General features: G+C 71.2%; 54 protein-coding genes and 1 pseudogene (2 of these 55 running past the window's edge). 32 read left to right on the top strand and 23 right to left on the bottom strand.

Going from position 1 to position 55338, the window contains the following annotated elements; translation table 11 throughout:
* From ACSHXN_RS37390 to rhaI, 5 genes are all read right to left on the bottom strand, one after another.
* Positions 1-490 carry the 5' end (the start) of a rhamnulokinase gene (locus ACSHXN_RS37390; RefSeq protein ID WP_383358226.1) on the bottom strand. It extends 959 nt beyond the left edge of the window, so the window shows 490 of its 1449 coding nt (coding positions 1-490); the start codon lies at positions 488-490; its stop codon lies off the left edge, out of view.
* Positions 487-2526 carry a bifunctional aldolase/short-chain dehydrogenase gene (locus ACSHXN_RS37395; protein ID WP_356294431.1) on the bottom strand — a complete coding sequence of 680 codons (2040 nt, stop codon included), beginning with the start codon at positions 2524-2526 and terminating at the stop codon, positions 487-489. Before ACSHXN_RS37395 ends, ACSHXN_RS37390 begins: the two co-directional genes overlap by 4 nt.
* Positions 2527-2824: 298 nt before the next feature.
* The gene (locus ACSHXN_RS37400; RefSeq protein WP_356114145.1) at positions 2825-3820 is read right to left on the bottom strand and encodes an MASE1 domain-containing protein; all 996 of its coding nucleotides are present in this window, start codon (positions 3818-3820) and stop codon (positions 2825-2827) included.
* Positions 3821-3932: 112 nt separating this feature from the next.
* Positions 3933-5267 (bottom strand): PP2C family protein-serine/threonine phosphatase, encoded by a 1335-nt coding sequence (locus ACSHXN_RS37405; RefSeq protein WP_355137419.1) that lies wholly within the window; start codon positions 5265-5267, stop codon positions 3933-3935.
* A gap of 644 nt (positions 5268-5911) precedes the next feature.
* Positions 5912-7072 carry an L-rhamnose isomerase gene (gene rhaI, locus ACSHXN_RS37410; protein ID WP_355137421.1) on the bottom strand — a complete coding sequence of 387 codons (1161 nt, stop codon included), beginning with the start codon at positions 7070-7072 and terminating at the stop codon, positions 5912-5914.
* Positions 7073-7332: 260 nt separating this feature from the next.
* Between rhaI and ACSHXN_RS37415 the strand changes: the two genes are divergently transcribed.
* The 9 genes from ACSHXN_RS37415 (at position 7333) to ACSHXN_RS37455 (ending at position 18011) form a co-directional block, all read left to right on the top strand.
* Positions 7333-8850, top strand: coding sequence for a sugar ABC transporter ATP-binding protein (locus tag ACSHXN_RS37415; RefSeq protein ID WP_356114147.1), 1518 nt, complete (start codon positions 7333-7335; stop codon positions 8848-8850).
* A 55-nt stretch (positions 8851-8905) separates the two neighbouring features.
* A complete protein-coding gene (locus ACSHXN_RS37420; RefSeq protein WP_356114148.1) occupies positions 8906-9946 on the top strand; it encodes an ABC transporter permease in 1041 nt (346 codons plus the stop codon).
* Positions 9939-10946, top strand: a complete 1008-nt coding sequence (locus tag ACSHXN_RS37425; RefSeq protein WP_438305405.1) for an ABC transporter permease — start codon at positions 9939-9941, stop codon at positions 10944-10946. Before ACSHXN_RS37420 ends, ACSHXN_RS37425 begins: the two co-directional genes overlap by 8 nt.
* Positions 10947-10959: 13 nt before the next feature.
* Positions 10960-12045: a rhamnose ABC transporter substrate-binding protein gene (rhaS, locus tag ACSHXN_RS37430; RefSeq protein ID WP_356114149.1), complete on the top strand. Its 1086-nt coding sequence runs from the start codon at positions 10960-10962 to the stop codon at positions 12043-12045.
* 17 nt (positions 12046-12062) lie between these two features.
* Positions 12063-12383 carry an L-rhamnose mutarotase gene (locus ACSHXN_RS37435; RefSeq protein ID WP_438305409.1) on the top strand — a complete coding sequence of 107 codons (321 nt, stop codon included), beginning with the start codon at positions 12063-12065 and terminating at the stop codon, positions 12381-12383.
* A 265-nt stretch (positions 12384-12648) separates the two neighbouring features.
* A complete protein-coding gene (locus tag ACSHXN_RS37440) occupies positions 12649-13674 on the top strand; it encodes a LacI family DNA-binding transcriptional regulator (RefSeq protein WP_355137433.1) in 1026 nt (341 codons plus the stop codon).
* A gap of 177 nt (positions 13675-13851) precedes the next feature.
* Positions 13852-15153, top strand: a complete 1302-nt coding sequence (locus tag ACSHXN_RS37445) for an alpha/beta fold hydrolase (RefSeq protein ID WP_355137435.1) — start codon at positions 13852-13854, stop codon at positions 15151-15153.
* A gap of 794 nt (positions 15154-15947) precedes the next feature.
* Positions 15948-16835, top strand: a complete 888-nt coding sequence (gene sigJ, locus ACSHXN_RS37450; RefSeq protein ID WP_355137555.1) for an RNA polymerase sigma factor SigJ — start codon at positions 15948-15950, stop codon at positions 16833-16835.
* 345 nt (positions 16836-17180) lie between these two features.
* Entirely contained in the window at positions 17181-18011 is an 831-nt protein-coding gene (locus tag ACSHXN_RS37455; protein ID WP_355137437.1) for a pentapeptide repeat-containing protein, read from the top strand.
* Here the strand turns inward: ACSHXN_RS37455 and ACSHXN_RS37460 are convergent.
* Entirely contained in the window at positions 17973-19484 is a 1512-nt protein-coding gene (locus ACSHXN_RS37460) for a cytochrome P450 (RefSeq protein WP_355797342.1), read from the bottom strand. The genes ACSHXN_RS37455 and ACSHXN_RS37460 overlap by 39 nt on opposite strands.
* Before the next feature lie 115 nt (positions 19485-19599).
* Here ACSHXN_RS37460 and ACSHXN_RS37465 point away from each other — a divergent pair, with 115 nt between their 5' ends.
* Entirely contained in the window at positions 19600-20208 is a 609-nt protein-coding gene (locus tag ACSHXN_RS37465) for a TetR/AcrR family transcriptional regulator (RefSeq protein WP_355137441.1), read from the top strand.
* An 82-nt stretch (positions 20209-20290) separates the two neighbouring features.
* Complete coding sequence (locus tag ACSHXN_RS37470; RefSeq protein ID WP_355137443.1) at positions 20291-21013, top strand: DUF2470 domain-containing protein; 723 nt, start codon at positions 20291-20293, stop codon at positions 21011-21013.
* Here the strand turns inward: ACSHXN_RS37470 and ACSHXN_RS37475 are convergent.
* From ACSHXN_RS37475 to ACSHXN_RS37490, 4 genes are all read right to left on the bottom strand, one after another.
* Entirely contained in the window at positions 20981-22198 is a 1218-nt protein-coding gene (locus tag ACSHXN_RS37475; RefSeq protein ID WP_355137445.1) for a lactonase family protein, read from the bottom strand. The two genes, ACSHXN_RS37470 and ACSHXN_RS37475, sit on opposite strands and share 33 nt — an antisense overlap.
* Positions 22199-22307: 109 nt before the next feature.
* Positions 22308-23351, bottom strand: a complete 1044-nt coding sequence (locus tag ACSHXN_RS37480; protein ID WP_383358232.1) for a hypothetical protein — start codon at positions 23349-23351, stop codon at positions 22308-22310.
* Between the two features lie 33 nt (positions 23352-23384).
* Positions 23385-24662, bottom strand: a complete 1278-nt coding sequence (locus ACSHXN_RS37485; protein ID WP_438305416.1) for an FUSC family protein — start codon at positions 24660-24662, stop codon at positions 23385-23387.
* A 127-nt stretch (positions 24663-24789) separates the two neighbouring features.
* Positions 24790-25284, bottom strand: coding sequence for an FBP domain-containing protein (locus tag ACSHXN_RS37490; RefSeq protein WP_356294424.1), 495 nt, complete (start codon positions 25282-25284; stop codon positions 24790-24792).
* 68 nt (positions 25285-25352) lie between these two features.
* Here ACSHXN_RS37490 and ACSHXN_RS37495 point away from each other — a divergent pair, with 68 nt between their 5' ends.
* Both ACSHXN_RS37495 and ACSHXN_RS37500 read left to right on the top strand, forming a co-directional pair.
* Positions 25353-26294, top strand: a complete 942-nt coding sequence (locus ACSHXN_RS37495; RefSeq protein ID WP_438305418.1) for a DUF3626 domain-containing protein — start codon at positions 25353-25355, stop codon at positions 26292-26294.
* A 65-nt stretch (positions 26295-26359) separates the two neighbouring features.
* Positions 26360-26872, top strand: coding sequence for a GNAT family N-acetyltransferase (locus ACSHXN_RS37500; protein ID WP_438305420.1), 513 nt, complete (start codon positions 26360-26362; stop codon positions 26870-26872).
* 27 nt (positions 26873-26899) lie between these two features.
* Here ACSHXN_RS37500 and ACSHXN_RS37505 read toward each other — a convergent pair whose 3' ends face one another.
* On the bottom strand, positions 26900-27178 hold the full coding sequence (locus ACSHXN_RS37505; protein ID WP_355137457.1) for a hypothetical protein: 279 nt from the start codon (positions 27176-27178) through the stop codon (positions 26900-26902).
* A gap of 395 nt (positions 27179-27573) precedes the next feature.
* On the opposite strand from ACSHXN_RS37505, the gene ACSHXN_RS37510 reads away from it, so the two are divergent.
* The 4 genes and pseudogenes from ACSHXN_RS37510 to ACSHXN_RS37525 form a co-directional block, all read left to right on the top strand.
* A complete protein-coding gene (locus ACSHXN_RS37510; protein ID WP_355137459.1) occupies positions 27574-28863 on the top strand; it encodes an ROK family transcriptional regulator in 1290 nt (429 codons plus the stop codon).
* 144 nt (positions 28864-29007) lie between these two features.
* Positions 29008-29259 carry a hypothetical protein gene (locus ACSHXN_RS37515; protein ID WP_355137461.1) on the top strand — a complete coding sequence of 84 codons (252 nt, stop codon included), beginning with the start codon at positions 29008-29010 and terminating at the stop codon, positions 29257-29259.
* 231 nt (positions 29260-29490) lie between these two features.
* Complete coding sequence (locus ACSHXN_RS37520; RefSeq protein ID WP_355137463.1) at positions 29491-30987, top strand: helix-turn-helix domain-containing protein; 1497 nt, start codon at positions 29491-29493, stop codon at positions 30985-30987.
* 17 nt (positions 30988-31004) lie between these two features.
* Positions 31005-31175, top strand: a pseudogene (locus tag ACSHXN_RS37525) (transcriptional regulator); the annotation flags it as partial.
* Between the two features lie 86 nt (positions 31176-31261).
* On the opposite strand, the gene ACSHXN_RS37530 reads toward ACSHXN_RS37525, so the two are convergent.
* The 3 genes from ACSHXN_RS37530 to ACSHXN_RS37540 all read right to left on the bottom strand — a co-directional run bounded on the left by ACSHXN_RS37530 (position 31262) and on the right by ACSHXN_RS37540 (position 34296).
* Positions 31262-32230 carry an SDR family NAD(P)-dependent oxidoreductase gene (locus tag ACSHXN_RS37530; protein ID WP_356114155.1) on the bottom strand — a complete coding sequence of 323 codons (969 nt, stop codon included), beginning with the start codon at positions 32228-32230 and terminating at the stop codon, positions 31262-31264.
* Positions 32231-32558: 328 nt separating this feature from the next.
* A complete protein-coding gene (locus ACSHXN_RS37535) occupies positions 32559-33221 on the bottom strand; it encodes an HAD family hydrolase (protein ID WP_355137467.1) in 663 nt (220 codons plus the stop codon).
* Positions 33222-33258: 37 nt separating this feature from the next.
* Positions 33259-34296, bottom strand: coding sequence for a PHP domain-containing protein (locus tag ACSHXN_RS37540; protein WP_438305424.1), 1038 nt, complete (start codon positions 34294-34296; stop codon positions 33259-33261).
* Between the two features lie 187 nt (positions 34297-34483).
* On the opposite strand from ACSHXN_RS37540, the gene ACSHXN_RS37545 reads away from it, so the two are divergent.
* Positions 34484-34720 (top strand): hypothetical protein, encoded by a 237-nt coding sequence (locus tag ACSHXN_RS37545; protein WP_059129709.1) that lies wholly within the window; start codon positions 34484-34486, stop codon positions 34718-34720.
* Positions 34721-34883: 163 nt separating this feature from the next.
* On the opposite strand, the gene ACSHXN_RS37550 is transcribed toward ACSHXN_RS37545, so the two are convergent.
* Together ACSHXN_RS37550 and ACSHXN_RS37555 are read right to left on the bottom strand one after the other, a co-directional pair.
* The gene (locus ACSHXN_RS37550; protein ID WP_355137471.1) at positions 34884-36125 is read right to left on the bottom strand and encodes an RICIN domain-containing protein; all 1242 of its coding nucleotides are present in this window, start codon (positions 36123-36125) and stop codon (positions 34884-34886) included.
* 205 nt (positions 36126-36330) lie between these two features.
* A complete protein-coding gene (locus ACSHXN_RS37555) occupies positions 36331-36759 on the bottom strand; it encodes a VanZ family protein (protein ID WP_383358237.1) in 429 nt (142 codons plus the stop codon).
* A 361-nt stretch (positions 36760-37120) separates the two neighbouring features.
* Between ACSHXN_RS37555 and ACSHXN_RS37560 the strand changes: the two genes are divergently transcribed.
* Genes ACSHXN_RS37560 through ACSHXN_RS37585 form a run of 6 tightly spaced genes read left to right on the top strand, consistent with a single transcriptional unit; the run spans position 37121 to position 40852 of the window.
* The gene (locus ACSHXN_RS37560; RefSeq protein WP_355137475.1) at positions 37121-37303 is read left to right on the top strand and encodes a hypothetical protein; all 183 of its coding nucleotides are present in this window, start codon (positions 37121-37123) and stop codon (positions 37301-37303) included.
* The gene (locus ACSHXN_RS37565) at positions 37300-37752 is read left to right on the top strand and encodes a monovalent cation/H+ antiporter complex subunit F (RefSeq protein WP_355137477.1); all 453 of its coding nucleotides are present in this window, start codon (positions 37300-37302) and stop codon (positions 37750-37752) included. The genes ACSHXN_RS37560 and ACSHXN_RS37565 overlap by 4 nt, the downstream gene beginning before the upstream one ends.
* Positions 37745-38008, top strand: a complete 264-nt coding sequence (locus ACSHXN_RS37570; protein WP_059129714.1) for a Na(+)/H(+) antiporter subunit B — start codon at positions 37745-37747, stop codon at positions 38006-38008. The genes ACSHXN_RS37565 and ACSHXN_RS37570 overlap by 8 nt, the downstream gene beginning before the upstream one ends.
* Complete coding sequence (locus ACSHXN_RS37575; RefSeq protein ID WP_438305428.1) at positions 38005-38748, top strand: MnhB domain-containing protein; 744 nt, start codon at positions 38005-38007, stop codon at positions 38746-38748. Before ACSHXN_RS37570 ends, ACSHXN_RS37575 begins: the two co-directional genes overlap by 4 nt.
* Positions 38745-39092 carry a sodium:proton antiporter gene (locus ACSHXN_RS37580; RefSeq protein WP_355137481.1) on the top strand — a complete coding sequence of 116 codons (348 nt, stop codon included), beginning with the start codon at positions 38745-38747 and terminating at the stop codon, positions 39090-39092. Before ACSHXN_RS37575 ends, ACSHXN_RS37580 begins: the two co-directional genes overlap by 4 nt.
* Positions 39092-40852, top strand: coding sequence for a complex I subunit 5 family protein (locus ACSHXN_RS37585; protein WP_356294415.1), 1761 nt, complete (start codon positions 39092-39094; stop codon positions 40850-40852). The genes ACSHXN_RS37580 and ACSHXN_RS37585 overlap by 1 nt, the downstream gene beginning before the upstream one ends.
* 18 nt (positions 40853-40870) lie before the next feature.
* On the opposite strand, the gene ACSHXN_RS37590 is transcribed toward ACSHXN_RS37585, so the two are convergent.
* Positions 40871-41551, bottom strand: coding sequence for a DUF4230 domain-containing protein (locus ACSHXN_RS37590; protein WP_355137485.1), 681 nt, complete (start codon positions 41549-41551; stop codon positions 40871-40873).
* A 317-nt stretch (positions 41552-41868) separates the two neighbouring features.
* Between ACSHXN_RS37590 and ACSHXN_RS37595 the strand changes: the two genes are divergently transcribed.
* Positions 41869-42822 (top strand): ribose-phosphate diphosphokinase, encoded by a 954-nt coding sequence (locus tag ACSHXN_RS37595; protein WP_355137487.1) that lies wholly within the window; start codon positions 41869-41871, stop codon positions 42820-42822.
* A gap of 288 nt (positions 42823-43110) precedes the next feature.
* A complete protein-coding gene (locus ACSHXN_RS37600) occupies positions 43111-45240 on the top strand; it encodes a DUF1996 domain-containing protein (protein ID WP_355137489.1) in 2130 nt (709 codons plus the stop codon).
* A 101-nt stretch (positions 45241-45341) separates the two neighbouring features.
* Here the strand turns inward: ACSHXN_RS37600 and ACSHXN_RS37605 are convergent, their stop codons facing one another.
* Positions 45342-45728, bottom strand: coding sequence for an anti-sigma factor antagonist (locus ACSHXN_RS37605; RefSeq protein WP_355137491.1), 387 nt, complete (start codon positions 45726-45728; stop codon positions 45342-45344).
* Between the two features lie 192 nt (positions 45729-45920).
* The gene (locus tag ACSHXN_RS37610) at positions 45921-46871 is read right to left on the bottom strand and encodes an NADP-dependent oxidoreductase (protein ID WP_355137493.1); all 951 of its coding nucleotides are present in this window, start codon (positions 46869-46871) and stop codon (positions 45921-45923) included.
* Positions 46872-46942: 71 nt separating this feature from the next.
* Here ACSHXN_RS37610 and ACSHXN_RS37615 point away from each other — a divergent pair, with 71 nt between their 5' ends.
* Entirely contained in the window at positions 46943-47890 is a 948-nt protein-coding gene (locus ACSHXN_RS37615) for a GlxA family transcriptional regulator (protein WP_438305432.1), read from the top strand.
* A gap of 10 nt (positions 47891-47900) precedes the next feature.
* On the opposite strand, the gene ACSHXN_RS37620 is transcribed toward ACSHXN_RS37615, so the two are convergent.
* Both ACSHXN_RS37620 and ACSHXN_RS37625 read right to left on the bottom strand, forming a co-directional pair.
* Entirely contained in the window at positions 47901-48455 is a 555-nt protein-coding gene (locus tag ACSHXN_RS37620; RefSeq protein WP_383358239.1) for a TetR/AcrR family transcriptional regulator, read from the bottom strand.
* A 5-nt stretch (positions 48456-48460) separates the two neighbouring features.
* Positions 48461-48823, bottom strand: coding sequence for a DUF1304 domain-containing protein (locus ACSHXN_RS37625; RefSeq protein WP_355137499.1), 363 nt, complete (start codon positions 48821-48823; stop codon positions 48461-48463).
* 171 nt (positions 48824-48994) lie between these two features.
* On the opposite strand from ACSHXN_RS37625, the gene ACSHXN_RS37630 reads away from it, so the two are divergent.
* Both ACSHXN_RS37630 and ACSHXN_RS37635 read left to right on the top strand, forming a co-directional pair.
* Positions 48995-49456 (top strand): pyridoxamine 5'-phosphate oxidase family protein, encoded by a 462-nt coding sequence (locus ACSHXN_RS37630; RefSeq protein ID WP_355137501.1) that lies wholly within the window; start codon positions 48995-48997, stop codon positions 49454-49456.
* 75 nt (positions 49457-49531) lie between these two features.
* The gene (locus ACSHXN_RS37635; protein WP_355137503.1) at positions 49532-49924 is read left to right on the top strand and encodes a VOC family protein; all 393 of its coding nucleotides are present in this window, start codon (positions 49532-49534) and stop codon (positions 49922-49924) included.
* A gap of 132 nt (positions 49925-50056) precedes the next feature.
* Here the strand turns inward: ACSHXN_RS37635 and ACSHXN_RS37640 are convergent, their stop codons facing one another.
* A complete protein-coding gene (locus ACSHXN_RS37640; protein WP_355137505.1) occupies positions 50057-50365 on the bottom strand; it encodes a DUF4235 domain-containing protein in 309 nt (102 codons plus the stop codon).
* A gap of 297 nt (positions 50366-50662) precedes the next feature.
* On the opposite strand from ACSHXN_RS37640, the gene ACSHXN_RS37645 reads away from it, so the two are divergent.
* On the top strand, positions 50663-51739 hold the full coding sequence (locus ACSHXN_RS37645; RefSeq protein WP_438305436.1) for a cation diffusion facilitator family transporter: 1077 nt from the start codon (positions 50663-50665) through the stop codon (positions 51737-51739).
* Positions 51740-51850: 111 nt separating this feature from the next.
* On the opposite strand, the gene ACSHXN_RS37650 is transcribed toward ACSHXN_RS37645, so the two are convergent.
* The gene (locus ACSHXN_RS37650; protein ID WP_355137507.1) at positions 51851-52426 is read right to left on the bottom strand and encodes a TetR/AcrR family transcriptional regulator; all 576 of its coding nucleotides are present in this window, start codon (positions 52424-52426) and stop codon (positions 51851-51853) included.
* Between the two features lie 123 nt (positions 52427-52549).
* Here ACSHXN_RS37650 and ACSHXN_RS37655 point away from each other — a divergent pair, with 123 nt between their 5' ends.
* The gene (locus tag ACSHXN_RS37655) at positions 52550-53599 is read left to right on the top strand and encodes an NAD-dependent epimerase/dehydratase family protein (protein ID WP_438305438.1); all 1050 of its coding nucleotides are present in this window, start codon (positions 52550-52552) and stop codon (positions 53597-53599) included.
* Positions 53600-53647: 48 nt separating this feature from the next.
* A protein-coding gene (locus ACSHXN_RS37660) for a SpoIIE family protein phosphatase (RefSeq protein ID WP_383358242.1) crosses the window boundary here: on the top strand, positions 53648-55338 show its 5' portion. It continues 649 nt past the right edge of the window; the window shows 1691 of its 2340 coding nt (coding positions 1-1691); it begins with the start codon at positions 53648-53650; its stop codon lies beyond the right edge, outside the window.

Genomic DNA, 55338 nt, shown 5'->3' on the forward strand with positions numbered 1-55338 from the left:
CGGTGAGCCAGTGGATCAGCAGGTCGGGTATGAGCAGCAGCCGTCTCGCCCGCTCCAGTTGCTGCGTTTCACGCGCCGCCGTCAGCTGGTAGAGCGTGTTGAACGGTGCGTACTGCAACCCCGTCGCGGCGTACAGCTCCCCGGGCGGGACCGTCGCCCACACCTTCTCCGCGGCCCCCTCGGTGCGGGTGTCGCGGTAGTGGACCGGATTGCCGAGCAGAGCGCCGTCCGCGTCCAGGAGGCCGTAGTCGACCGCCCAGCTGTCGATGCCGACCGAGTCGACCCGGCCGGCCGAGCGCAACCCGTCGAGAACACCCGCGTACAGCGCGAGGATGTCCCAGCGCAACCCCTCGGGGATCCGCACGGGCCGGTTCGGGAACCGGTGCGCCTCGCTGAGTTCCAGGGTGCCCGGGCCCACGCGGCCGACCATGACACGCCCGCTGGAGGCACCCAGGTCGACCGCAGCATACGACTTCACGGCGGTGCTCATCGAAGGAACGCGGCCGCCACGCCGGCGTCCACCGGGACATGCAGTCCCGTGGTGTGGGTGAGGTCCCCGCCGGTCAGCGCGAAGACCGCGGCCGCCACGTGTTCCGGCAGCACCTCGCGCTTGAGGATGGTGCGCTGGGCGTAGAACTCGCCGAGCTTCTCCTCCTCCACCCCGTACACGGCAGCCCGTTGGGCGCCCCAGCCGCCAGCGAAGATGCCCGAGCCGCGCACCACACCGTCGGGGTTGACACCGTTGACGCGGATGCCGTGCTCGCCCAACTCCGCTGCCAGGAGCCGTACCTGATGGGCCTGGTCGGCCTTGGTCGCCGAGTAGGCGATGTTGTTGGGGCCGGCGAAGACGGCGTTCTTGGAGGCGATGTAGACGATGTCCCCGCCCAGTTCCTGGGCGATCATCACCCGGGCCGCCTCGCGCGAGACGAGGAAGGAGCCCCGGGCCATGATGTCGTGCTGGAGGTCCCAGTCCTTCGCCGATGTCTCCAGGAGTGGCTTGGAGATGGAGATCCCGGCGTTGTTGACGACCAGGTCGACCCCGCCGTAGGCCAGCACCGCCGCCTTGAAGGCCTCGCCGATCTGCTCCTCGGACGTGACGTCCACGGTGACCGCGACGGCCCTGTCGGGCCCACCCAGCTCTTCGGCTACCGCGGCGGCGTTCTCCGCGTTGAGATCGGCTACGACGACGCATGCGCCTTCGGAAACCAGTCGGTGCGCGATCGCCTTCCCGATGCCGCTGCCGGCGCCCGTCACCAGTGCCACCCGGGTGGCGAGCGGCTTGGGCTTCGGCATCCGCCGGAGCTTGGCCTCCTCGAGCGCCCAGTACTCGATGCGGAACTTCTCCGACTCCTCGATCGGCGCGTACGTCGACACCGACTCCGCGCCGCGCATCACGTTGATCGCGTTGACGTAGAACTCGCCCGCCACCCGGGCGGTCTGCTTGTCCTTGCCGAACGAGAACATGCCGACGCCCGGCACGAGCACGATCGCCGGGTCGGCACCGCGCATCGCGGGCGAGTCGGGCAGGGCGTGCCGCGCGTAGTAGGCCGCGTACTCCTCGCGGTAGGCGGTGTGCAGTTCCCTCAGCCGGTCCGTCACCTGCTCCAGCGGCGCGGTCGGCGGCAGGTCGAGGACCAGCGGCCGGACCTTGGTCCGCAGGAAGTGGTCCGGGCAGGAAGTGCCGAGCGCGGCCAGACGCGGGTGCCCGGAACGGGCGAGGAAGTCGAGGACGACGTCCGTGTCGGTGAAGTGCCCGACCTGGGCCCTGTCCTGGGAGGCGACGGCACGGATGTGCGGGGCCAGAGCCGCCGCCCGCTCCCGCCGCTCCGCCTCCGGCAGTGCCTCGTACCCCTCGATCACCGGTCCGAACGGCTCGGGCCTGCCGCGCTCGGCGAGGAAGGCCTCGGCGGTACGGATGATGTGCAGCGAGTTGCGCTCGCACTCCTCGGAGGTGTTCCCCCAGGCCGTGATGCCGTGCCCGCCGAGGACGCACCCGACGGCCTGCGGGTTGGCCTTCTTCACCGCGGCGATGTCCAGGCCGAGTTGGAAGCCGGGGCGCCGCCACGGCACCCACACCACCGTGTCGCCGAAGCACTCGGCGGTCAGCTTCTCCCCGTCGGCGGCGCAGGCGAGCGCGATGCCGGAGTCGGGGTGCAGATGGTCGACGTGGGCCGCGTCGACCAGCCCGTGCATGGCCGTGTCGATGGAGGGGGCCGCGCCGCCCTTTCCGTGCAGGCAGTAGTCGAACGCGGCGACCATCTCGTCCTCGCGCTCGACACCCGGATAGACCTCCGTCAGCGCCCGCATCCGGTCAAGCCGCAGCACGGCCAGCCCGGCCTCGGTGAGGGTGCCGAGGTCGCCACCGGACCCCTTGACCCACATCAGCTCCACGTCACCACCGGTCACGGGGTCGCGGCCGGTGCCCTTCGCAGAGGCGTTGCCACCGGCGTAGTTGGTGTTGCGCGGATCGGCGCCGAGCCGATGGGAACGGGCCAGGAGGGCGGCGGCTTCGGGGTGAGGTGCCATGGCTTCTCGGTCCTCCGGTGGATGGCTTGAATCGTTTCAGGAACCTAATAGCCGTCCAGGCCCGACGTCAAGACATCGGTCATGGGCGGACGGCCTCCGATTTATCGAGAGCGGAGCCCCGACATGTCCCGCTGGTGACGCAACGGGCATCGCCCCGCACTGTGCGTGAAACGATTCATGCACATGGCTGCTGGATGGGCGGCTGCGGCGTCAGGTCGCGGATCCGGGGGTGAACCGTGAGCGGCTCGCCGGACTCGAACGGTGTCGTCCCGGGTTCGTCAGAGGTCCCCCGGGTTCGTCAGAGGTCCCCGCCTTCACCGCCCCCGCCCTCCGGACGGCCTCGGCGTCCCTCGTCCGGTGCGATCCTCTCGACCATGTCGGAAAGCTGGCTGCAGGCCTGCTGGATGTCGTGTTGGGTCTGATTGCGCTCGCTGACCGCCGCCCCGAGCAGCAGCGCGGTGAATGCGATGGAGCCGTTGAACGCCTGAAGCATGATCATGTTCGTGAGCAGATTGTGTACGGCGAACGGGCCCGTTCGCTCCGCGGCCGCGACGATCGCGAAGGTCGACAGGGCCAGCGCGCAGGGTGCCGCCCCGGCCCGCTGGAACCGGAAGGCCGCCCAGATCAGCACCGGGAAGCCGAGGAACAGGAGCGGAACGGGGCTGGTCTGGAGGAAGCCCACACAGACGGTCGCCGCCACGAGCAGGGCCCCCTCCGCCCAACGGGCCCTCGGAACGGACCGCGGCCGGCGGACCGAGCGGAGGACGAGCAGCACGGGGGCGACCAGCAGGACACCCATGGCGTCGCCCGTCCACCAGACCGACCACGTCGGCCAGAACCCCTGGGCGGACAGCACACCGGCGAGGAGCAGGGTGGCACTGCCCACCGTCGCACTGACGAGCATCCCGGTGAGCGCACCGAGGAAGACCAGGACGAGAGCGTCCCGCAGCCGATCCATTTCCGTGCGGAAACCGGCGCGGAGCAGGAGCGCGTACGAGCAGAGAGGGGCGAGTGTGTTCCCGGCGACGATCGCGAGCACGGCGGGCAGCGACGGCCCGAGTGACATGTTGATGAGGAGGGCGCCCAGTGCGATGCCGGGCCAGATCCTGCGGCCGAGGAGAAGCAACCCGGCGAGCGCGATACCGGTCGACGGCCACAACGGGGTGACCTGGCCGCGCACCAGTTGCTGGAGGAGGCCCAGCCTTCCCACGGCGTAGTACAGCGCGGCGACGGCACAGATCTCCAGGGCGGTGATGCCACCGCGCCGGAGCCTTTCATGCCGCGCGCCACTCATCGGGAGGTCTCCCCATCGGCTCACCCCCGGTCTCCATCGTCCGTCCCCGGCGCCGGATGCACCACGTCGACGGCGGGCGGCCGCGTGCGGGGTTCGCACTGCGCGCCGGGATTCAGCCCCCAGGTGTTCTGATGGCGAGGATGGCCATGTCGTCGTGCCCGTCGCTGGGGTGGCTGTCGGCGAGGGCCTGGACGAAGTCCTCCAGCGGCAGACCGGCGTGGGAGGTGGCGAGCGTGGCGAGTTCGTTCAGACTTTCGTCGATGGGATGTTCAGGATGCTCGACGAGCCCGTCGGTGAAGAACACCACGGTGGTGTCCGGGGGCAGCGGATGGGTGTGTTCGGGGCGGGGCTCGCCCGTGTCCACCCCGAGGGGCAGTCCGGGCTCGGCGAACAGATACTCCGCTCGCCGGTCCGGGGTGATCAGCAGCGGGGGGATGTGGCCCGCGGTGCTCCAGTTCAGCCTCCACGCCGCACCGTCCGGTTCGATGCGGGCCAGACAGGTCGTGGTGACGGGTGGGTCGGTGACGGCCTGCAGGATGCGGTCGAGCTGCGCGAGGACCGACCCCGGTGGGTTGCGGCGGTCGAAGAGCAGGGCCCGCAGCATGTTGCGCGTGCAGGCCATGGTGGCCGCGGCCTGCATGTCGTGGCCGACCACGTCGCCGATGACGACGGCCACCACGTTGTCCGGGAGCAGGATGGCGTCGTACCAGTCACCACCGAGGCGACTGGGTTCGGCGGCGGGCCGGTAGATGGCTGCGGCGGCGAACGGCCGCAGATCGGGCAGGGTCGGCAGGAGCAGCCGCTGGAACTGCTCGGACGCGGAGCGCACCCGTTCGAACAGCCGGACGTTGTCGATCGCGATGCCGGCCGCGCTGGCCAGGGCCAGGAGGATGTTCTCGTCGTGTACGTCGAAGGGATGCCCGTCGTGCCGTTCGGAGAGATAGAGATCACCGTAGATGCGGCCGCGAATGGTGATCGCGACTCCGAGCAGGGTGTGCAGGCGCGGGTGGCCCGGGGGGAATCCGGCTGAGGCCGGGTGCGCGGAGACGTCGTCGATCCGCAGGGGCTCGGGATGGTGGATCAGATACCCGAGCACCCCTTTACCGAGCGGTAGGCCGACGGCGGCCAGATCGGCGCGCTCCTGTTCGGACAGACCCTCGGCGATCAGCTCCTCCAGGTGCTCTCCTGACTCGTTGAGCACCCCCAGCGCCCCGTACCGGGCACCGACCAGTTCCATGGCGGTGGTGACGATACGGCGCAGCACCGCATGCAGTTCCACCTCACGGCTGATGGCCACGACCGCGTCCAGCAGACCCTGCAGCCGGTCCATCGCGGCGAGCAGGGCACGCAGCTCCTCGTCGATCCGACCCAGCTCTTCGCGCAGACGCAGACGGAGGGCGGGAAGACCGAGCTCTCTCGGCTCCTTCCCCTCCTTGTCACCGGCCATCACGAGCGCCTGTCCGCCCGCCGGCAGCGACGGATCCGCTCACCCAGCCACTCACCCGAGCGGTACACCGCGGCCTCCCGACTCGACCGTGATCGACAGCACCACAGCGTGACACGACGGTACGGAGCACGGCGCCGATTACTCCGCACGCGGCATGCCACGGCGCCCGGGAGCCGGGCGGGACCGGCGCGACGCGCCCTGTCCGGTGTGCGATGTCGGGCGGGGGGCGTCTGCCGGGCGTTCCCGTTGTGTGTGTCGGGTGGGTCGGAGGGGTTGCGGGCAGTGCCGTCCGGTGTGGGGTGTCGGTCGTGGGGTTTCGGGCGTTCCCGTTGTGTGTGTCGGGTGGGTCGGAGGGGTTCTGGGCAGTGCCGTCCGGTGTGGGGTGTCGGTCGTGGGGTTTCGGGCGTTCCCGTTGTGTGTGTCGGGTGGGTCGGAGGGGTTGCGGGCAGTGCCGTCCGGTGTGGGGTGTCGGTCGTGGGGTTCCGGGCGTTCCCGTCGTGTGTCGGGTGGGTCGGAGGGGTTGCGGGCAGTCCCGTCCGGTGTGGGGTGCCGGCCGTGGGGCTTCGGGCGTTCCCGTCGTGTGTGTCGGGTCGGCCCGAGGAGCCCCAGGCACACCGCCCGGTGTCGAGCGGCGGTCGGGAGCCTCAGGCGCCCCAGCCGGCCTGCTGTCCGCCCACCCGCTCCGCCGCGATCTTCTCGGCCCAGCCGGAGCGCCGGTACGCCGCGATCGGGTCGGGGTCGAGGCCGACCTCCTGGCGGACCTCGCCGAGGAGGGGGCGCACGTCGGTGTTGTACGCGTCCATCAGCACCGCGTTCGCCGCGAGCACGTCACCGGAGCGCTGTGCCGCGACCAGCCCCTCCCGATCCACGAGCAGCGCCTTCGCCGTCGCCTCCTGCACGTTCATCACCGAACGGATGATGGCCGGGATCTTCGCCTCGATGTTGTGGCACTGGTCGAGCATGAAGGCGACGCCCGGACCCAGGCCGCCGCCGCGGACGACCTCGTACATGATGCGGAACAACTGGAAGGGATCGGCGGCACCGACCATGAGGTCGTCGTCGGCGTAGAAGCGGGAGTTGAAGTCGAACCCGCCGAGCTTCCGCTCGCGCAGCAGGGTGGCGACGATGAACTCGATGTTGGTGCCGGGAGCGTGATGACCGGTGTCCACGACGACCTGGGCCTTGTCGCCGAGCCTGAGGCAGTGGGCGTAGGCGGTGCCCCAGTCCGGGACGTCCGTCGTGTAGAAGGCGGGCTCGAAGAGCTTGTACTCCAGCAGCATGCGCTGTCCGTCGCCGAGCCGTCCGTAGACCTCGGCGAGGCCTTCGGCCAGCCGGTCCTGACGCTCCCGGATGTCGTCCTGGCCGGGGTAGTTGGTGCCGTCGGCGAACCAGAGCTTGAGATCCCGTGAGCCGGTGGCGTCCATGATGTCGACGCACTCGAGCAGATGGTCGACGGCCTTGCGGCGCACGCCGGGATCGGGGTGGCAGATGCTGCCGAGCCGGTAGTCGTCGTCCTGGAAGGTGTTGGAGTTGATGGCGCCCAGTGTCACACCACGCTCCTGTGCGTACTGCGCCAGCGCGGCGTAGTCGTCGACCTTGTCCCACGGGATGTGCAGGGCCACCGTGGGTGCCACACCGGTGAACTCGTGCACTTTCGCGGCGTCGTCCAGCTTCTCGCGCGGATTGCGGGGCACCCCCGCTTGCGCGAAGACCTTGAAGCGCGTGCCCGAGTTCGCGTACGCCCATGACGGCGTCTCGACTGCCTGGGTCTTCAGAGCGGCTTTCACCGCGGCGAGCTCGGTCACTTCGGGGCTCCTGGGGCGTCAGTGGAAAGCATGCTGCATGAAACGATTCAGAGACCGAAGCTATGAGTCCTCTCGGGAGGTGTCAAGCCTTCCGGCAGCTACTGCCTTCGAAGAGGGCGCGGCCACCTCTGGCTATCGAAAGTTTTTCGATGCGGCCCCATTGACGTGACATGGTCGGCGCGCCTAACGTCCCGGCAACCGAGTTGAAACCTTTCACGACGCAGTGAGGATGTCCCCGCCGACGTCGTCGAGGAGCTTCCATGACCCACCCGTCCGACGCGGGTCCGTCCCCGGTGCTGGCGCTCAAAGGCATCTCCAAATCCTTCGGCGCCGTGCGCGCCCTCAGGGACGTCTCCCTCGAACTGTTCCCCGGTGAGGTGCACGCCCTCGCCGGTGAGAACGGCGCGGGCAAGTCGACCCTCATCAAGACGCTCGCCGGAGTGCATCGACCGGATGCCGGCCAGGTGCTGCTGGACGGCGAGCCGGTCGTCTTCCACGGCCCGGCCGACGCACGCGACGCAGGCATCGCCGTGATCTACCAGGAACCGACCCTCTTTCCGGACCTCTCGATCGCCGAGAACATCTTCATGGGCCGCCGGCCCAAGCGGACCCTCGGCCGCATCGACCACAAGGCGACGAACGCCGCGACCGCGGCCCTGATGCGGCGCCTCGGTGTCGAACTCGACCCCGAGCGCCCGGCTCGCGGCCTGTCCATCGCCGACCAGCAGATCGTCGAGATCGCCAAAGCGCTGTCCTTCGACGCCCGAGTGCTGATCATGGACGAGCCGACCGCGGCGCTGACCGGCAGCGAGGTGGCCCGGCTCTTCGGTGTCGTCCGCACACTGCGCGAGCAGGGCGCGGCGGTGCTGTTCATCTCCCACCGGCTCGAGGAGATCTTCCAGATCTGCCGGCGTGTCACCACCCTGCGCGACGGTGCCTGGATCGCGAGCGAACCACTGGACGGGATGACCGAGGACGATCTGGTCCGCCGGATGGTCGGACGCGACCTGGACGAGCTGTATCCCAAGCAGGACGTCGAGCCCGGGCGGATCGCCCTGAGCGTTCGCCGGCTGACCCGCGAGGGCGTGTTCACCGACGTGTCATTCGACGTGCGGCAGGGGGAGATCGTCGGTCTCGCCGGACTGGTCGGGGCCGGCCGTACCGAGGTGGCCCGGGCCGTGTTCGGCGTCGACCGATGGGACGCGGGCGAGGTCGAGGTCGACGGCCGGGCGCTGGCGAACGGCGCGCCCTCCATCGCCATGGCCGCCGGGCTCGCTCTTGTCCCCGAGGACCGCCGGGCCCAGGGCCTGGTGATGGACATGTCCATCGAGCGGAACATCGGCCTGACCGGGCTGCGCGCGACGGTCAGGGCCGGACTCGTGGACCGCGGCGCCGAACGCAGCCGGTCCCTGGACTGGGCCGTCAAGCTGCGGGTCAAGTACGCCCGGATCGCCGACGCCGTCTCCACCCTGTCGGGCGGCAACCAGCAGAAGGTCGTCCTGGCCAAATGGCTGGCAACCGGCCCGAAGGTGCTGATCGTCGACGAGCCGACGCGCGGCATCGACGTCGGTACCAAGGCCGAGGTGCACCGGCTGCTCGGCGAACTGGCCGCCGACGGGGTGGCCGTCCTGATGATCTCCTCCGACCTGCCCGAGATCCTCGGCATGGCCGACCGCGTGCTCGTCATGCACGAAGGACGGCTCACCGCCGAGATCCCGCGCTCCGAGGCCACCGAGGAAACGGTGATGGCCGCAGCCACCGGGAGGGCCGCCGCATGACAGCCATCGAGGGGGCCGCCCGCAGGGCCCCGCTCCGCACCGGGAGGCCGGACGCATGACGGTGACCGCGCCCAACCCCGCCCCGACCGCCGACGTGCCCAAGTCGAGCGGCACCCGGCTCGTGGACCGCGTCTTCAAGATGCGCGAACTCGCCATCCTCGTCGTCTTCCTGGTGATGATCGTCGTCACCCAACTGGGCAACAGCGAGTTCCTCTCCGAGCAGGGCATCAAGGACCTGCTGCTGAACGCGACCATCCTCGTGCTGGTCGCCACCGGCCAGTCCCTGGTCGTGATCACCCGGAACGTCGATCTGTCGGTCGGCTCGACCCTCGGTATCAGCGCCTTCGCGGCCGGCACCTGGCTGCACGGCGGAGGAAACCCGGTGATCGCGCTGGTCCTCGCCGTTCTTCTCGGCGTCGGATTCGGCCTGCTGAACGGACTGCTCGTCAGCCTCGGCCAGGTGCCGGCCCTGGTCGTCACCCTCGGCACGCTCTACATCGTCCGGGGCATCGACTCCATCTGGGTCGGCTCACGTCAGATCACCGCGGCCGATCTCCCCGGCGGGTTCGTCGACTTCGGCTCCGGAGGCATCTCGGCGATCCCCTGGCTCGCCCTCATCGCCCTCGTGGTACTCGTCGGAACCGCCTACTACCTCAAGCACTTCAGCAGTGGACGCGAGCTGTACGCGCTCGGCTCCAACCCCGAGGCCGCACGGCTCGCCGGCATCCCGGTACGCAAGCGGATCCTGGCGGCCTACACCTTCTGCGGCGCCCTCGCGGGACTCGCGGGCGCGCTGTACCTGGCCCGGTTCGGCAACGTCGACTCCGGCACCGGGAGCGGCTACGAACTCACCGTCGTCAGCGCCGTCGTGGTCGGCGGGGTCGTCTTCACCGGTGGCTCCGGCAGCGTCTACGGCGCGGCGCTCGGCGCACTGCTGCTGACGTCCGTCAACAGCGTGCTGCCCGCGCTCGGCGTCAGCTCCGTCTGGGTGCTCGCCATCAACGGCATCCTGCTCCTGCTCGCCATCGCGGTCGACCGTGTCGTCGCGCTGCGCGTGGGCCTGGCCCTGAAGAAGAGGAACGCCCGCCATGCCTGACTCCTTGACGCGCGCGATCCGCTGGGACACGGTCGTCGGCGCTCTCCTCCTGGTCCTCCTGCTGCTGTCGTTCTCCTTCGTGGACGGCTTCGGCAACGCCCTCAACCTCTCGTTCCTGATCGGCAACACCCTGCCGATCGCGCTGGTAGCACTGCCGATGACGCTCCTCGTGGTCGCGGGGGAGATCGATCTGTCGGTCGCCTCGACCGCGGGCCTGTCGGGCGCCGTCATGGGCAAGTTGTGGAACGAGGGCATGGCGATCGAGACGATCATCCCGCTGTGCCTGGTGCTCGGTGTGGTGTGCGGACTGGTCAACGGCCTGCTGGTGACCCGGCTCGGCCTGCCGTCCCTCGCCGTCACCATCGGCACCCTCGCCGCCTATCGGGGCATCGCACAGATCGTGCTCGGGTCCGACGCCGTGACCGACTTCCCCACGCAGTACCTGGACTTCGCCGCCGGGCGCATGGGGAACAGCTTCCTCCCCCAGGCGTTCCTGCCCTTCCTGGTCCTGTTCGCGATCGCGGTGGTCGTCCTGCACGCCACGCCGTTCGGCCGGTCCCTGTTCGCGGTCGGCGCCAGTCAGGAAGCCGCCCGGTTCGCGGGCATCCGGGTCAAGCGGGCGAAACTGATCCTGTTCACCGCCACGGGGTTCATGGCCTCGCTCACGGGTGTCTTCTGGGCGCTGCACTACGCCAGTGCCCGCTATGACAACGCCACGGGGCTCGAACTCTCCGTCGTCGCGGCCGTGTTGCTCGGCGGCATCGACTTCGACGGCGGCAAGGGGACGCTCGGGGGCGCGATCGCCGGGGTCTTCCTGCTGGGCGCGCTGCAGAACGTGATGAGCCTCCTGAACGTCTCCGCCCAGTCGCAGATCGTCGTCACCGGCGTGCTGCTCGTCGTCTCCGTGCTCGGCCCCCGGGTCGCACGCCGGCTATCCGTCGCGAGGGCGGGCCGCCAGGCCGCCTCGACACCGACCTCGTCACTCCGCTCACCCTCGTAAAGGACCTCGTCTCATGCGCCAGTCATCGATCCGTCGTGCCTGTGTGACCGTCGCTGCCGTCGCCTCCCTCGCGCTCGCCGCCACGGCCTGCGGCGGCACCACCAAGAACGACGTCAAGGACTCGGGCGGCGGCTCCGCCGCCTCGGCCGGCAAGGCCGACCCCAACGCGGCCCTGAAGAAGGGCCTCACCGTCGCCTTCCTGCCCAAGCAGGTCAACAACCCCTACTTCACCTCCGCCGACGGCGGCGGCAAGAAGGCGCTGGAGGAACTGGGGGAGAAGTACAAGGAGGTGGGCCCGAGCAGCGCCACCGACACCAGCGGGCAGGTCAGCTACGTCAACACGCTCACCCAGCAGCAGGTGAACGCGATGGCCGTCTCCGCCCAGGACCCGGGCGCGCTGTGCACCGCGCTCAAGCAGGCCATGAGCAACGGCATCAAGGTCGTCACCTACGACTCCGACACCAAGCCGGAGTGCCGCAACGCCTTCGTGTCGCAGGCCGGCGCCGAGGACCTCGGCCGCACCGAGGTGCAGCTGCTGGCCCAGCAGATCGGCTACAAGGGCGAGATCGCGATCCTTTCCGCCGCGCAGACCGCGACGAACCAGAACACCTGGATCGACTACATGAAGGACGAACTCAAGGACCCCAAGTACAAGGACGTCAAGCTCGTCAAGATCGCCTACGGCAACGACGACGCCCAGCAGTCCTTCCAGCAGACCCAGGGGCTGCTCCAGCAGTACCCGAACCTCAAGGGCATCATCTCCCCGACCACCGTCGGCATCAAGGCGGCGGCCCAGTATCTGTCCGGGTCGAAGTACAAGGGCAAGGTCAAGCTGACCGGTCTCGGTACCCCGAACGACATGCGCCAGTACGTCAAGAACGGCACGGTGGAGGGTTTCGAGCTGTGGGACCCGGCCAAGCTCGGCGAGCTGGCCGCCCGCACCGCCGTCGCGATGGCGTCCGGACAGATCACGGGCAAGGAGGGCGAGACCTTCACCGCCGGTGCCATGGGCAGCTACACCCTCGGCAAGGACGGGGTGATCACCCTCGGCAAGCCGACCGTGTTCGACGCCAAGAACATCGACCAGTTCAACTTCTGAGCCGGGAGCGGTACTTCATGCAGCGCGTCTGTTTCCTCCTCAAGGTCCGTGGGGACCGGATCGCCGAGTACCGCGAACGCCACGCCGCCGTGTGGCTCGAGATGCTGGCAGCGCTCTCGGCCACCGGCTGGCGCAACTACTCGCTCTTCCTGCGCGACGACGGTCTGCTCGTGGGCTATCTCGAAACGGAGGACTTCGCGGCCGCCGTCGCCGGTATGGAGGCCACCGACGTCAACGCCCGCTGGCAGGCGGACATGGCCCCGTACTTCGAGTCGCTCGACGGCGCCCGCCCCGACGAGGCGATGAAACCCCTCAGCGAGGTGTTCCACCTCGCCTGACGCTTCGATCGGCGGGGGGCAAGCACCGAGCCGGGACGACGCGCGTGCCGTCCGGCGCCCCCCACGGCACCGGGGAGGACGCCGGACCTCGGTTCCCGGTGGGGCCGACACGGGCGCGCGGCAGGCGGACGCCGGGCAGGGGTCCGGTGGCCGCTCCCGGTCACGGCCGCCGCGTGCCCCGTGTGACCGGCTCATTCCTACGGGGCGGTGACGGTAATGTGAAGGCTCGCCTGCCGCCCCTCGTCTTCATGGAGGTCCCCGCCTGATGGCCCAGTCGGTGGGTATCAAGGACGTCGCCCGCGCCGCCGGAGTGTCGGTGGGTACGGTCTCGAACGTCATCAACCGGCCCGAGACGGTCGCATCCGAGACCCGCGCCCGTGTGCAGTCCGCGATCGACCGGCTCGGCTATGTGCGCAGCGAGTCGGCCCGGCAGCTGCGGGCGGGACGCAGCCGCATCATGGGGCTGCTCGTCCTCGACATGGGCAACCCCTTCTTCGTGGACGTGGCCCGCGGCGCCGAGCGGGCCGCACGCGAGGCGGGGCTCGGCGTGATGGTCTGCAACAGCGCCCAGAGTCCCGCGGAGGAGGCCGACTACCTGTCGCTCTTCGCCGAGCAGCGGGTACGGGGAGTGCTGCTCACCCCCGCCGACGCGTCCGGGCGCAACATCGAGACGTTCCGCCGCCACGGCATCCCGTTCGTCCTGGTCGACCGGGTGGCCGAGGGCGCCACCGAGTGCTCGGTCTCGGTCGACGACGTGGCGGGCGGCGCGCTGGCCGTCCGGCATCTCGTCGACGCGGGGCACCGCTCCATCGCGTACGTCAGCGGTCCGCCCGGACTCAACCAGGTCAGGGACCGTCGCACCGGGGCCTTGAACGCACTGGCGGAGGCGGGACTCGGGCCCGAAGCACTGCGGGAGCTGCCGACCGAGCGGCTCGACGTCGCCGCGGGGCGGGACGCGGGTGCCCGCCTGCTCGGGCTCGCCGAGCGCCCGACCGCTGTGTTCTGCGCCAACGACCTGCTCGCGCTCGGCGTCCTGCAGGCCCTCTACGCGGCCGGTGTGAGCGTGCCCGAGGAACTGGCCATCGTCGGCTACGACGACATCGAGTTCGCCGCCGCGGCGGCGGTGCCGCTGACCTCCGTGCGGCAGCCCGCGGTGACCATGGGCGCGCTCGCCGCGGAGCTGCTGCTGGAGGAGACCGAGGAGGAGGCCGGGGGCCGGGCGCACGAGCACCGGCGGGTCGTGCTCCAGCCGGAGCTGGTGGTGCGCCGCTCCAGCCTGGGTACGCGCTGATCCCCGTGCCGCCCCGTGAGCCGCGGCTTCCCCCGGGTCGTTCCGGCCCCGTGCGGCGTCCCGAATCCGGCTGAGCGGCCGGTCAGTAGGTATTTTTCCTGATCCCGGCCGCCGGCCCCACAGGACCATGTGCTGAACTGGGACGCGGCCTTGAAATCGTTCGTCCCGGGAGCACCCTTGAGCCTCAGCTATCGCCAGCCCGGCGTCGTCCTCACCGACCGTCGCTTCACCGTGCCTCTCGATCACGGCAACCCGGGCGGGGAGACGATCGAGCTCTACGCCCGGGAGGTCGTCGCCGGCGCGAAGGCGGACGCCGACCTGCCCTGGCTGCTCTACCTCCAGGGGGGTCCGGGCTTCGGGGCGAATCGTTTCGTCGGTCAGCAGGCCTGGCTCGGGCGGGCCCTCGAGGAGTACCGCGTCCTCCTCCTCGACCAGCGCGGTACCGGCGCCTCCACGCCGGCCAACCGGCAGACTCTCCCGCTGCGCGGCGGCCCCCGCGACCAGGCCGACTACCTCACGCACTTCCGCACGGACTCCATCGTCCGCGACTGCGAGGCCATCCGTCCGCAGGTCACCGGCGGCGCCCCGTGGACGGTCCTCGGGCAGAGCTTCGGCGGCTTCTGCACCGTGAACTACCTCGCTGCCGCTCCCGAGGGCCTGCGCGCCGCCCTGATCACCGGAGGCCTGCCCTCGCTCGACGCGCACGCGGACGACGTCTACCGTGCCGCATACCCGCGCATCGAGCGCAAGGTCGCCGCCCACTACGCCCGCTATCCGCAGGACGTCGAACGGGTCCGCCGTATCGTCGAGCACCTGCTCCAGCACGAGCCCGTCCTGAACAGCGGCTACCGCCTCACCGTGGAGGCCTTCCAGTCCCTCGGCATCCTCCTCGGCGGCAGCGAGGGCAGCCACCGCCTCCACTTCCTGCTCGAGGACGCCTTCGTGCGCACCGCGCAGGGCTTCGCGCTCTCCGACGCCTTCCAGGAGGAGGTGCACGGGCTGCTCTCCTATGCCGCCCACCCCCTCTACGCGCTGGTCCACGAGGCGATCTACGGCCAGGACGACCGGCCCACCGCCTGGGCGGCGGAACGGGTGCGGGCGGAGTTCCCGCAGTTCGACGCGGCCAAGGCACTCTCGGGCGACGGACCGGTGCTGTTCACCGGAGAGTCCGTGCACCCCTGGACGTTCGACAACGACCCGGCGCTGCGCCCGCTGCGCGAGACCGCGGACCTGCTCGCGGAGCGTACCGACTGGGCGCCGCTGTACGACGCGTCCCGCCTCGCCGCCAACGAGGTGCCCGTCGCCGCGGCGGTCTACCACGACGACATGTACGTCGACACCGCCCACGCTCTGGAGACGGCCCGCACGATCCGCGGTCTGCGCACCTGGGTCACCGACGAGTTCGAGCACGACGGCGTCCGTGCGAGTGGACCCCGCGTCCTGGACCGGCTGGTGGCGCTGAGCCGGGACGAGGTCTGACGCAGCCGGGGCACATCGCTCGGTGAACGGCCGCCCCGCGTTCCACCGGCCGTTCACCGCACACCCCAGCGGCCTTCGGGGCGGCGGCGCCGGTCTGCGGGGACATGATCGAGCCGGAGCACGCCCGGCTCGAGCCCCTGCCCGGCCGTCGGCGGTGGGCCCTCGCCGTCCTCGCCCGCCCCGAGGAACTCCAGTACGGCTGGGTGGCCGCCGTCGGCGTGTGGACCGACGGCGGCCACGAGGTTCGCCTACGCCCTGCGACGCACCAAGCGGCCGGGATCGACCCGGTCGTGTCCAACGCCCGCGAACCGCTCGGCGAGCGGGAACAACGGGCGAGTGCGGCGGTGGTCGGGGTGTCCTCGGTGGAGTACCCCGACCACCGGGACGGTGCCATCGCATACGGGAACCGCGCTGTGCGGGCACGTCGCGGCGGCGGACGCCGGCAACCGAGGATCTTCCCCGAACTCACGGCTCAGGGACCGGAACCGTGCAACGGCCGCCCGCCGGACGGCTCGTCGACCCCCGCCAGCGCAGTGGCGGCGGAATCGTGCCCGGACCGCTCACCGCTGGAACACCCCACCCGCAGGGAGGCGTTGACGGAGGAGGAGCCGGAGACGTCCGCGCGGACCTCGGCGGCCTCTCGGGCGCAGGCCGTGGGCGAGCGCTGCGGTGGCGCACCGGCCCCGGTGGCCCGGGCATTTCGGCCGCCGGACGGGGGCGGCCTCGACTCGGTGCGGAGGCCGTGTTCTGATCGTGACGGCGCCCACGAGGACGGCTTGTCGAAACGGGGATCGATGGACGACGAAGAACTGCTGGCGGACCGCTTCCAGGCGCACCGCGGGCATCTCAGGGCGGTGGCCTACCGGATGCTGGGATCACTCAGCGAGGCCGACGACGCCCTCCAGGAGACCTGGCTGCGGCTGAGCCGCTCCGACGTGAGCGAGGTGAGGAACCTCGCCGGCTGGCTCACCACCGTCGTCGGCCGGATCTGCCTCGACATGCTGCGCTCCCGTACCGCGCGGCGCGAGGATCCCATGGTGGAGAGCTTCGTCCCGGACCCCGTGATCGCCCCACTGGAGCGTGTCGATCCCGAGCAGGAGGTCCTGCTCGCCGACTCGGTCGGCCTCGCCCTCCTCGTCGTGCTGGAGACACTCGAGCCGGCCGAGCGGCTGGCGTTCGTCCTGCACGACATGTTCGCCGTTCCGTTCGACGACATCGCGCCGATCGCGGGGCGTACCTCCACCGCGACCCGGCAGCTGGCCAGCCGCGCCCGGCGCCGGGTACAGAGCGCCGAGCCCGCAACGGATCCGGACCTCGGGCGTCAGCGCGAGGCGGTCGAGGCGTTCCTCGCGGCTTCGCGCGCCGGTGACTTCGACGCCCTGGTCGCCGTGCTCGACCCGGACGTCGTGCTGCGGGCCGACTCCGGGCCGCTGGTCACCGGCCTGGCCGCCTCCAAGGTGGCGCGTGGCGCGGCGACCGTGGCGAAGGGAGCGCTCATGTTCCGCCAGTACGCCCAGTACGCCCGGTTCGCGCTGGTCAACGGTTCGATCGGGCTCGTCACGGCGGTCGAGGGGCGGCCCATGTCGGTCATGGGCGTCACCGTCGTCGACGGCAGGATCACCGGCATCTACATCCTGGCGGACCCGGAACGGCTGGGGCGGCTGGACTTCGCGGCTGCCTGATCGGGTGGGTCGGACGCCGCCGCGCCGCGACGTGTGCGGCGGCCGGCCCGCGCCGTCGACCGGCGGAGTGCGGGGCGACGGCGCACCCGCCGGGCGAGTGCCGGCCCGTCCCGGCCGTACCGCGGTGGGCCGGTACGCGGGTGACGGCGCCGTCCGCCCCTCGACGTCCCGGACGAGCCCGAAAGCGATCGGGGGGAGCCGCGGACGACGTACCCCTGCGCATGTGCCGACTCCCGGGTCGTGGGCGCCCACCGGCCGTGGTCGCGTCTGACCTCGTGGGCGACATTCCAGGGGCGCCGAAAATCGGTTTCCGCGGTGATGGACCAAGTCGTTAGGGTGGACGGCATGCACGCCACCTCCGTCGGCCCGTCCGGACTCCGTGCCGACTGCGGGAACTGCTTCGCCCTGTGTTGTGTGGCGCTGCCCTTCGCGCGCTCGGCCGACTTCCCCGTCGACAAGGGCGCCGGGACGCCCTGCCGGAACCTCCAGGACGACTTCCGCTGCGGCGTCCACTCCGAGTTGCGGCCGCGCGGCTTCTCCGGCTGTACCGTCTACGACTGCTTCGGCGCCGGACAGAAGGTCTCCCAGGTCACCTTCCGCGGCCAGGACTGGCGGTCGGGAGGGCCGGAGCACGCCCGGCTGATGTTCGACGTCTTCGCCGTGGTGCGCCAACTGCACGAAATGCTCTGGTACATGACCGAGGCGCTGAGCATGCCCGCTGCCCGCCCGGTGCACGGCGACCTGCGCCGGATGCGGGAGAGGACGGAACAGCTCACCGCGCTGTCCCCCGAAGAGCTGGGGGAGCTGGACGTGGGCGCGCATCGGCAGGAGGTCGACGTGCTGTTGCTGCGCGTCAGCGAGCTGGCCCGTTCGGGGGGCGGCCGGCGTGCCAGGGACCGGCGGGGGGCCGATCTCGCCGGTGCCCGTCTGAAGGGCGCCGACCTGCGGGGTGTGAGTCTGCGGGGCGCCTGTCTGATAGCGGCCGACCTCACTGGCGCCGACTTGCGCGGCGCGGATCTGATAGGAGCCGACCTGCGTGACGCGGACCTCACCGACGCCGATCTGACGGGTGCCTTCTTCCTGACGCAGCCGCAGGTCAACGCCGCCCGGGGCGGCGTGGGCACCAGGCTCCCCTCGTCAGTCTCGCGCCCCGGTCACTGGACAGCACGCCTGTGACGACGGGTCGGCGACGGGAGCCGGGGGCCGCGCCACGGCGGCCCTGCGGTCGAGGTGCAGCCGCAGCCCCTCGGGCATGAGCGTCAGCCGCTCGGCCACGCGCAGCCGGTAGCCGGGGTCGGGCCGCAGCTCGTAGCGGCGCAGCAGCAGGCCGAGCACCAGAGTCGCCTCGTGCAGTGCGAACTGCCGCCCGATGCAGGCCCGGGCCCCCGTTCCGAACGGCTTGAAGGTGTGCGCGGGCCGGGCCCGTACCGCCTTCGCGTCGAACCGGTCGGGATCGAACCGCTCCGCGTCGCCACCCCACACCTGCGGATCCCGGTGCAGCATCGTCGTCAGGACCAGTGCCCAGGCGCCCCGTCGCATCGGATGCGTGTCGTCCAGGACCGTGTCCTCACGTGCCTCGCGTGCGAAGGCGGGAGCCGTCGGCCACAGCCGCAGCGACTCGTCGAGGACCCGGCGGACGTATCGCAGCCTGGCGACCTGGTCGTAACCGGGGCGGTCCACGTCGCCCCAGACCCGGTCCACCTCGTCCCGGGCCCGTGCGGCGACCTCCGGGTGCCGGGAGAGGTAGTGCAGGGCGAAGGAGAGCGCCCCCGAGGTCGTCTCGTGGCCGGCGACCAGGAACGTGATGACCTGGCGCCGGACGTTCTCCGCGGTGAGCCGTTCCCCGCTCACCGGATGCGAGGTCTCCAGCATCCGGTCGAGCAGGTCGCCCTCGCCGCGGGTGGCCCGCCGGGCCCGCACCACCTCGTCCACCGTGTGGTTGAGGTAGGCCATGTCCGCCTCGTTGCGCCGGGCCGCACCGCGCAGCAGCAGGGGCGTCAGCGGTCCGGGCACGACATTGCGGCGCTGGGCGAACGTGAGTGTGCCGACCATGGCGTTCACGAACGGGTGCGGCCTGGTGCGTTCGAAGGAGCCGAAGTCGTGGCCGAAGCCGGTCCGTGCGATGGTCTCCAGCGTCAGTTTGGTCATGTCGCCGGGCACGTCCACGGCTCGGCCCGCGGACTGCTCCGCGTCCCAGCGGCCCGTCAGACGCTCGGCCACGTCCAGCATCATCGGGTGGTAGCCCGCCATGGCCTCACGGCTGAATCCGGGAGCCAGGACGTCGTGCGCCAGCTGCCAGTTGGGCTCGTGGTTGTACGCGGTGAACAATCCGTCCCCGGCGACGGGCCGCAGATTGGCGACACCGAGGCCGACATGCTTGGCGAACCTGGATTCGTCGGCGAGGTCGGCCGCCAGGCGTCCGCCCCAGACGAACACGATCTCCCGGCTGAAGAACTTCCGCCGGAAGACGGGTCCGAGCAGGCGGCCGTAGCGCATCGAGTCCTGTACCGGCCTTCGGACATCGGCACCGAGCACATCGCCGACGAGCGGGATCCGGCGCGGCGGGTGCGGGATGCGCTCCAGCTCCGGCCAGCCGAGTTCCGCCCCGCGAAACCCCTTGGGTGGCGCGGTCACCGTCGTCTGCGCCATGGCGCCACTCCCTCGATGCGGAGGACGTCGCTCCCGTCCCGCGCGTGTTGTACGTGGGTTCAATAGCGGTTCAGTGTGGTCCCGTTGCTGAACCGGCGTCAAGTACAGTGCGGGCATGGCCGGGAACCAGGGGGAGCGCACGCGTCGCCGGCTCAGCACCGGGGAGCGCAGGGAGCAACTCCTCGCGGTCGGGGCGCGGTTGTTCTCGGAGAACCCGTACGACGACGTGTGGATCGAGCAGGTCGCCGAGATCGCCGGTGTCTCGCGCGGACTGCTCTACCACTACTTCCCGACCAAACGGGATTTCTTCGCGGCCGTCGTGGAGCGCGAGAGCGCGCGGATGCTGCGGATGACCGCGGCCGCCCCCGGGATCCCGCTGCGGGAGCAGCTCACCGCCGGTCTCGACACGTTTCTTTCGTACGTCGCCGAGCATGCGCACGGCTTCCGGGCGTTCCATCGTGCGGACGCGGCGGGGGACCAGGCCGTGCGGAAGGTCTACCGGCAGTCGCTGGCGGCGCAGGAGCGGCAGATCCTGGCCGCTCTGGCGGCCGATCCGGAGTTCGGCTCGGTGCCGGCCGAGCGGCCTGACCTCGAAGTCGCCGTCCGCGGCTGGCTGGCGTTCACGACGGCTGTGTGCCTCGAGTGGCTCCGCGGTGCGGAACTGTCCCGCGAGCAGGTGCGCGATCTGTGTGCCCGCGCGCTGCTGGGCGTCCTCGAGCGCTGACGGGCCCTTCGGATGTCCGGGCTGGTTGGCGTGCGCCCCGATCTCCGATAACTTAGGCAAGGCTTACCTAAGGAGGTTGGGGATGGGTGACCGTCACGACTGGACGGCCGCGCCCGCTGCGGCGCAACGTGCCCGCTCGGTTCTGGCCGCAGCGAGTTCCTGCGCGGTGACCATGGAGACCGGAAGGGAGGAGGCGGTGGGCGCGCACACCGTCACCGCCGACGGCCGGGTCCTGCTGCGCCTGCACGAGGACAGCGCGCTGCTGACCGCCGCGATCTGCGCGCCGCGGGGAGAGCCGTCCACGGTATTGGAGTTCGCCGATGTCGCGCCCGTCCCCGTGCGGTCGCGGATCCGTGCCCGGCTCTGGCTGGCGGGCTCGTGCGTACCGGCCGATGGGCAGCTGGAGTTCCGGCCGACGCGCATCGCGCTGCGCAGGGCGAACGGCGTGGTCGTCGTGGACCCCGACGAGTACGCGGCCGCCGAGCCCGACCCGCTCGCCACCGCCGAGGCCGGGCTGCTCACTCATCTGGCCGAGGCCCACCCGGACGCCGTCGAACGTCTCACCCGACTCGTCGAGCCGGACAGCCTGCACGGTGCCGTGCGCGTCCGTCCGCTGGCCGTCGACCGCCACGGGCTGACCCTGCGCATCGAGCGTGCCCGCGATCACGGAGACGTACGGCTCGCCTTCCACCGGCCGGCCGACGATCTCGCGCAGCTGACCGAGCGGATGCACGTCCTGCTCACCCAGGCCTCCCGGGCCTGTCCCCGTGCACTACAGAGGCAGCGCACACACGGCGACCGGTGACGCGAACGGCTCTCCCGCGAGCCGCAGCTCCCCGCTCGCGCGGTCCACGTGGAACACGGTGACCGTGCCCGACCGCTGGTTCGCCGCGAACAGCAGTCCGCCGTCCGGGGACAGCGCGATGTGACGCGGGAAGTCCCCACCCACCGGCACCGAGTCCAGCAGCTCCAACCGGGCGCCGCCCGCCTCGATCGCGTACCGCGTCACGGTGTTGTGGCCGCGGTTGGCGAGATAGGCGTACGCCCCGTCCGCGCTCACCACGAACTGCGCCGGATAGTTGGTGCCCCTGCCGGTACCTGTGGACTGCGGGTCGCCCGGGACGAGGTGCCCGCTCGCCGGGTCGTAGGCGCACACGACGGCCGTGTCGTCGACCTCGTCGGCCAGATAGGCGAAGCGGCCGTTCGGGTGGAAGGTCAGATGCCGGGGGCCCGCACCGGGCCTTGTGTGCGCCTGGGAGACCTCTGTGAGCGTTCCCCCGGACGGGTCGAGACGGTAGGTGTAGACGGTGTCGGTGCCCAGGTCGACGGCGAGCACATGGCCGCCGTCGGGGCTGGTGACGACCTGGTGGGCGTGCGGTCCCTGCTGGCCGGGCCCGGGCGGAGGGCTGGAGTGGGTGACGACGTCGGTGCGTTCGCCGAGCGCGCCCGAGGCCTCGACACGATGCACGGCCACGCTGCCCGAGCCGTAGTCGGCGCTCAGCAGCCAGCGCCCGCTCGGGTGCACCGACAGATGGCAGGGCCCCGCTCCGCCGGTGCCGCGGGTGCCCAGGATCCGGTGATCGGGCAGGCCCACGGCCGTCACGGCGCCGGCCTCCTGCTCGTCGACGGCATACAGCGTGTGCCCGTCCGGGTGCACCGCCAGATACGACGGATCGGCGACCCCGGTCAGGGTGCCCGTGCCGGTGATCCCGCCGGTCCCCGGGTCGTACGTGGCGAGGCCGATGCCCTTGCCGCCGCCCTCGACGGAGGTGTACGTGCCGATGTAGAGCGGCCGGGGACCGGAGGGTCGGCGCGGCGGTGAGTGCTGCTCGGCCGGAGCCGCACCCGGCTCGGGTGGCGACGACTGCCGCGGCGCCACCGGCGCCGGGATCGTCGTGACGGCGGTGGCGGCCGCGGCGGCGCCGAGGAAGCGGCGCCTGCTCCAGCCTCCGCCGAGCGAGCTCCGCGCCGGTTCCGCACGCCTGTCCATGCCGCCCCTCGGGAGTCGATCGCCTCAGCCGACACAGCCACCATGGCGCGTACCGCCCGTCAGGTGCAAGGCGGGCAACCGGCATTGCGTGCGATGCAACACGCCCCGGCTACCAGTCGCCGTCCCCGACCGGCTTGCCCGGTGCGTCGCCCAGCGGCTTCACCTGCTGCGGTGACGGCTCCTGCCACGGCTCGTGGTCGTCGCCGAGCCAGTCGCCGACCGGCTTGACCTCACCGAGGGCGTCCGTGGGTGCGAGGTCCTCGCCGTCCTGGTCGTAGTAATCGAACCACGGCAGCCCAGCCCGTGTGTACGCCGCGCGGTCGACCGGAGACGGAGGGGGCGCCTCACCCGTGATCCGCCGCCATTCCGGCGGTGTCACCAGATGGACGAACACCCGCCCTGCCGGCTCCTCCGCCCAGCTTCCGGCCGGCCAGTCGTCCTTGTAGACCTCCTGCCGCATGGACCCGCCGACCCCGAGGCCCATGGCGGCGGCGCGGCGCGGGGCCGCGCCGGGGGCGGCCATGGCCGCGGGCGCCGGTACGGCACCCGGGGCGGGCGGAGGCCCCCCGTAGGGCCCAGAGGACGCCGAACGAGTCCTGAGCGCCCGCTCCCGCCTGCGCCGCTCCTCGTCCCGCCACTTGGCGAGCGGCGCCTCCTGGAGCTGGAAGGTCTGCAGTTGGATGCCGCCCCACACCTCCTCGCCCGTGACCTGGCCCTCGACCGTGGCGCCCAGACCGAGCGGCACCGCCACGAACTGGCGGACCGTCCCCTTGCCGGAATTGATCCCGTCGAGCCACGGCTGGCGCGGAAGTACGACGTAGTTCTGCGGACGGCGGCTCAGCCGGGAGCTCCAGGGCCTGCCCGAGACCGCGCACACCTTGCCCGCGCCCACTTGCAGGGCGGCGGGCTCGGTGGCGCCGAAGCCCAGCCACAGGGCCTCGCGCAGATAGACCGGCAGCATCACACCGCCGCGCGCCCGCCACTCCGCCGGCACGGTCTGCGGGTAGTCCTCGACCCGGCGGACGGGGAACTGGCCGAGGCCCGGCGGCAGCGCGTGCGTGCCCGTCTCCGGCAGGCGCAGTGTCCGCATGAAGCGCACCCGTACACCCCCCGGCAGCACCAGGGAGTCCCCGTCGATCCGCACCGATTCCATGCGCACTCCCCTTCCCCGCCGGATCGTTCGTCCTCACCTAGAACGCCGGGGCGCGCCCGGACGGTTCCGGTCCTTGGGAAGACCGCGCAGCCGGGCCGAGCGAGGGCCGCGCGCACGATCCCGCAGCCTGGCCAGGCGCGGATTGCGCTCGCGCTGCTCCCGGGCGCCGCGGTCCAGCTCCTCCAGCAGCCGACGGGTGCGGTGCTCGGTGTCCATCTCGTCCAGGATGCGGTTGACCTCGGTCAGGATCGCTCCGTGGAACTGCCACTGACGGGTGTCCCGTTGGACCTCCTCCAGCAACAGCTGGGCCAGCTTGTCGCGGGTGGCGCCCGCCGTGATCAGCTCCTCCGCCAGCCGGGTCTCCGCCGACTCGGCGCTGCGGCTGACGTCGGTGGTGACCAGCACCGCGAAACTGACCACGGCGTCGGCGATCTCGGAGAGCAGCCGTTCCAGCGTCGCCCCGATCTCGGGCTCGAACAGCGGCTTGGCCTCCCGCTGCTTCGCGAGATCGGCGAGGGTGCGCGCGATCACCCGCAGCACCACCGTGACGATCTCGAGCGTGTCGAGGCCGGTGCGCAGCACGATGCGGTGGAGCAGTCCCTCGCGGACCCGGGGGTTGAGCTTCAGGCTGTCCTCGGCCTGCCGCAGCGCCGCGTCCACGCCGACGATCTCGTGGTCGAGCCGGCGCGCCTCGTACAGCCGTGCGGTCGCCAGCGAGGCGGGCACACGTCCCGCGGCCTCCTCCCCGACGCGCAGCATCAGCTGCCGTACGCGCCGTGCCATGGCCTCGATCTCCTCGCCTGCGGCCGTGACCCAGACGGGGGGAGCGATGAGCAGATTGATCCCCAGGCCGACCACGGCGCCGATCAGGGTCTCCAGGACCCGCGCCCACGCCGTGCTGCCCACCTGGGTCACTCCGAGGATCAGCATGGCGCTGATGGCCACTTCGGGCACGTACTCCTCGACCCTGACCAGATGGCCCACGGCCAGCGAGGCCAGGATGATCAGGGCCAGGCTCCACCAGGTGAGGCCCACCAGGATGCTGAAGCCGATGGCGATGACAACGCCGGCGACCACCGAGTTCACCCGGCGCACACCGTTGGTGATCGTCGCGTAGAGAGTCACCTGCACGACCAGCAGGGCTGTCAGCGGCGCGGTCAGGGGCGCCGCCTCGGGACTGAGGTACAGGGCGATCACATACGCGAGGGTCGCGGCGGCAGTCGAGCGCACCGCCTGGACGACCTCGGGCTGCCGGCGCCACCTTTCGATCCGGGCGGAGACCGTCGCCCACGCATCACGCACATCACGCATCCCTAGGGGCCTTCCCGTTCCACCCGGGCGACGAACGTAACCATGAACACAAAGAACACGTTCGAAGGTCGCCCGGAGGAGCGTCCGCCCTGCTCAGCGGTGTCCGTACCGGGCCGGGACGGCGGCCTCAGGCGTACAGCCCGCCGAGGAAGGAGGACAGATGGGCCACCATCCGGTCGATCTGCTCCCGCATGCCGAGGGTCTCCTCGAACCGGAGCCCGGCCTCGGGCACCTTCTTGCCGCGTACATAGAGGGAGCACGCCAGGTCGGTGCACATGTAGACCCCCACCGAGTTGCCCTCGCGTCCGGCCGCCCCCGCCTTGCGTGCCGTCATCAGGGAGACGCCGCTTCCGGGGTGGGTCGTCAGGCAGAGCGAGCACATGCTCCGGTGCAGGAAGCCGCGTTGCGACGACGGAGAGCGCATCGCGACGCCGACGAGCCGGTCGGCGTGCTCGGTGACCAGATAGCTGCGATCAGGTGCACCGAGGTCGCGCCAGCCCAGGAAGTCCAGGTCGTCCCAGGGGCGTTCGCCGAGGTCGCGGGGCAGCGGCAGACGACTTGCAGCGCCCTTCGAGCAGTTGACGAATGAGTTGCGGATGTCCTGCTCGGAGAGTGGTCTCATGGGGATTCCTCCGGGGGCCGTTTCAGGTGCCTAGGGGCATTAGGTTTACGGCTAAGCTACCTAGCTTCATGGGGGGAGAGCGAGTGGATTTCTCGTACGACGGGGCACTCGATGCGGCGGCCGGGCGCGCCCTGCGTCATGTCGCGGCCCGGTCCTCGGGGCCCGGCGTGAACCGAAGCCTGCGGCTGACGCTCAACTTCCACCCCGACCGGATCGTGCGCGGGCGGCCGATTCTCCAGGCCATGGCAGAGGACGGCGTGTACCGCTCGCAGTTCGTCACCGGCATCAGCAACGGCGGGCTCACCGCCTACCCCGGTGGGGACCGATGGCGCTGGGAGAGCCGGATCTTCGGGCAGGCCTACGACCATGCGCCCGCTGACGAGCGCCCCGTGTACGGTGCGCTGAACTTCCGCCGTCAAGTGGTCGGCGCGGCGCCCCGATTCGGCTCCTCCCACTTCCGGCTCACCGCCGCGGTGCTCGATCGGGCCACGTTCTGCTACCCCGACAGCGCGGCCGAGCCGACCGACTTCGGGGTGGCCGCCGGGATGTGCCTGCTCGAGCCGGCCGAGGCCGACGACCAGGACGCCCTCGACGACTACATCGAGGCGCAGGTGCACGGACCCGTCGAGCTCGAGCGGGACGTGGAGGCGCTGGTCCTGGACGCCGGCTACCGCGGCACCCCGGTCGAGGCCGCGGCCCGGCGGCTGCCGTGCCCGGTCCGGTGGCACCCCGGATACCGGCTGTCCGTCGCGGAACTGCGCCGCCACCCGGACTACCGCGGCGCGGAGTACGTCGAGCTGGGGGAGCGCATCGCCGAGCACGGGCATCTCGACCCCCGGATCATCGGAGACGCCTCGCGCACGGGCCGGTACGAGACGCAGGACCTGAAGAGGGTGTGGCACTGCCTGGCCCGCTTCGGGGCGCCCGTGGGCGCCGGGACGGCGGAGGCGGACCGGTCTCCCGCCGCCACCGTCATCCTCGCCCCGGAAGGCGACCCGGCCGGTGCCTGAGCGGGATCCGTCGGCACCGGCGCGACGCGGGCCGCTTGTCACACCCCCACCCTAGGGTGGGAGCCATGGACACCACCGACACGCTGCGGGTCAGGCTCGAGCCCTGGGCGGAGGGCGACTTCTGGCTGCTGCGCAGGACCAACTCCGCGGAGATGACGGAGCACCTCGGCGGCCCCGAGACCGAGGAGCAACTCGAGGTACGCCATCGGCGCTATCTCACGCCGGGAGCCGGACGGATGTACCGGGTCACGCTCGCGCAGACCGGTGAGACGGTGGGGTCCACGGGATTCTGGGAGCGGACCTGGCGGGATGCGACCGTGTGGGAGACCGGGTGGGGGGTACTGCCCGAGTTCCAGGGGCGGGGCCTCGCCGCGCGGGCGGCGCGCGAGATCGTCGAAGCGGCGCGGGGCACCGGGACGCACCGGTATCTGCACGCGTTCCCCGACGTCGCGAACGACGCGTCGAACGTCGTGTGCCGAAAGGTCGGCTTCGAGCTGCTCGGGCCGGTCGCGGTCGAGTACCCGAAGGGGCACTGGATCACGTCCAACGACTGGCGGATCGATCTCGGCCGTCCCTGACGCCGCCGCAGGCCCGGCGTAACCCGGTCAGAAGCCCTCGGCGGGCTGCCCGGCCCCGGCGTCCACCTCCGCCTCGATGTCACCGCGCGGCCTGCCCTGCTCCTTCGCGTACTCGGTGATCGCGATCTGAAGGTCGCGGTCGAGATCCCGCCAGGCCCGCAGTGCGGTCTCGTACAGGTCGGTCTGCTGCTTGGTCCAGGGGGTGGCTGTGGGCGGACCGTACTTCTCGCGCAGCTCGTCGGCCTTCGCCTGCGCGTCGTTCGCCGCACGCCGCATCTCCACGAGTTCTTCAAAGGTCGTCGCCACGGCCCCGGATACTAGGCGCGCATCGACGTGCCCGGTCCCACGACCCGCACGCCCGGCACCGAGATCGACCGGTCGGCCCTGGGCGGACGCCGACACGCCGCGATCCGCCCGGCCGCGTGAACCTGTGAGCTCCGACAAGGGAGTATGTCGGCGAAGGCTCACCTGGCAGAGTGACTTTCGACGGTGAGCGGGCCCGCGTGGACGGCGACGAACGGGCCCGGAGTCCCGGCGGCGAGGGAACGGCGAAGCGGCCTGGCGACCGGTGACACGTGCACCCCTCCGCGGCCCAGCGTCCTCATGTCTTAAATTAGGGTCTGATTTAAGACGGTGAGGAACACGTGTTCCAGCCCGGCGCAGGGGTATCGTGCAGGTCGGGACGGGTCGGAGGGAGCCACATGGGCGGGCGGAACGGGCGCACCGTGCGCGATCTGCGCCGGGGCAATCGCGCCGAGGTACTGCAGCGGCTGTATTTCGACGGCCCGATGAGCCGCTTCGAACTCGGCCCGGCGACGGGTCTGAGTTCCGGTTCGATCAGCAATGTGGTCGCCGAGCTCGTCGCCGACGGACTGGTCGAGGAGGCCGGCAGCGTCGACTCCGACGGCGGCCGTCCGCGCACCCTGCTGCGGGTCGCGCCCACCAGCGGTCATATGATCGGCGTCGACGTCGGCGAGACCCGTGTCCGTGTCGAACTCTTCGACCTGGCTCTGACGGAACTGGCCCGCACCGAGCGACCCCTGGAGCACCAGCGGTACGACGTCGAAGTTGTCGTCGGTCACATCCGCGACGGGATCGACGAGGTCCTGGCCGCGGCCGACATCGCCCCCGAGCGGCTTCTCGGCGTGGGTATCGGTGTGCCCGGCATCGTGGCCGGCACCCAGGACCTGGGGGCCGTCGTGCACGGCCAGACCATCGGCTGGGACGCCGTCCCGGTCGAATCCCTGCTCCGCTCCACCTGCCGGCTCCCGGACTCCGTCCCCTTCTTCATCGACAACGGTGCCAAGACCCTGGGCCAGGCCGAGATGTGGTTCGGCGCCGGACGCGGCGCCCACAACGCGGTCGTGGTGCTCTTCGGCTCCGGTGTCGGCGCGTGCCTCGTCACCGAGGAGGTGGGCAGCGGCCGGGCCGTGGAGTGGGGTCATCTGACGGTACGGGTCCGGGGGCGCCGATGCCGCTGCGGTGCCCTCGGCTGCCTGGAGGCCTACGCGGGTGCGGAGGCGCTCCTGGACCGCTGGCGCGAACAGGGCGGGCGGCCGCCGCAGCACACGGACGAGGAGACCGCGCTGACCGCCATGCTGGCCGCGGCCTACCCGCCCGAGGGCACCGAGGCCGACCCGGTCGCGCTCGCCGTTCTGGAGGAGACCGCCGAGTACCTGGGGGCGGGACTGTCGGATCTGATCAACCTCTTCCAGCCCGAGCGGATCCTGATCGGCGGCTGGGCCGGCCTCCAGCTGGGGGCCCGGTTCCTGGCGGCGGTGCGCCGCTACGCGACGTCGTACGCCCTGCGGTATCCCGCGGAGCGGGTCTCCATCGACCTCGGCAGGCTTGGCCCGGACGCCGTGACGGTCGGCGCGGCGATCCTGCCGCTCGCCGACTTCTTCGCTCGCGGCGGCCGTCGCGCGGAGCCCGCCACCGAAGGGCGGCCGCCCGCATGGCGGACGGCGCTGGAGGAGCGGGCGCCGCGCTGACCGGCCGGACCGTGCCGGTCCGTTGATCACGGTTGCCTCCCGGGGGTTTCGCCGATGCCCCTCGCGGTACTCGCGGCCTCGCCCGACAAGGGGGCCGCGCGGGTTCGCGACCCCCCCTCGCGGGGCGAGGAAGAGGAGGACGCCGTGACCGATCGGCGGCAGGAAGGTCCCGGGGAGCGCTCCGGCCCCATCCCGCGGGACATGCCGGACCAGCAGGCCCGCCAGGAGGAGGACCCCTGGGACGCCCGTCCAGGACGGGGCTCCGGGAAGAACGCCGAGGACGAACGCGCCGACGACGTGCCCGACACGGACGAAGCGGGTACCGGCCGGCGGGGCGACCCCCGGTCCGGCACGGTCCACCCCGAGCATCCGGAACCGGACGAGCCCCCCGGCTGACCCGTGCAGGGAGCGGTTGCGTATGCGCCGCTCCCGACCGCACGGCCCGTACACGCGAGCCACCGACCTGCCGCACGCGGGATCACCCGGTCACCCTGGATAGGCTGACCGGGTGGGATGGTCCAAGGGAGAACGACCGGGAACGGCGGCCACCGCGCTGACGCCTGCCCGTGCGCACGGACGCGGGCCCGGCCGGGACCGGTGCGGCGCCGGGCCGAAGGCGGAGGCCCGGTGACGGACTTCGAGGCGATCGACGCCCTGCTGGCCGGTGCCCGGGAAGCGGTGCCGCTGCCGCCCGCCGGTGAACGGCGCGCGCTGCGCGAGGAGTTGAACCTGTCCCGGGCACAGGTGGCTCAGGCACTCGGCGTCGGCCCGTCCACGGTCGGGGGTTGGGAAGCCGGTCGTGACCCGAGCGGCGACGTACGGGACAAGTACGCGTACTTCCTCGAAGGCGCCCGTGCGAAGCTGGCGGAGCGGGCCACGGCCGAGCCGGCCGGGCACGAGCCGCCGATGGCCGGGGACGAGGAGGGCGGTCCGCATGAGTCCCCTCACGACGGCGACGATGTCGAGGCGCTGCACACGGCGCAGCCGTGCGTACTGTGCGGTCGGCCCGCGCGCCATCAGGTCGCGGGGTTCCCCCAGCACCTGGACCCGGCGGAGTGCGGCACCGCGCGGACCGGGGAGAGCGACGCGCAGGCGGGCGGCGAGTCCGCCGCGACGGTGCGGGTGGTGCCCGCCGGCCGCCGTGTCCGGACGGCCGACGAGGCTCCCGACCCGATCCGTGAGGCCGTCGCGGCCGCGCTCGCCGCGCACCTCGGCGATGTGGAGGCGGCGACGGCGGCCCTGGTCGCACGAGCCATCCCCGACGCGATGGCGTTGCTGGACGGGACGCGCAGGGGCGGCCGTTACGACATCGTGGCGCACCCCTGGATCCCGGACGTCCTGCGCAAGCAGACCGCACGCGGCGCGGACCGGATCTGGGAGGCCCGCCCCAAGTGGGCACGGACCGAACTGCCCACCGGCCGGCACCAGGTGACGGCCCTGGACATCAACGGCGCCTATCTGTCGGCCCTCAAGACACACCTGCCCATCGGCCAGTTGGAGCACTCCAGCGGCTTCGACCACGACCGCAGGCGCGCAGGTGTCCATCTGATCACGCCGCCGGCGTGGGAGCACGACGCGGTGCTGCCCAATCCCCTCGGCAACCGCGACGAGCCGGGTCCGTTGTGGGTGACCGAGCCGACCCTGCGTCTGCTGCTGCGACTGTCCGGTCCGAAGTACGCACTGTGCGACCCCCCCGAGATCCATGAGTCGTTCACCTCGGGCGCGACCGAGAACCTGCTGGAGAAGTTCCGCGTCGTGCTCAAGGATGCCCGCGAGCGTGCCATCGCCGAGGAGGACGAGGTGACCGTGGAGTACGTGAAGGCCATGTACTCCAAGTTCGTGTCCACGATGGGCGAGTCGAACTACAACCGGGAGCTGTACCGCCCCGACTGGATGCATCTGATCCGCTCCCAGGCCTTCGCCAACCTCTGGATGAAGGCGTACAAGGCCCATGAGGAGGGGCTGGTCGTCGTCCGCGCGATGGGCACCGACGAACTCCATGTGCTCGGCGAGTGGCGGCGTGTCTTCCCGGAAGGGCGCGGCGTGTCCGAGGTGAAGGTCAAGGACACGTACACCGTGGGCTGCGGCACTGATCCCGCAGCCGCGGGCGAACCCGGCGACTGAAGGGGAGAGGAGCGCGAGTGCCGCAGCACACCGGCGAGTTCGGCGCCTACGGCGCCCGCGGCGTCAAGGGCAGCGAGGCGGTGGCCCGTCAACTGGACACGCTCGCGGGCGTGATCGCGACCCCGGTCACGAAGCGGCGCGGTCTGCCGGCCCGGCTGCACTACCTCACGCGCACGGAGCACGCGCGCCGCGGGTGAGCAACCAGTCGCGGATGTACGGGAGTTCATGGCCCGGGTGCGTGGGGCCGACCGGAGCGCGGCCTGCCCCCGGGCCCTCAGGAACGGGATGCGAACGCGTCGACGCCGGTGAGTTCGGCGGACAGGGCCCACAGGCGCGCCGCCTGCTCCGGGTCGGTCGCCCAGTCCTTGACGCCGGTGCGCGAACCGTCCGGCGCGGCGGGCTCCGCGATCTCGCAGTCCTCGCAGTAGACCCCGCCGAGGCCCGCGAGCCGGGGGGAGGTGGCGGCCCACACCTGGGTGGCCGCACCCTGCTGCGGTGTCTTGAAGGCGTCGGGGTTCACCAGGGCGCCGGTCTCGTCGATCCAGCCGCGCTCGATCATCTCCGCCTTGGCGAGATGACGCTGCAACGGCGTGAGGATCCCGCCGGGATGCAGGGAGAAGGCGCGCACGCCGTGCTCCCGGCCGAGCTTGTCGAGGTGCACGGCGAAGAGGACGTTCGCCGTCTTCGCTTGACCGTAGGCTCCCCACTTGTCGTACCCCTGCCGCCAGTGCGGGTCCTCCCAGCGGATCCCGGAGTTGTGGTGGCCGGTGGACGAGACCGACACGACCCGCGCCCCGCCCTGCCGGATCGCCGGCCACAGGTGGTTGACCAGCGCGTAGTGCCCCAGGTGGTTGGTGGCGAACTGGGCCTCCCAGCCCGGCCCCACCCGGGTCTCCGGGCACGCCATGATGCCGGCGTTGTTGATCACGATGTCGATCGCGCGGCCGGAGGTGAGGAACCGCTCGGCGAACGCCCGCACGCTCTGCAGGTCACCGAGGTCGAGTTCGTCCACCTCGACCCGCTCGAGGCCGGCCAGTGCCTCCTCGGCGGCCGCACGGCGCCGAGCCGGGACGACGACCCGGGCGCCCGCCCCGCTGAGTGCGCGCGTCGTCTCCAGACCCAGTCCGGAATAGCCGCCCGTCACCACCGCGAGACTGCCGGAGAGATCGATCCCCTGAAGTACCTCGTCCGCGGTGCTCCGGGCACCGAAGCCCGATCCGATCTTGTGCTGTGCAGTGTTCATGTGGTGCACGCTACGAATGAGAGGGCGCTCGAAGTCAAGCGGGGATCACCCCTGCGGAGCACGGGCAGGAGAAAGCCCCGACCGCGACGGGGGAATCACGGTCGGGGCAGCCGATGGCGGGTGCGGACGGCGGTCGCCTCTCGGCGAAAGGCTCCACAGGGCTTCAGCCGAACGATCGTCCCTGTGGGCGAGAGATGAGGCCCGGGGACACTGTTCCGTCCGCTCCCACGCCTGGTTCAACGGGAAACTACCGTTCGGTGTTCCGGGAAACCCGCGACGTCCCTGTGATCTGCCTCACCGCCCGGAGCGTCCGGGGGCGGCGTTGGACCTAGGTGTCCGGCGCCAGGGGACTGTCCGCCAGCATGGCGAGCAGATGCGACGGGTCCCGGTAGATGGCCCGGGCTCCGGCCTCCCGCAGGTCCGCCTTCGGTATGCCGCCGGACAGCAGGCCGATGCATGTGACCCCCGCCCGCGTCCCGGCTCGCATGTCCCACACGGTGTCGCCCACGAACACCGCGGCCTCGGGCGGAACGCCGGCCAGTTCCAGGGCGTGTTCGACGGGCTCGGGCGAGGGCTTGCCGGCCTCCACGTCGTCGGCGCTCGCCGTCGCCGCGATGGCGTCGTCCGCGGCGATGGCCTGGCGCAGCGCCGACAGTTCCCGGCCGCCGGCCGAGGTGGCGAGCACGACGTTCCAGCCGTCCTGGTCGAGCCTGCGCAGCAGCCGCCCCGCGTCCTTGAGGGGTGGCAGGCGGTCGAAGAACGTGCCGTACAACGCGGTGTGCGCGGAGACCAGAAGGTCGACCTCGTCCCGGTTCCGACGGCCCAGCAGGTGTGCGATCAGATCCTCCGAGCCGAGGCCCACCGACCGGTGGATGGCGTGCATCGACACCCGGTGACCCGCCTGACGGAACGCCTCCCACCACGTCGTGACGTGCAGATGATTGGTGTCGACGAGGGTGCCGTCGACGTCGAACACGGCCGCCCGTCCCATGCCCAGTCCTCCCTCGTGTGGGGGGTCGGGTACCACGTCAGGGCCCCGCCACACGCGAGGGCGCCGTCCGCTCGCGCGTCCAGGCCAGCAACTCCTCGGCCGTCCACGTCGTGATCACACGCTCGGGGGGCACCCCGCACTCCTCGGCCCGGGCACAGCCGTGGATCTGCCAGTCCAACTGGCCCGGAGCGTGCGCGTCTGTGTCGATCGAGAACAGCGTCCCGGCCTCGACCGCCTGCCGCAGCAGTCGTCGCGGCGGATCCAGCCGCTCGGGCCGGCTGTTGATCTCCACCGCCGTACCGGACTCGGCACACGCGGCGAACACCGCTTCGGCGTCGAACTCCGACTCGGGGCGTCCCCGCCCGGTGACCAGCCGCCCCGTGCAGTGACCTAGTACGTCGGCGAGCGGGTTGCGCACGGCCGCGATCATCCGGCGGGTCATCGACCGCGCGTCCATGCGGAGCTTGGAGTGGACGGAGACCACCACGACGTCGAGCCGTTCCAGGAGGGCCGGGTCCTGGTCCAGCGAGCCGTCGTCCAGGATGTCGCACTCGATGCCCGTGAGCAGGCGGAACGGCGCCCATCGCGCGTTGAGCGCGGCAACCGCCTCCAGCTGCTCCCGCAGCCGCTCGGCGGACAGGCCGCGGGCCACGGTGAGCCGGGGGGAGTGGTCCGTGAGGACGGCCCACTCGTGACCGAGCCGTGCCGCGGTCCGGCCCATCAGCTCGATCGGGCTTCCGCCGTCGGACCAGTCGGAGTGCAGATGGCAGTCGCCGCGCAGCAGCGCCCGCAGACGTTCGCCGCCGTGCGCGAGGGGTGCTCCGGCCTCCTGCTCCAGCTTCTCCAGGTAGCCGGGGGCCTGTCCGGCCAGCGCCTCCCGCACCACCTGGGCGGTCTTCGGTCCGATGCCCTTGAGGGTCTCCAGCGTCCTGGCGGCGGTGCGCTCCGCGACCTCGTGCCGGGGCAGCGCGGACAGCACCTCTGCGGCCGTGCGGAAGGCCCGTACGCGATAGGTCGGGGCCCCGGCCCGCTCCAGCAGGAACGCGATCCGGTCCAGGGCTTCGACGGGCTCCATCGGCACCTCCTCACCCCAGCGTTGCCCAGCGGCGTGCGGCGCGCACGACGAGGGGGTCCGAGGGCGGTTTCACCCGGGTGGGTCAACGCGCCGGACGGCCTGCCGGGCGTGCGCCGGGGCCGCCCCGACGTGCGGTAACCCACCCCCTGAGCCGCTGAGGTGCCGGGATGCGTTCTACCCTTTTTGCATGACAGAAATAGCTAGCCCGCACATCTCCCATCCACGCATCACCGTGCTCGGGGTCCAGCCCGGCACACCTCCGTTCCGGATCGTGGAGGTCGACGGCGAGATGGTCGGTCGGGCGAGGTCGCTCGTCGACGTGCTGGACGTGGCCTCGGAGGCCGGGGTCCCGGTCCACGACCTCGACGACCCCGAGGTGATCCGCTGGGTGGGCGGCGACAAGCTGACCTGGTACGTGCACTGAGCGCTTGTCCCGTGCCGGGCGCACGGCGCGGTGCGCCGCGGAGTCGGTCGTACGCCGGTTGCGCCCTCGTCCCGTCGGCCCGTGACAGGCCGACGCCGACGACTCCGTCCGCCCGCGGCGATCACGGGCGGACGGGATTTTCATCGTGGTCGTCCGAGGACGGTCAGCCGACCGTCCACTTCTGGTTGGCGCCACCCGAACAGGACCAGATCTGCAGCCGGGTGCCGTTGGCGGAGTTGTTGTCCGTCACGTCCAGGCACTTGTTCGCCTGGGGGTTGACGATGTCGCGGGCCCCGGAGACCGTCCACTTCTGGTTGGGCCCGCCCGTGCAGTCCCACAACTGGACCTTGGAGCCGTCCGCGGTGCCGTTGCCGACGACGTCCAGGCACTTGCCGAGGGCGCGCACGGTGCCGTCCGAACCGACCGTCCACTTCTGGGCGGCGGTTCCGTTGCAGTCGTAGAGCTGGACCGGCGTGCCGTTCGCGGGGTTCGCCCCCGCCACGTCGACGCACTTGCCCGCGAGCCCGGTGATCGGGGAGCCGGTGCCGCCGGAGGTGTTGCCCGTCGTCACGGTCACGGAGTCGACGACGAGTTGCTGCGGGAACACGGTGGAACCGTCGGGGTCGCCCGGCCAGTAGCCGCCGACGGCGAGGTTGAGGATCAGGAAGAACGGCTTGTTGAACGCCCAGGCCTTCCCGCCCAGATCCGCAGGGGTGCGCCGCTGGTAGACGTTGCCGTCGACGGACCAGGTGATCGAGTCGGGCGCCCAGTCCACGGCGAAGGTGTGGAAGGCGTCGGCGAAGGCCTGGCCGTTCGGCAGTGAGTATCCGGCGCCTATGCCGCCCGAGCCCGAGTATCCGGGACCGTGGATGGTGCCGTGGACGGTGGAGGGCTCGAAGCCGACGTTCTCCATCACGTCGATCTCGCCGCTGTTGGGCCAGCCGACCTGTCCGATGTCGTTGCCCAGCATCCAGAACGCGGGCCACATGCCCTGCCCGCGCGGGATCTTCATTCGGGCCTCGACATGGCCGTACTGCGCCGTGAACTTGCCGGAGGTGTTGAGCCGGGCCGAGGTGTACTGGCAGGTGCCGTACCAGCACTGGTAGTTCGCGGGGTTCTCGCGGCGGGCCGTGATGACCAGATGGCCCTGCCCGTCCAGAGCGGCGTTCTTGTTGCCCGATGTGTAGTACTGCCGCTCGTGGTTGTTGACGTTGTCGCCGGTCTCGATCTGCCACTTGGAGGAGTCGACGGCCGATCCGGCGGCGCCGTCGAAGGTGTCGGAGAAGACGGTCGCATCCGCCGCCTCCGGTGCCGCATGGGCCGGGGCGGCGGTGAAGGCCGATGCGGCGAGTACCGCGGAGAGTGCGGCGAGCAGACATCTGCGGAGCAGACGCGGGGAGTTCATGACGCTCCCTTCCACGGCCACCCGGGGCACGGGTGGGCCGACTGAGGTGGGGGGTGCCGGCGCGGCCGCGGTCGCGGACCGCGCCGGATGGGTTCCGTGGGGCGCTGTTTCGCCTCTTGATTCAAGAGGTGAAGTAAGGGAACGTCAAGAACCTGGTACGGACCAACAGTCGGACTTGTCGAACGGCCCCGCGCCGGGGGCCGGCTCAGGCCCGGCTGCGCTCGCGGGCGTGCACGGCCCGGCCGAGCCGCTTCCCGAGAAGCAGGTAACCGAGCAGTGCGCCCGCGGTGTTGAGGATGACGTCGTCGATGTCGAAGGCGCGGCCCGTGATGACCGCACCCTGGACGAGTTCCACCGTCAGCATGACGATCGCGGTGACCACGCCGACCCGCAGGATGCCCCGGGTCTTCGGGGCGAGGACCGGCAGGATGATGCCGAACGGCACCCCCAGCAGGATGTTCCCCCCGATCTGCTTGACGGCGTCCCGCGTGGCCGGTTGGTCCAGGTAGGCGCGCAGGGAGCTGCCCGGACGCAGATTGCTGTGGATGAGCTCCTGGGACGCGGGTGACGGCTCGAGCGTCATCCGGGCCAGTGCCACGGCGAACGCCACCATCGCCGCGAAGGCGAGCGCCATGGCCAGCAACCGAAGGGGGAGCGGGAGCGGTCGACGCTTGCGTGGGGTCGCAGAAGTCCGGCGGCGTGCGGACTTCGCGCTTCGGGCGCCTATCGCTGTACGTGCCATCCAGCCCTCCCGTTTTCGGCTTCCCTCTGGGTAAAAGGGCCTACCCCCGAAAGGGCCGCTGATGCCGGATCAGCGGGCGGTCGGCCCAAGTCGATCGCCGGAGGTGTGGGCAGGATGCGCCGCGGTCGGTTTCCCTTCCCGCGGGCTGGGCACTCCGGGCAGCAGCCGCTCGCGCGCCGCTGCTCCACGGGCTTCGCGCAGTGCTTGGATGACATACCGGACATGTCGCGACCGCGGTGGACGGAGGCGGTGCATGAACGCGCGTACGACAGGCCGGGTCGTACTCGAGGTCCTCGGCTGGTGGGCCGGCCTCACCCTGCTCTGGCAGGTGCTCATCAGTACCGCGGACACCCTGGAGTGGGTCGTCGGGGCGTCCGCCGCGTTCGTCGGGGCGCTCGCGGCGCGGGCCGCACGACGGGCGGTGGGTGCCCGTTGAACGGCTGGATCCTGACGGCCACCGTGGCGCTCGGCGCGGGCGTCGGAGCCACGGTATGGGGTGTCGCCACCGGACCGCTGCGCCGCCGGGTCGTCGCCCAGAACCTGTCCAGTGCGGTCGCCTGCCCCGGACTGCTGCTGCTCTCCCAGGGGTTCGGGCGCCCGGCGTACCTCGACCTGGCCCTGCTCCTCGCGCTGCTCGGCCCCGCCGGCACCCTCGTCTTCGCCCGGCTGCTCGCCGACGACCTGACCGAGGACCCGCCCCACGCCCGCGGGGTCACCCTGGCCGTCGCGGGCTACGGGGCCGTGGTCGTCCTGGTCCTGTGCGCCGTGACCGGGCCGGGCCGGACGATGGCCAAACTGCTGGTCGTCGGGGCGCTGTTGATCGGCGGCAACCTCGTGGCCTCCCGGGCCCTGTCCGGCGGATTCGCCGCGAGCCGCCGTGGATGAGCCGCTGATCGTCGTCGTGCTGCTGCTGGTCGCCGTCTCGGCGACGGCTGCGGTCGCCGTCCGCGACCCCGTCCACCAGGCTCTCGTCCTCGCGGTGCTGGGCGTCGCCCTCGCCCTGCTGTTCACCGTGCTGCAGGCGCCCGACGTCGGTCTCTCACAACTCGCCGTGGGCTCGGTCCTGACCCCGCTCCTGCTGATGCTCTCGGTGCACAGGGTCAGACGGAGAGAGAAGGGCCGGAAGGGGAAGGCACGATGACCCGCGGCGTCCGGCTGATCGTTCTGGCCCTCGGCGGTGCGGGTCTGGCGGCCCTGCTCGTCGCCGCGTGCCTGGACCTGCCCGGCTTCGGCGGCACCTGGCACCCGTACGGCGACCGGGCCGTTCGGGCCTCGCTGTCCCGCCGGACCGCCAACACCATCGCCTCCGTCAACTTCGACCAGCGCGCCTTCGACACGCTCGGAGAGATGAGCATCCTCTTCGCCTCCGTCGTCGGGACGGTCGTCCTGCTCCGCCAGACCCGTGAGGAGAAGCGCGGGAAGCCGGAACCGGAGCAGGTCGCGCTCCCCGTCCGCCGCTACGCCCTGATCGTCCTGCCCGTCGCCGTCCTGAGCGGCCTGTACGTGATCGCCCACGGCCAGCTCAGCCCCGGCGGGGGCTTCCAGGGAGGAGTCGTCGCCGCGACCGCCCTGCACCTGCTCTACCTCGGCGCCGACTACCGGGCCCTCGAACGCGTCCGGCCGGTGGGCCTGTTCGAGGTCGGCGACGCGCTCGCCGCCTCCGCCTACGTCGTCACGGGACTTGCGGCCGTCCTCGCGGGCACGGCGTTCCTCGCCAACACCCTTCTTCCGTACGGCACCTTCAACACCCTGACGTCCGGGGGCACCGTGCCGCTGCTGAACGCCGCCATCGGCATGGAGGTCGCCTGCGCGGCGGTGGTTCTGCTCGCGCGCTTCCTCGACCAGGCCGTCGAGATCGAGGAGGAGAACGGGAAACGATGACCGTACTGCCGTACCTGGTGTCCGTCTGGATCTTTCTGACCGGCTGCTACGGCCTCGCCACCAGCCGCAACCTGATCCACGCGGTCGGCTGCCTCGCGGTCTGCCAGTCCGCGACCTATGTCCTGCTGCTCGCCGTCGGCTACCGCGACGGCGGCACCGCACCCGTCTACTCCGACATCAAGCCCGGCTCCCGTCCCGTGGTCGACCCGGTCGTGCAGGCCCTCACCCTCACCGACGTCGTGGTCGGCGCCACGGTCACCGCGCTGCTGCTCGCCCTCGTCATGCAGGTGTCCAAACGCCATGGCACGGTCGACCCGGACGAGCTGCGGGAGTTGCGCGGCTGATGAACCATCTGCTGCCGCTTCTCGTCGCGGCTCCGGTGCTCGGCGCCGCCCTGCTGATCGCCTGCGGACGCCGACTGCCGCGGGTGGCCGCCGAGAGCATCGGTTGCGCCGTCTCGGCGGGCACCGCGGGCCTGGCGGTGTGGCTGTGCTTCGGCTCCTCGCCGCCCCTGATCGAATGGGTCGGCGCCTGGACGCCGGTGAACGGCCGCAGCGTCGGCATCGTCCTCGTCGGGGACGGACCGGGGCTCGGACTGGCCGCGCTCGCGTCCCTGCTCACGGTGGCCGCGCTCGCTTACTCCTGGCACTACTTCGACGTGTCGCCACGACGGCACGCAGGCTCCTTCCCCGCTCTCATGCTGCTGTTCCAGGGCGGGATGTGCGGCTTCGCGATCACGGGCGACCTGTTCAACGCCTTCGTCTTCTTCGAGTTGATGAGCGCCGTCGCCTACGCCCTGACCGGCACCCGCGTCGAGGAGGCCAGGGCGGTCCAGGGTGCGTTGACCTTCGGCGTGGTCAACTCCCTCGGCGCGTACGCCATGCTCATGGGCATCGCGCTGCTGTACGCGCGCACCGGCGAACTCGCCATGACGCAGATCGGCCGCGGGCTCGACGCCCACGGCGGCCCCGACGCGCTGACGCTCGCCGCGTTCGTCCTCGTACTGACCGGTCTGCTGGTCAAGGCCGCCGCCGTGCCCTTCCACTTCTGGCTGCCCGACGCGCACGCCGTCGCCCCCACCCCGGTGTGCATGCTGTTGTCCGGTGTCATGGTGGAACTCGGCGTCTACGGGGTCTGGCGCGTGTACGGGACCGTCTTCTCGGGACCGGGCGGCATCCCGGTCCCCGACCTGGAACGGGCACTCGTCGTGCTCGGCGTCCTGACGGCGGTCGTCGGCGCCGTCATGTGCTGGTACCAACGGCATGTCAAACGCATGCTCGCCTGCTCGACCGTCGCGCACACGGGCCTGTTCCTCATCGCCGTCGGCACCCTGCGGCCCGAGTCCGACGACGGGGCGGCTCTGTACGTGCTCGGTCATGCCGGCGTGAAGGCCGCGCTGTTCGCCTGCACCGGCGTACTCCTCGACCGGTTCGGATCGGTCGACGAGCTCGCCCTGCACGGCCGCGCCCGGCCGCTGCGCGGGGTGGCGGTGATGTACGTGATCGGCGGACTGGCGCTCGCCGGACTCCCGCCGTTCGGCACGTCCCTGGGCAAGTCGGTCATCGAGGAGTCGGTGGGAGTGCCACTGACCGTCCTGTACGTCCTCGTGTCCGCGGTGACGGCCGGCGCCGTGCTGAGGGTGGCCGCGCGGGTCTTCTACGGGCTCGGTCCCAAGCCGCACGGCGGGACCTCCTACGAGACCAAGGGGACCGGTGAGGAGCCCGAGACCCGGCACCGGCTGAGCCGGATCCCGGACACCATGACCGCCGTCCCCGCCCTGCTGCTGGCCGCGTCCCTCGCGGTGGGCGTGGTCCCGGGCTTCGCCGGGTCCGTCGCGCACGCCGTGAACGAGACGGGGTCCGGCGGTGCGCCCGCCGCATCCCACTGGACCGTGCCGGGCGTCCTGCTGGGACTGCTCTCCACGGCTCTCGCGATCGGACTGGCCGCGCTCGCCGTCACCCGCCCGGAACCACTGGGCGAGCAGAGGTGGACGCTGCCCCTGCGCCGCCTGCAGTCCGGGCACATCGGGGACTACGTGGCGTGGGTGCTGGCGGGCGCGGCCTTGCTCGGGGCGCTCGTCCTGCCGGGACTCCCGGCGGGCTGACGGCGCCCCGCGCGTCGCTCAGGTGCCGTAGGACACCTTCACCTCCTTGAAGCCCAGGGACTTCAGCAGTCCCTCCAGCATGCTGGTGGTGTTCGTCTCGGCGCGGGCGGTGAGCTCGCTGTCCTTGGCGGCCTCGCCGATGTGCTGGACGGCCAGCTTCTGCACGGCGCGTTCGCTGTTGGGGTTGTCCGAGAAGAGGTCGCCGAGGCGGTTCAGCAGACCGCGCTGCTTGGAGACGGCGTAGGAGCGGTCGACGTCGAGGGCGGGTTTGCCCAGCGCCGCGTGGGGGAGCCGGAGCGTGGCGGACGTCCGGTCGTCGTTGACCGACACGTCCTTCTCGCCGACCTTGCCGAGGTCGACGTAGGCGTCGACGGTTCCCGCACCCACGTAGAGCGTGCGGGTACCGCGGATCGCCGACGGCAGGAACCTGGAGTCCTTCTCCAGGTCCACGACCACCTGGAAGTTCCCGGACGCGGCCTCGTAGCGGCTCATGTCCTGTATGGACCTCAGGAGCGTGGGGCCCGACCGGTCGTGCGTTTCCGTGCCGAACAGGTCGCGCAGCCCCGGCAGCACGCTCAGCCGCAGCCCGGCGAACAACACCGCGAGCACCGCGACGATGGCGATGACCGCCTTGGTCCACCCGGACATCGGGCGTTTCACGGACGTCGGTTCGGGGGCCTGCTTCGTGGACGTCGTCATGTCGACAGTCCTCCTTTCTGTATTCCGGGTGCCCGCCATGTCCCTTGCTGGAACACGGTGTTGGGGCTCGCAGAGGTCGACGGTAAGGGAGCGATGATCAGACGAGGACACCGCCGCCACGGTTCCCCCGAAGCCCCGGACGACCTGCGGTGTCCGTGCGTCGAAGGGTCCGGTGGGCGATCTCCGGAGGCGGCCTCGGGAGGTGGTCAGTAGCATGTGGCGGCAGACCCATTTCCGATCATGGTCACGCCGAAACGTGCCGGGATCGGGTTGTGACAGGACCGGATCACGAGAACCGATCGTGCGAGGAGCGGATCGTGCGTGACATCGCCGTCTTCAGCGGCAGTGCCCATCCCCAGCTGGCGGCGGATGTCTGCGCGCACCTCGGGGTGCCGCTCAGTCCGGTGCAGGTCAGCCGGTTCGCCAACGACTGCCTGGAGGTGCAGCTCCAGGCCAACTGCCGTGAACGCGACGTCTTTCTCGTGCAGCCCCTGGTCACTCCGGTGCAGGAGCACCTCGTCGAACTGTTGCTGATGTGTGACGCGGCGCGTGGCGCCTCCGCGGGCAGGATCACCGTGGTCATGCCGCACTATTCCTACGCCCGCTCGGACAAGAAGGACGCCCCGCGGATCTCGATCGGCGGACGGCTGGTGGCCGATCTGATGGTCGCCGCAGGGGCCGGCCGGGTCCTCGCCATGACGCTGCACTCCCCACAGGTCCACGGCTTCTTCTCGGTGCCGGTCGATCATCTGCACGCCCGGCGCGAGCTGGCCGCGCACTTCCGCAAGTACGACCTCTCCCGGGCGACCGTCGTGTCGCCGGACCTCGGCAACGCCAAGGAGGCGGCGGCCTTCGCCCGGATGATCGGGGCGCAGGTCGCAGCCGGCGCGAAGCAGCGCTACGCGGACGACCGGGTGAGCATCAGCGCCGTCATCGGCGATGTCGCAGGGCGGGACGTGATCGTGCTGGACGACGAGATCGCCAAGGGCAGTACGGTGCTCGAACTCCTCGAGCGTCTGCGCGAGTCGAGGCCGCGATCGATCCGCCTCGCGTGCACCCACGGACTGTTCGCGGCCGGTGCCCTCAAGCGGCTGAGCGAGCAGCCGGACGTCCTGGAGATCGTGTGCACGGACACCGTGCCCGTCCCGGTCGAGGAGCGCACCGGGAAGCTGAAGATCCTGTCCATCGCCCCCGCCCTGGCCGAAGCGGTACGCCGCATTCACAACGGCGAGTCCGTCAGCGCCCTGTTCGACGAGCCACGGGGCGTCTAGTGCCGTGACCGCCCCGCAGTCCGGGCGCATGTGGCTCGACGCCGAGGCCGACTCGGAATCGCACCTCCGGTGGGCCGCCTCGCAGTTCGAGGGCGACACGGCCTCGCCGCCCGGGTCCAGGAGCCGCGCCGAGCCCTCACGAGCCTGTCACCGTAAGGGAGTTGCCGAGATTCTGAAGTGGTGTGTGCGACCCGTGAACTGGGGTGATGGACCGTATCGCCTATGAGGCGGCTGTGAATTGGCGATGTGTTTGAACACGGCCGCACGCGTCTGCGTACAGGGAGGGGGATGTTTCATGCCCGGACCGCCATGACGTGTAGGAGTACTCCCGTGGGACGCAACTCGCGCAGACGCCCGACAGGCGCACGGCGCGCGACCTTTGCAGCGGTCGCGCTGATCTTGGGCGGAGGGGGACTGGTAGCGGCGAACGTCTACGCCTCGGCGAGCGAAAGCTGGGGCGGGGGAGCGAACCAGAACGGCACCGACCAGGTGAAGTCGGGGACCGCCACCATCGACTGCCCGGACGTCGGCCAGAAGCTGACCGATGTGCCGAACGCCGCGAAGCAGAACGTCGACGCGGAGCTGTCGACCCTCGACAAACAGATCACCGAGGCCTACGAGCGACTGGCCTCGACGCGTCAGGCACAGGGCGACGACGCGAACTACGTGCAGAACGAGATTCTCGGCCCGCTCAAGGACAACCGCTCCGCGGTGATCGACCGGATCAAGGACGACTACCGGAAGGCCGGTGGGACCGCACCGAGCGCCGTCGACGGCATGGCGGCCTGTACGGGAATGGCGGCGGACCAGGGCCTGCCTCCCGCCGGTGGCCAGAACGGCGAGGGGGGAGGCGAGCAGCAGAACGGCAACGGCGGCCAGGACGCCGGCCAGCAGCAGGGTGACGGCGGTCAGGCCGTGAGCGGACCCGTCGCCTCCGACTTCGTGGACATCACGACCGTGCAGCCCGACGTCCGCAAGCCCGTACCGCAGGCCGGGGCGTCGACCGGTGAGTTCGTCACCAAGTGCGGTGTGAACGAGAACGGCAAGCACAACACCGACAACGTCATCGTGGCGCCCGGCGTGAAGAACGGCGCGCACCACCTGCACGACTACGTCGGCAACCAGTCCAACGACGCCTTCGCCACCAACGACACCTTCGCGGCGGCCGGGACGAGCTGTGAGAACCAGGGCGACAAGTCCTCGTACTACTGGCCGGTGCTGCGTGTGCAGGACGGCACCCAGGACTTCGACCAGGATGCCGACGGCGGCGGCAAGGAAGGCAACGTCGGCCGGATCCTGGTGGCCAAGCAGGCCGAGATCAAGTTCGTCGGCAGCCCGACCGGTGAGGTCGTCGGGATGCCGCGGTTCCTGCGGATCATCACCGGTGACGCCAAGGCCTTCACGAACGGTCCGGCGAACGCCAACGCGCACTGGAGCTGCACCGGCTTCGAGGACAAGGTGCAGCTGACCGACAAGTACCCGATCTGCCCGCAGGGCAGCCAGGTGGTGCGGTCCTTCGCGTTCCAGAGCTGCTGGGACGGCCAGAACATCGACAGCGCCAACCACCGTACGCACGTGGCCTTCGCCGACGCGGGCGGCAACTGCCAGAACGGCTTCAAGGCGATCCCGCAGCTGACGATGCGTCTGGTGTACGACGCCCCGCAGCCGAGCATCGACAACGGCCAGGTCAAGAACGCCTACGCGGTGGACGGCTTCCCGGAGCAGTTGCACAAGCCGATCACCGACCACGACGACTTCATCAACGTCATGACCGACGATCTGATGAACCAGGTGGTCGGCTGCATCAACGACGGCCGGCAGTGCGGCGGCGGCGCCGACGACCAGCCGCCGGCCACGTCCGCACCGTCCGACGAGCCCTCCTCCGGCGGGGACGACGGGAATGCCCCCGGCAACGGCGGTGGAACCGGTGACAACAACGGCGGCGGCAACGGCGGCGGAGCCGGCAGCGACAACGGTGGTGGCGGCAACGGCGGCGGCGGGAACGACAACGGGAGCGGCGCCGGAGGCGGCAACCAGACGGAGCAGCCCCCGGCGGACACCCCTGGCACCGCACCGGACGCCACCCCGGGCGGTGGCTCGCACGTCGACCACGGCGGCGCCACCCCCAAGGTCGACACGACCCCCAAGTCCGCGCCGAACGGCCAGTCAGCGGCGCCCCAGAGCGACTCGGGCGACGACAACACGGGGCAGGCTCCGGCCACGGGTGACAACACCGCGGCCGCCGCGGCACCGGCCGGCGGCGGGGACACGTCCGTTCCTCCGGCACAGACCGAGCCGCAGGCGGTCACGGGCGGACTGGCCGAGACCGGCGCCCAGCTGTGGCCGGCTGCGATCGGCGGGGTCCTGGTGATCATGGGCTTGCTGCTCCTGCGCCGCATCGGACGCCGTTCCGTCTGACGCCGTCCTCGTACGGCACGAACGAAGGCGACGGGCCTGCCGACAGGCCCGTCGCCTTCGTGTGGGCGGTTCCGCCGCGCCCGCGAGCCGGCCCCGCCGGCTCAGCCCGTTTCCACGGAACCTGCGGCCTCCGGCCGGCTGAGGGCCTCCTCCACCGACGCCGACGGCGGCAGCACCTGGGCCAGTCCGGTGATCCGCAGGATGCGCAGGATCAGCGGCTCGGTGCAGACCAGGTGCAGGGTTCCGCCCTGTGCGAGCACACGGCGTCGCGCCCGGAAGAGCAGACGTAATCCGGAGCAGTCGAAGAACTCCACCGGGCGGAGATCGATGACGATCCGTGGTGCGGGGCGGCCGGTCGCGGAGTCGAGGAACGGTGTGATCTCGGACGCCGCGACGACGTCGATCTCCCCGTGGAACTCGAGCACCAGATGACCGCCGTCCCGATGGATACGCAGGTGCCGGGTGAGCGGTGCAGGGTCGTGATGCACGTCGACATCGCCTCCAACCGGCTCCTCGCCCCCCTGCAAGTTACCCTCGCTAGAGTGAATTTCAGCATGTTCGATTGACATATGTCTTCGAAATGCGGGAGGGGCGTCCGATGAAGTGCGTGGCGCGACTACGGCGCCCGACGGACGCCGCGGACACACCGACGTGGGCGACGTGCCCCGGCACCCCGGTCGTCAGTCCATCAGCAGCACCAACTTGCCCGTCGTCCGGCCGGTGTCGCCCAGCTCATGCGCCTTGGCGGCCTCGGCCAGCGGGAAGGTCCCGGCGATCGTGGCGCGCAGCTTCCCGGCCTCGACGAGTTCCGCGACCGTCCTCATGCCGTGGCGGTCGGCGTCGACCAGCATCTCGGTGGCGCGTACCCCGAGTGCCTCCGCCTGCCCGGCCAGCTCCTTCGAGCCCCGCGGCAGGATCGTGACCAGGATTCCGCCCTTGCGCAGCGTCCGCAGCGAACGCTGGACGTAGTCACCGCCGACCGTGTCCAGAACCACGTCGACGTCCCGTACTGCTTCGGCGAAGTCGGTGTCGTGGTAGTCGATCAGTTCGTCCGCGCCCAGTCCGCGCACAAAATCGTGCTTCCCGGCGCTCGCCGTCCCGATCACGTGGGCGCCGCGTGCCTTGGCGATCTGCACGGCCACGTGCCCCACCCCGCCGGCGGCAGCATGGATCAGCACCTTCTGCCCGCGCTGCAGACCCGCCGTCTCGACCAGGGCCTGCCAGGCGGTCAGGGAGACCAGGGGCAGAGCGCCCGCCTGGGCGTGGTCGATCGACGGTGGCTTGTGCGTGAAGGCGCGGGCCGGGGCGGACACGTACTCGGCGTGCGAACCGTGCCCGAAGGGATAGGACAGCAGGCCGAAGACCTCGTCGCCGGGCTTGAAGGTGGCGACACCGATTCCGGTCTCCTCGACCACGCCCGAGACGTCCCAGCCGAGGACGAACGGAGGCTTGCCGAGGAATCCGCCGGTGGCGCGGTGCTTCCAGTCCGTGGGGTTGAGTCCGGCGGCGCGCACCCGGATCAGCACCTCGTTCGTGCGCGGTGCGGGGCGTTCGACCTCTACCACCTTCAGGACCTCGGGACCGCCGAGGACGTCCTGGCTGACGGCTCGCATGGTGTTCACAGTGCTCATGGTGTCCCAGCGTGCCCGGGCCCGCCCTCCGGAGAAATGGCACAATTGCCAAGCTTCGATAAGATCGTGCCATGCAGCCAACGCAGCGAGTCGTGGTCCTGGCGCTCAACGGCGTGTACCCCTTCGAGCTGGGCATCCCCAGCCGGATCTTCGGTGCCGCCGACGACCGGTACGAGGTGCTGACCTGCTCGGTGGACGGGCGGCCCGTGCGCACGAACGCGGACTTCACGATCGAGGTCGAGCACGGACCCGAGGTGCTCGCCACGGCCGACACCGTGGTGGTCGCGGCCATCGCGCCACCCCACATCACCGCGGAGCTCCCCCCGGAGATCCTCGCCGCCCTGGCGCACATCCGTCCCGAGACACGGGTCGTCTCCGTGTGCACCGGAGCCTTCGTCCTCGCCGCCGCGGGGTTCCTCGACGGCCGGAAGGCCACCACGCACTGGCAGCTCGCCGAGGACTTCCGGCGCATGTTCCCGCACATCGCCCTGGACCCGGACGTGCTCTTCGTCGACGACGGCAGGGTTCTCACCTCCGCCGGAGCCGCCTCCGGTGTTGATGTCTGCCTGCACGTGGTCCGCAAGGACCACGGCAGTGACCTGGCCAACAAGGTGGCCCGGCGCTGCGTGGTGCCGCCGTGGCGGGACGGCGGTCAGGCCCAGTACATCGAGCGGCCCGTGCCGGAGTCCACGGCCGCCGGCACGGCCGCCACCCGGGAGTGGGCCCTGCAGCGCCTCGGAGAGCCGCTCGCACTTGCGGACCTGGCCGGTCATGCCCGGATGAGCCGCCGCACCTTCGCCCGCCGCTTCGGCGAGGAGGTGGGCATGAGCCCCGGCCGCTGGCTCATCCAGCAGCGTGTGACCAGGGCCCGCCATCTGCTGGAGTCCACCGATCTGCCGGTGGACCAGATCGCGGGCGAGGTCGGCTTCGCGACGGGAGCCTCCCTGCGCCAGCATCTGCATGCGGCCATCGGAGTGTCACCCCAGGCCTATCGGCGCACCTTCCAGACGGCACGCTGACGACCGCCGCTCACCGGCTGCGGTGCAGGGCGACCAGCAACTGCCAGGAGTGGTCGGCGATCCGGTCCGGGGTCGCCTCGATGAGTCCGTGCAGCCAGTCGGCCAGCACGCCCGTGAAGGCGGCGGCCACGGCGGACGCGACCAGGGGCGCGTCCGCCGCCCCCGCCCGTTCACGCTCGGAGAGGCTGCGGGCGCGCAGATCCCGGTGCAGGACGCGGCCGAGCGGACCGCCGCCGCCCGGGGCCAGGAGGGCTCGGTAGAGGGCTCCGTGCGGGGTGAGTCCGGCAAAAAAGGCGTGGAGCGCCGGCGGGGCGTGCACGGGATCGGGGCGGCCGCTCCAGGCGTGCAGCGCGTCCACGGCCTCCCGTACGACGTCGGCGCAGGCGTCGATCGCCAGCGCCTCCAGATCCGCGTAGTGCAGATAGAACGTCGCACGGCCGACTCCGGCCCGCCGTACGACGGCGGCCACCCCGACCTTCTCCAGCGGACGCTCGGCGCATTCGCGCAGCAGTGCCTCCCGCAGCCGTGTGCGGGTGCGGGCCGCTCGAGGGTCCTGTGCCGACATCACGCTCATCCCGCGGCGAGCACGGCCGCCAGGGCCAGGGCGCCGGGCAGCGCCTGGGCGAACAGGATCCGCCGGTTGGCCGTGACGGCACCGAACACGCCGGCGATCACCACGCACACCAGGAAGAAGACCTGCACACGGAAGCCGGTCGGATCACCGGCGATCAGCCCCCACACCAGACCGGCCGCCAGAAACCCGTTGTAGAGACCCTGGTTGGCGGCCATCGGTGCCGTGGCGCGGGCCATCTCCGGCCCGAAACCGTGCAGTCCGCGTCCGGGCTTCTTCTGCCACAGGAACATCTCCATCACCAGGATGTAGATATGCAGGGCGGCCACCAGTCCGACCAGCACGTTCGCCAGGATCTCCATGTGTCGACGCCCCCAGCCGAGGTTCACTGATTTCCTGGACAGATGTCCAGGATGATGACCGGAGCACTATAGCCGGGCAGCGTCCAGGAGTTGACGCCAGGGCCACATGTCACACGGGCCGGCTCCCGTCCGTCGTTCCCGTAACCACCGCGATCAGGAGGCCGCACCGAGATGAATCCGCCCGCCCGTAGCGCCCGTCAGCGCACGCACGACACCCTGCACCGGCTGGAACACGACGTCGACGCCTGGATCGCCACCGCCGACCCCGCAGGGGGCAGCCCGTACCTCGTCCCGCTCTCCTACCTCTGGGACGGCGGCACCCTGCTGGTGGCCACCCCGGCGGAGAGCCCCACCGGGCGCAACCTGTTCACGACCGGCACCGTGCGTCTGGGCATCGGGCCCACCCGGGACGTCGTGATGATCGACGGTGCGGTGCAGGCGCTGGAACCTGCCGAACTGTCCGAGGGGGCGGGCGACTCCTTCGCGGCGAAGACGGGCTTCGATCCCCGCCGACTCAGCACGGTCTACCGGTACTTCAGGATCACGCCCCGCCGCGTCCAGGCGTGGCGCGAGGCGAACGAACTGTCCGGACGCGATCTGATGCGGGACGGCGAGTGGCTCGCCCTCGACTGAATCGGGGGGACCGGGATACCCGGGGAACGTATGCGGGCGGGGACCCGCCCGCCCCGGATTCCCAACGGAGGAAGCATGGCAGTGGTGGTGGCGTCCGTCGTGGTCCTTGACTGCGCCGAACCCGAGAAACTCGCCGTTTTCTACAGGGAGTTGCTCGACGCGGAGGAGGTCGACGCGACCGCGAACCGGGTGGAGATACGCGCCGCCGACGGGATGCGGTTGGCGTTCCGCCGGGATGTGAACGCCACCCCGCCGAGCTGGCCCCGCCCGGAGAACTCCCTCCAGGCCCACCTGGACTTCCTCGTCGAGGACCTCGACGAGGCCGAGCGCAAGGTGGTCACCCTGGGGGGCCGGCCGCTGGAGGCCAAGGACGCGGCGGGGCCGTACGAGGAGCGGGGTTGCTGCGATCCCGCCGGGCACTCCTTCACCCTGCGCCTCAGGCCGGCCACGGCACCGAAGCAGGGCTAGGTCCTGCCGCTTGAATCATGCCGGCGTCGCGGACCGAAAGGCGCGGTCTCTGCCGGCCGGCCTGATCCGAACGACAGACCCTGCGGCCCGCCGTTGTGTGGCGGCGGGCCGCAGGCCGCCCCGGAGCGGGTGTCAGTCCCGGCCGCCCTTTCCCGCGGCCGGCCACACACCGGTCGACCGCTCGATCGCCTTCGCGCCCGTTCGGTCCGCGGCACTGCGGGCCACGGCGAAGAGTGCGCCCTGGATCGCCGCGGCGAGGAGCACCTCGCCCCATCCGCGGTCCTTGTCCAGGGCGTCGGGCGCATCGTCCTCGTGGCGTATCGCCTTCCAGGTCCTGCGGAAGGCCATTCCCGCGAGCGTTCCGCCGATCCAGCCGAACGCGAATCCGACGGGCCGGTAGACGAGCGGAAGCTTCGCCCTGGTCTTCTTGTTCGTCGCCACGTATCTCTCCTTTGCCGACTGCGATTCTCGCCGCGCCCCCTACAGGTGCCCCCGATACGTTCGAAGTCGACGGTGTCACCGAAATCCCGCGTCGGGCAGGGGGCGTGCAATGTGCCCTCGCGGCCGCCGGGGCCCGGGCGCGCACCGGCGGATCCGCCTCACCACCGGCCGGGAGACGCTGCTTCCGCCGACGAAGGAGCCCCCTTGGTCACGCAGGGAGCGGCTCCGCGCCGATCGGGTCCCCCGGTTGTGCGTTGCACATCGTGTGAGACGCGCGCAGGGGGGCAGTCGGGCGACGTGAGTGGTACTTCCTCGGACGCGAAACGGCCGGACACGACTCCCTCCGGGCGCAGGCCCCGGCGCGGTGACGAGGCCCGGCCCGGGCCACCCTCGTGCCACGGCGCCTCGGACCGCAGGACGCGGATCACGGTGCTCGTGGCCCTCGGCGCGAATCTGCTGATCGCCGTGGCCAAGGCCGTCGGCGGCCTGTTCGCCGGGTCGCCCGCCCTGCTGTCGGAAGCGGCGCACTCCGTGGCCGACAGCGTGAACGAGATCTTCCTGCTCGCCGCCCTGCGCCGCAGTCGCCGCCCGGCCGACCGCCGTCACCCCTTCGGCTACGGCAAGGAGCGGTTCTTCTGGTCGCTGCTGGCGGCCGTCGGCATCTTCGTGATGGGTGGCTGCTTCTCCTTCTTCCAGGGCTTCGAGGCACTGCAGGGCGGCGCGAAGGAGTCGCACGAGGGTTATGTCGCGGGCCTCGTCGTCCTGGCGGTTGCGCTGGTTTCGGAGGGTGTCTCCCTGGTGCGGGCCCTGCACCAGGTGCACCGGCAGGGCGGTACGGCCGCGCAGGGGCTGCGGGACCCGGCGCTTCGCACGGTGGTCGCGGAGGACAGTACGGCGGTGCTCGGTGTGGTGCTGGCGATGGTCGGCATGGCGCTGCACATGGTCACCGGAAACGTGGTGTGGGAGGCATCCGCCTCGCTCGCGATCGGCGCCCTACTGGTGTACGTCGCCTACCGCCTCGGCCGGGACGCTCGCGAACAGCTGATCGGCCAGGCCGCCGATCCGGAGCTGAGCGACCGCATCCGGCAACTGCTGGAGGTGCAGCCGGAGATCGACAGCGTGGAGGAACTGCTCACCATGCAGCTGGGCCTCGACTCGATCCTGGTGGCCGCCCGTGTCGATGTGGTCCCCGGCCTCGACAGCGAGGAGGTCGAGGAGATCTCGCTGCGCATCCGGCACTCCCTCATGCATGCCGTGCCGGAGGCGGACCAGATCTTCCTCGACATCACGGACGCATCCATCCACGCGGCGGGCCGCCGCACGAACGGCGACACGACGAGCCCCGCCGCGACGGGGGAGCGCGGCGGGGCCTGACGGACGGTTGCCCGGTCGGGGGCGGATCATGCACGGGTCGTCCGCGATTCCGGCTTGTTCCTCACCCGGCCCGCTCACCGGCGCGGTGGCCGCGCGGAATCCTGGGCGGGGTCAGCCGGACGCCGGGGGCGCGGCCCGCAGCCCGTCGATGATGAGGTCGAGGATGCGCGCGGCTCTGGCTTCGCCGTTCCGTGCCGGATCGATGCGCCACAGAACACTGAGTTGCAGCAGGACGTCCTCCGGGTCGAGGCCGGGTTTGAGCGAGCCGTCGGCCGCTCCCGCGTCCATCAGTACGCCGATGGCGGCGACGAAGGGCCCGTAGTACTCGTCGTCCACTCCGGCGTTGGTGGCGGCGTGGATGACCTCGGCCACGCCGTACTTGAGCCGTCCGTACCTGGCCACTTCGGCGAACCAGAGCCGGAGGGCGGTGAGGGGCCGGTTCTCGGCGAGGAGTGCGGGGGCGAGGTCGATGAGCTGCTGGATGTCGTGCCGGTACAGCTCGAGGATGAGCGCATCCCGGGTGGGGAAGTGGCGGTAGAGCGTGCCGATCCCGACGCCGGCCTTCTTCGCGATGCCCGTGAGCGAGGCGGAGCTCGAGGCGGCGAACGCCTCCCGGGCGACGGTCAGGATCCGGTCCCGGTTGTCCAGGGCGTCCTTGCGGGTCGGTTTCGAAGGCAGCGAGTTCACGGGTGTCAGTCGTCCGTCCGGTGCGAATTGCTAAGCGGAGGGGCCTCCGGTACGTTGGTGGGCATAGCGGAGGGGCCTCCGCTTCATTTTGGCACACCCCACCCACACCGTGGAGGAACAGTCATGCCCGAATTGGTTCTGGTCACCGGGGGAAGCGGTTACATCGCCGGTTGGTGCGTCGCCGAACTCCTGCGGCGCGGTTACGAGGTGCGGACCACAGTGCGCGGCCGGGACCGGGAGCAGGCCGTCACCGACGCCGTCTCGACCGTCGTCGACCCGGCCGGCCGGCTGAGCTTCGGCGTCGCCGACCTCACGCACGACGACGGCTGGGACGCGGCGCTCAAGGGCGTCGACCGCGTGCTCCACGTCGCGTCACCGCTCGGTATGACCTCCGACGACCCGGGCACCCTGGTGACCACCGCCCGCGGCGGCACCCTGCGGGTCCTGCGCGCAGCGACCGCGGCCGGGGTGAAGCGTGTGGTGATGACGTCGGCGGCGAACGCCTCGAGCCCCTCGTCCTATGCCACGCAGGGCGTGACCGACGAGACGCTGTGGACCGACCCGGACGACCCGACCCTGATCCCCTACCGCCGCTCGAAGACCGTCGCCGAGCGTGCGGCCTGGGACTTTGTGCAGGAGCACGACGGCCCCACCGAACTGACCACGGTGCTTCCGGGCGCGGTCTTCGGACCCGTTCTCACGACGAGCACCATCGGATCCGTCGGCATCGTCGGCCGCATGCTGTCCGGGGCGATGCGCGGCATTCCGAGGATCGGCCTGGAGATCGTGGACGTCCGGGACCTCGTTGACGTCCATATCCGGGCGATGACAGCACCGCAGGCCGCGGGGGAGCGGTTCCTCGCCACGGGTGAGTTCCTGTGGATGTCGGAGATGGCGCACCTCCTGCGCGACGGCCTCGGCGCGGACGGCCGGCTGGTGTCCACGCGGCAGGTGCCGGACCTGGTCGTACGGCTCCTGGCCAGGTTCCGGGACCCGTCGCTGCGGGAGATCACGCCCGCCCTCGGCCGGCGCAACCGCCACACCACCGAGAAGGCGCGCCGGGTCCTCGGCTGGCAGCCCCGTCCCGCCCGGCAGACGGTCCTGGACTGCGCCCAGAGCCTGATCGAACACGGCGCCGTCCGGATTCCGCCCCGGGCGGGCAGTGGCCGGTAGGCGGGGGCCAGGTTGAGGTAACGCAACCGAGGGATCATTCTGGACCATATGGAGGAAGTCGCCGCAGCGGCGATCGTCGACGCCCGGGGCACGGTGACGGGATGGAGCGAAGGTGCCCAGCGGCTGACGGGATACCCGCCCGAGGAGGTCGTGGGTCGCGCGGCAAAGGATCTCCTGGCGGAGGGCACGGTACCTCCGGCGCTGACCGCTCTGACCGGCACCGTCGTGGTGCGGCATCGGGACGGGCAGCCCCTGCCGCTGCACCTGAGCGCCGTCCCCATGGCCGGCCCGGACGGCGACCCGATCGGTTTCGTGGTGGTGACCGCGTCCACGTCGGAGGAGAACCTCCTGGTGGCCCAGGCGTTCCAGCAGGCGCCGGTCGCGCTGTCCGTCTTCGACACGGCGCAGCGCTTCCTCAGGGCCAACGACAGGGCCGGGGAGCTCATGGAGGTCGATCCGGACGGCCTCACCGGACAGTACTTCCCGGACACCGCGGATCGCTGCGACGATCACAACCAGCGGTTCCAGAGCCATCTGCGCCAGGTCGCGGAGAGCGGCCTCCCGGTGCACTACGAGAGTTTTCGACACAGCCCCTCGCAGCTTCGCAAGCGGGCCTGGACCATCGACATGTGGCCGGTGTACACCACCTCGGACCGGGTGACCGCCGTCGCCACCTCGGCCTGGGACAACAGCGAGCAGCACTGGGCGCGCCAACGGCTGATGCTGCTGAACGAGGCCGCGATGGCGATCGGCACCACGCTGGACGTGGTGCGGACCGCCGAGGAGCTGCTGGAGGTGGCCATTCCCCGGTTCGCCGACTTCGCCAGCGTGGACCTGATCGACTGGGTCCTCGACAAGGACGAACCCCCGAAGTCGGCCGGCGACGACATCGTGCTGCGCCGTATCGCCCACCTCTCGGTCACCGAGGGCATCCCGGAAGCGGCGGTCAGGCTGGGGGACACGGACACCTATCACCCGCTCTCCCCGCCCGTCAGGGCGCTGCGCGAGGGACGGGCGGTGCTGCGCAGGGCCGGGGAACCCGACTTCGACCGCTGGGTGCAGCAGCGCAACGCCCAGGACATCGGCGACCCCGCCTTTCGCAGGGGCGCCCACTCCATGGTGACCGTTCCGTTGCGGGCCCGCGGCACCACCCTCGGTGTGGTGGTGTTCGTGCGCATCGCCAACCCGGACCCCTACGCGGCCGACGACACCGTCCTCGCCGAGGAACTGGCCAGCCGGGCCGCCGTCAGCTTCGACAACGCCCGCCGCTTCACCCGTGAGCGATCGACCGCGCTCGCCCTGCAGCACAGCCTGCTGCCGCGCGGGCTGGCCGAACAGGCCGCGCTCGACGTCGCCCACCGCTACCTTCCCTCCGGATCACAGGCCGGAATCGGGGGCGACTGGTTCGATGTGATCCCGCTGTCCGGGGGACGCGTCGCCCTGGTCGTCGGTGACGTGGTCGGGCACGGCATCCGCTCCTCGGCCACCATGGGCCGGCTGCGCACGGCCGTACGGACCCTCGCCGACGTCGACCTGCCGCCGGACGAGCTCCTCACCCACCTCGACGACCTCGTCACGCACCTGGCGGCCGACGAGAGCGGTGAGGAGGAGGTCGGCGAGCTCGGCGCCACCTGTCTGTACGCGGTCTACGACCCCGTCTCGCGGCGGCTCGCGCTGGCGGCCGCGGGGCATCCGGCGCCCGTCGTCCTGCAGCCCGACGGCGATGCCCGGCTCGTCGC

Source organism: Streptomyces sp. HUAS TT11 (genome assembly GCF_051553595.1).
Taxonomy (GTDB): domain Bacteria; phylum Actinomycetota; class Actinomycetes; order Streptomycetales; family Streptomycetaceae; genus Streptomyces.

Coding starts and splice junctions, on each gene's coding strand:
- ACSHXN_RS37425 (WP_438305405.1), top strand. CDS start 9,939: ATGCCTGACTCCTTGACGCGCGCGATCCGCTGGGACACGGTCGTCGGC.
- ACSHXN_RS37490 (WP_356294424.1), bottom strand. CDS start 25,284: ATGAGACCACTCTCCGAGCAGGACATCCGCAACTCATTCGTCAACTGC.
- ACSHXN_RS37395 (WP_356294431.1), bottom strand. CDS start 2,526: ATGGCACCTCACCCCGAAGCCGCCGCCCTCCTGGCCCGTTCCCATCGG.
- ACSHXN_RS37530 (WP_356114155.1), bottom strand. CDS start 32,230: ATGAACACTGCACAGCACAAGATCGGATCGGGCTTCGGTGCCCGGAGC.
- rhaS (WP_356114149.1), top strand. CDS start 10,960: ATGCGCCAGTCATCGATCCGTCGTGCCTGTGTGACCGTCGCTGCCGTC.
- ACSHXN_RS37635 (WP_355137503.1), top strand. CDS start 49,532: ATGGCAGTGGTGGTGGCGTCCGTCGTGGTCCTTGACTGCGCCGAACCC.
- ACSHXN_RS37495 (WP_438305418.1), top strand. CDS start 25,353: ATGGGGGGAGAGCGAGTGGATTTCTCGTACGACGGGGCACTCGATGCG.
- ACSHXN_RS37405 (WP_355137419.1), bottom strand. CDS start 5,267: ATGGCCGGTGACAAGGAGGGGAAGGAGCCGAGAGAGCTCGGTCTTCCC.
- ACSHXN_RS37555 (WP_383358237.1), bottom strand. CDS start 36,759: ATGGCGCTCGCCTTCGCGGCGATGGTGGCGTTCGCCGTGGCACTGGCC.
- ACSHXN_RS37590 (WP_355137485.1), bottom strand. CDS start 41,551: ATGACGACGTCCACGAAGCAGGCCCCCGAACCGACGTCCGTGAAACGC.
- ACSHXN_RS37415 (WP_356114147.1), top strand. CDS start 7,333: ATGACCCACCCGTCCGACGCGGGTCCGTCCCCGGTGCTGGCGCTCAAA.
- ACSHXN_RS37545 (WP_059129709.1), top strand. CDS start 34,484: ATGACAGAAATAGCTAGCCCGCACATCTCCCATCCACGCATCACCGTG.
- ACSHXN_RS37480 (WP_383358232.1), bottom strand. CDS start 23,351: ATGGAATCGGTGCGGATCGACGGGGACTCCCTGGTGCTGCCGGGGGGT.
- ACSHXN_RS37455 (WP_355137437.1), top strand. CDS start 17,181: ATGCACGCCACCTCCGTCGGCCCGTCCGGACTCCGTGCCGACTGCGGG.
- ACSHXN_RS37465 (WP_355137441.1), top strand. CDS start 19,600: ATGGCCGGGAACCAGGGGGAGCGCACGCGTCGCCGGCTCAGCACCGGG.
- ACSHXN_RS37535 (WP_355137467.1), bottom strand. CDS start 33,221: ATGGGACGGGCGGCCGTGTTCGACGTCGACGGCACCCTCGTCGACACC.
- sigJ (WP_355137555.1), top strand. CDS start 15,948: ATGGACGACGAAGAACTGCTGGCGGACCGCTTCCAGGCGCACCGCGGG.
- ACSHXN_RS37625 (WP_355137499.1), bottom strand. CDS start 48,823: ATGGAGATCCTGGCGAACGTGCTGGTCGGACTGGTGGCCGCCCTGCAT.
- ACSHXN_RS37655 (WP_438305438.1), top strand. CDS start 52,550: ATGCCCGAATTGGTTCTGGTCACCGGGGGAAGCGGTTACATCGCCGGT.
- ACSHXN_RS37485 (WP_438305416.1), bottom strand. CDS start 24,662: ATGCGTGATGTGCGTGATGCGTGGGCGACGGTCTCCGCCCGGATCGAA.
- ACSHXN_RS37585 (WP_356294415.1), top strand. CDS start 39,092: ATGAACCATCTGCTGCCGCTTCTCGTCGCGGCTCCGGTGCTCGGCGCC.
- ACSHXN_RS37400 (WP_356114145.1), bottom strand. CDS start 3,820: ATGAGTGGCGCGCGGCATGAAAGGCTCCGGCGCGGTGGCATCACCGCC.
- ACSHXN_RS37620 (WP_383358239.1), bottom strand. CDS start 48,455: ATGTCGGCACAGGACCCTCGAGCGGCCCGCACCCGCACACGGCTGCGG.
- ACSHXN_RS37470 (WP_355137443.1), top strand. CDS start 20,291: ATGGGTGACCGTCACGACTGGACGGCCGCGCCCGCTGCGGCGCAACGT.
- ACSHXN_RS37550 (WP_355137471.1), bottom strand. CDS start 36,125: ATGAACTCCCCGCGTCTGCTCCGCAGATGTCTGCTCGCCGCACTCTCC.
- ACSHXN_RS37615 (WP_438305432.1), top strand. CDS start 46,943: ATGCAGCCAACGCAGCGAGTCGTGGTCCTGGCGCTCAACGGCGTGTAC.
- ACSHXN_RS37575 (WP_438305428.1), top strand. CDS start 38,005: ATGACCCGCGGCGTCCGGCTGATCGTTCTGGCCCTCGGCGGTGCGGGT.
- ACSHXN_RS37610 (WP_355137493.1), bottom strand. CDS start 46,871: ATGAGCACTGTGAACACCATGCGAGCCGTCAGCCAGGACGTCCTCGGC.
- ACSHXN_RS37600 (WP_355137489.1), top strand. CDS start 43,111: ATGTTTCATGCCCGGACCGCCATGACGTGTAGGAGTACTCCCGTGGGA.
- ACSHXN_RS37560 (WP_355137475.1), top strand. CDS start 37,121: ATGAACGCGCGTACGACAGGCCGGGTCGTACTCGAGGTCCTCGGCTGG.
- ACSHXN_RS37580 (WP_355137481.1), top strand. CDS start 38,745: ATGACCGTACTGCCGTACCTGGTGTCCGTCTGGATCTTTCTGACCGGC.
- ACSHXN_RS37435 (WP_438305409.1), top strand. CDS start 12,063: ATGCAGCGCGTCTGTTTCCTCCTCAAGGTCCGTGGGGACCGGATCGCC.
- ACSHXN_RS37460 (WP_355797342.1), bottom strand. CDS start 19,484: ATGGCGCAGACGACGGTGACCGCGCCACCCAAGGGGTTTCGCGGGGCG.
- ACSHXN_RS37540 (WP_438305424.1), bottom strand. CDS start 34,296: ATGGAGCCCGTCGAAGCCCTGGACCGGATCGCGTTCCTGCTGGAGCGG.
- ACSHXN_RS37510 (WP_355137459.1), top strand. CDS start 27,574: ATGGGCGGGCGGAACGGGCGCACCGTGCGCGATCTGCGCCGGGGCAAT.
- ACSHXN_RS37475 (WP_355137445.1), bottom strand. CDS start 22,198: ATGGACAGGCGTGCGGAACCGGCGCGGAGCTCGCTCGGCGGAGGCTGG.
- ACSHXN_RS37440 (WP_355137433.1), top strand. CDS start 12,649: ATGGCCCAGTCGGTGGGTATCAAGGACGTCGCCCGCGCCGCCGGAGTG.
- ACSHXN_RS37630 (WP_355137501.1), top strand. CDS start 48,995: ATGAATCCGCCCGCCCGTAGCGCCCGTCAGCGCACGCACGACACCCTG.
- ACSHXN_RS37500 (WP_438305420.1), top strand. CDS start 26,360: ATGGACACCACCGACACGCTGCGGGTCAGGCTCGAGCCCTGGGCGGAG.
- ACSHXN_RS37420 (WP_356114148.1), top strand. CDS start 8,906: ATGACGGTGACCGCGCCCAACCCCGCCCCGACCGCCGACGTGCCCAAG.